At 37.8% G+C, this 57671-nt stretch carries 53 protein-coding genes (1 of these 53 running past the window's edge); 39 read left to right on the forward strand and 14 right to left on the reverse strand.

Going from position 1 to position 57671, the window contains the following annotated elements; translation table 11 throughout:
- The 9 genes from PQ459_02220 to PQ459_02260 form a co-directional block, all read left to right on the forward strand.
- Window positions 1-403: the 3' portion of an acyltransferase gene (locus PQ459_02220; protein WDF47310.1), read on the forward strand. 158 nt of this gene lie to the left of the window's left edge; 403 of the gene's 561 nt are visible here — the last part of the coding sequence; its start codon lies off the left edge, out of view; it ends in the stop codon at window positions 401-403.
- A 134-nt stretch (window positions 404-537) separates the two neighbouring features.
- Complete coding sequence (locus tag PQ459_02225; GenBank protein WDF47311.1) at window positions 538-1488, forward strand: ketoacyl-ACP synthase III; 951 nt, start codon at window positions 538-540, stop codon at window positions 1486-1488.
- Window positions 1489-2637 (forward strand): glycosyltransferase, encoded by a 1149-nt coding sequence (locus tag PQ459_02230; protein ID WDF48679.1) that lies wholly within the window; start codon window positions 1489-1491, stop codon window positions 2635-2637. It begins immediately after the preceding gene.
- A 9-nt stretch (window positions 2638-2646) separates the two neighbouring features.
- Window positions 2647-3198, forward strand: coding sequence for a serine acetyltransferase (locus PQ459_02235; GenBank protein ID WDF47312.1), 552 nt, complete (start codon window positions 2647-2649; stop codon window positions 3196-3198).
- Window positions 3199-3370: 172 nt separating this feature from the next.
- Window positions 3371-4048 carry a carbonic anhydrase gene (locus tag PQ459_02240; protein WDF47313.1) on the forward strand — a complete coding sequence of 226 codons (678 nt, stop codon included), beginning with the start codon at window positions 3371-3373 and terminating at the stop codon, window positions 4046-4048.
- A gap of 9 nt (window positions 4049-4057) precedes the next feature.
- The gene (locus PQ459_02245; GenBank protein ID WDF47314.1) at window positions 4058-4351 is read left to right on the forward strand and encodes a hypothetical protein; all 294 of its coding nucleotides are present in this window, start codon (window positions 4058-4060) and stop codon (window positions 4349-4351) included.
- A 134-nt stretch (window positions 4352-4485) separates the two neighbouring features.
- Entirely contained in the window at window positions 4486-6081 is a 1596-nt protein-coding gene (locus tag PQ459_02250) for a SulP family inorganic anion transporter (protein ID WDF47315.1), read from the forward strand.
- 45 nt (window positions 6082-6126) lie between these two features.
- A complete protein-coding gene (locus PQ459_02255; GenBank protein WDF47316.1) occupies window positions 6127-6762 on the forward strand; it encodes a carbonic anhydrase in 636 nt (211 codons plus the stop codon).
- Between the two features lie 185 nt (window positions 6763-6947).
- Window positions 6948-7283 carry a T9SS type A sorting domain-containing protein gene (locus tag PQ459_02260; protein ID WDF47317.1) on the forward strand — a complete coding sequence of 112 codons (336 nt, stop codon included), beginning with the start codon at window positions 6948-6950 and terminating at the stop codon, window positions 7281-7283.
- A 2-nt stretch (window positions 7284-7285) separates the two neighbouring features.
- Here the strand turns inward: PQ459_02260 and pth are convergent, their stop codons facing one another.
- From pth to mfd, 3 genes are read right to left on the reverse strand one after another with little or no spacing between them, the layout of a single operon-like run.
- A complete protein-coding gene (gene pth / locus PQ459_02265) occupies window positions 7286-7849 on the reverse strand; it encodes an aminoacyl-tRNA hydrolase (protein ID WDF47318.1) in 564 nt (187 codons plus the stop codon).
- Between the two features lie 9 nt (window positions 7850-7858).
- The gene (locus PQ459_02270; protein ID WDF47319.1) at window positions 7859-8731 is read right to left on the reverse strand and encodes a hypothetical protein; all 873 of its coding nucleotides are present in this window, start codon (window positions 8729-8731) and stop codon (window positions 7859-7861) included.
- Between the two features lie 45 nt (window positions 8732-8776).
- The gene (gene mfd, locus PQ459_02275; protein ID WDF47320.1) at window positions 8777-12124 is read right to left on the reverse strand and encodes a transcription-repair coupling factor; all 3348 of its coding nucleotides are present in this window, start codon (window positions 12122-12124) and stop codon (window positions 8777-8779) included.
- Window positions 12125-12273: 149 nt separating this feature from the next.
- Between mfd and PQ459_02280 the strand changes: the two genes are divergently transcribed.
- The 6 genes from PQ459_02280 to PQ459_02305 all read left to right on the forward strand — a co-directional run bounded on the left by PQ459_02280 (window position 12274) and on the right by PQ459_02305 (window position 15138).
- Entirely contained in the window at window positions 12274-12648 is a 375-nt protein-coding gene (locus PQ459_02280; GenBank protein WDF47321.1) for a hypothetical protein, read from the forward strand.
- Window positions 12648-13238 carry an outer membrane beta-barrel protein gene (locus PQ459_02285; protein WDF47322.1) on the forward strand — a complete coding sequence of 197 codons (591 nt, stop codon included), beginning with the start codon at window positions 12648-12650 and terminating at the stop codon, window positions 13236-13238. The genes PQ459_02280 and PQ459_02285 overlap by 1 nt, the downstream gene beginning before the upstream one ends.
- Before the next feature lie 104 nt (window positions 13239-13342).
- Window positions 13343-13681, forward strand: coding sequence for a hypothetical protein (locus PQ459_02290; protein ID WDF47323.1), 339 nt, complete (start codon window positions 13343-13345; stop codon window positions 13679-13681).
- Window positions 13678-14292 carry a hypothetical protein gene (locus PQ459_02295; protein ID WDF47324.1) on the forward strand — a complete coding sequence of 205 codons (615 nt, stop codon included), beginning with the start codon at window positions 13678-13680 and terminating at the stop codon, window positions 14290-14292. The genes PQ459_02290 and PQ459_02295 overlap by 4 nt, the downstream gene beginning before the upstream one ends.
- A gap of 104 nt (window positions 14293-14396) precedes the next feature.
- Window positions 14397-14657: a hypothetical protein gene (locus PQ459_02300; protein ID WDF47325.1), complete on the forward strand. Its 261-nt coding sequence runs from the start codon at window positions 14397-14399 to the stop codon at window positions 14655-14657.
- Window positions 14658-14793: 136 nt separating this feature from the next.
- Entirely contained in the window at window positions 14794-15138 is a 345-nt protein-coding gene (locus PQ459_02305) for a hypothetical protein (GenBank protein WDF47326.1), read from the forward strand.
- A 62-nt stretch (window positions 15139-15200) separates the two neighbouring features.
- On the opposite strand, the gene PQ459_02310 is transcribed toward PQ459_02305, so the two are convergent.
- Entirely contained in the window at window positions 15201-17210 is a 2010-nt protein-coding gene (locus tag PQ459_02310; protein WDF47327.1) for a hypothetical protein, read from the reverse strand.
- 205 nt (window positions 17211-17415) lie between these two features.
- Window positions 17416-18207 carry a DUF2797 domain-containing protein gene (locus PQ459_02315; GenBank protein WDF47328.1) on the reverse strand — a complete coding sequence of 264 codons (792 nt, stop codon included), beginning with the start codon at window positions 18205-18207 and terminating at the stop codon, window positions 17416-17418.
- Window positions 18208-18374: 167 nt separating this feature from the next.
- Between PQ459_02315 and PQ459_02320 the strand changes: the two genes are divergently transcribed.
- The 11 genes from PQ459_02320 (at window position 18375) to msrA (ending at window position 33228) form a co-directional block, all read left to right on the forward strand.
- Window positions 18375-19190, forward strand: coding sequence for a T9SS type A sorting domain-containing protein (locus PQ459_02320; GenBank protein WDF47329.1), 816 nt, complete (start codon window positions 18375-18377; stop codon window positions 19188-19190).
- Window positions 19191-19277: 87 nt separating this feature from the next.
- Window positions 19278-20306 carry a GDP-mannose 4,6-dehydratase gene (locus tag PQ459_02325; GenBank protein ID WDF47330.1) on the forward strand — a complete coding sequence of 343 codons (1029 nt, stop codon included), beginning with the start codon at window positions 19278-19280 and terminating at the stop codon, window positions 20304-20306.
- 121 nt (window positions 20307-20427) lie between these two features.
- The gene (locus tag PQ459_02330; GenBank protein ID WDF47331.1) at window positions 20428-20649 is read left to right on the forward strand and encodes a DUF2795 domain-containing protein; all 222 of its coding nucleotides are present in this window, start codon (window positions 20428-20430) and stop codon (window positions 20647-20649) included.
- Window positions 20650-20745: 96 nt separating this feature from the next.
- The gene (gene secA, locus PQ459_02335) at window positions 20746-23817 is read left to right on the forward strand and encodes a preprotein translocase subunit SecA (GenBank protein WDF47332.1); all 3072 of its coding nucleotides are present in this window, start codon (window positions 20746-20748) and stop codon (window positions 23815-23817) included.
- 145 nt (window positions 23818-23962) lie between these two features.
- The gene (locus PQ459_02340) at window positions 23963-25096 is read left to right on the forward strand and encodes a PepSY-associated TM helix domain-containing protein (protein ID WDF47333.1); all 1134 of its coding nucleotides are present in this window, start codon (window positions 23963-23965) and stop codon (window positions 25094-25096) included.
- 4 nt (window positions 25097-25100) lie between these two features.
- The gene (locus PQ459_02345) at window positions 25101-25262 is read left to right on the forward strand and encodes a hypothetical protein (GenBank protein ID WDF47334.1); all 162 of its coding nucleotides are present in this window, start codon (window positions 25101-25103) and stop codon (window positions 25260-25262) included.
- Between the two features lie 16 nt (window positions 25263-25278).
- Window positions 25279-27486, forward strand: a complete 2208-nt coding sequence (locus PQ459_02350) for a TonB-dependent receptor (GenBank protein WDF47335.1) — start codon at window positions 25279-25281, stop codon at window positions 27484-27486.
- A gap of 60 nt (window positions 27487-27546) precedes the next feature.
- The gene (locus PQ459_02355) at window positions 27547-28752 is read left to right on the forward strand and encodes a PepSY-associated TM helix domain-containing protein (protein WDF47336.1); all 1206 of its coding nucleotides are present in this window, start codon (window positions 27547-27549) and stop codon (window positions 28750-28752) included.
- Between the two features lie 110 nt (window positions 28753-28862).
- Window positions 28863-31433: a TonB-dependent receptor gene (locus PQ459_02360; GenBank protein ID WDF47337.1), complete on the forward strand. Its 2571-nt coding sequence runs from the start codon at window positions 28863-28865 to the stop codon at window positions 31431-31433.
- A 76-nt stretch (window positions 31434-31509) separates the two neighbouring features.
- Entirely contained in the window at window positions 31510-32481 is a 972-nt protein-coding gene (locus PQ459_02365; protein WDF47338.1) for an ROK family protein, read from the forward strand.
- 93 nt (window positions 32482-32574) lie between these two features.
- The gene (gene msrA, locus PQ459_02370; GenBank protein WDF47339.1) at window positions 32575-33228 is read left to right on the forward strand and encodes a peptide-methionine (S)-S-oxide reductase MsrA; all 654 of its coding nucleotides are present in this window, start codon (window positions 32575-32577) and stop codon (window positions 33226-33228) included.
- A 12-nt stretch (window positions 33229-33240) separates the two neighbouring features.
- Here the strand turns inward: msrA and PQ459_02375 are convergent, their stop codons facing one another.
- From PQ459_02375 to PQ459_02385, 3 genes are all read right to left on the reverse strand, one after another.
- Complete coding sequence (locus tag PQ459_02375; GenBank protein ID WDF47340.1) at window positions 33241-33918, reverse strand: hypothetical protein; 678 nt, start codon at window positions 33916-33918, stop codon at window positions 33241-33243.
- A 129-nt stretch (window positions 33919-34047) separates the two neighbouring features.
- On the reverse strand, window positions 34048-34959 hold the full coding sequence (locus PQ459_02380) for a DUF3078 domain-containing protein (protein WDF47341.1): 912 nt from the start codon (window positions 34957-34959) through the stop codon (window positions 34048-34050).
- Between the two features lie 29 nt (window positions 34960-34988).
- On the reverse strand, window positions 34989-36098 hold the full coding sequence (locus PQ459_02385) for a DUF3078 domain-containing protein (GenBank protein WDF47342.1): 1110 nt from the start codon (window positions 36096-36098) through the stop codon (window positions 34989-34991).
- Between the two features lie 142 nt (window positions 36099-36240).
- Here PQ459_02385 and PQ459_02390 point away from each other — a divergent pair, with 142 nt between their 5' ends.
- The 3 genes from PQ459_02390 to gdhA all read left to right on the forward strand — a co-directional run bounded on the left by PQ459_02390 (window position 36241) and on the right by gdhA (window position 39692).
- A complete protein-coding gene (locus tag PQ459_02390; GenBank protein ID WDF47343.1) occupies window positions 36241-37014 on the forward strand; it encodes a rhomboid family intramembrane serine protease in 774 nt (257 codons plus the stop codon).
- Between the two features lie 30 nt (window positions 37015-37044).
- On the forward strand, window positions 37045-38151 hold the full coding sequence (gene dprA / locus PQ459_02395; protein WDF47344.1) for a DNA-processing protein DprA: 1107 nt from the start codon (window positions 37045-37047) through the stop codon (window positions 38149-38151).
- Between the two features lie 182 nt (window positions 38152-38333).
- A complete protein-coding gene (gene gdhA / locus PQ459_02400) occupies window positions 38334-39692 on the forward strand; it encodes an NADP-specific glutamate dehydrogenase (GenBank protein WDF47345.1) in 1359 nt (452 codons plus the stop codon).
- A 130-nt stretch (window positions 39693-39822) separates the two neighbouring features.
- Here gdhA and PQ459_02405 read toward each other — a convergent pair whose 3' ends face one another.
- On the reverse strand, window positions 39823-40704 hold the full coding sequence (locus PQ459_02405) for a cupin-like domain-containing protein (GenBank protein WDF47346.1): 882 nt from the start codon (window positions 40702-40704) through the stop codon (window positions 39823-39825).
- A 245-nt stretch (window positions 40705-40949) separates the two neighbouring features.
- Here PQ459_02405 and PQ459_02410 point away from each other — a divergent pair, with 245 nt between their 5' ends.
- From PQ459_02410 to PQ459_02430, 5 genes are all read left to right on the forward strand, one after another.
- Complete coding sequence (locus tag PQ459_02410) at window positions 40950-43676, forward strand: hypothetical protein (GenBank protein ID WDF47347.1); 2727 nt, start codon at window positions 40950-40952, stop codon at window positions 43674-43676.
- 88 nt (window positions 43677-43764) lie between these two features.
- Window positions 43765-44670: a GLPGLI family protein gene (locus PQ459_02415; protein WDF47348.1), complete on the forward strand. Its 906-nt coding sequence runs from the start codon at window positions 43765-43767 to the stop codon at window positions 44668-44670.
- A 74-nt stretch (window positions 44671-44744) separates the two neighbouring features.
- Window positions 44745-45266 carry an HAD hydrolase family protein gene (locus PQ459_02420; GenBank protein ID WDF47349.1) on the forward strand — a complete coding sequence of 174 codons (522 nt, stop codon included), beginning with the start codon at window positions 44745-44747 and terminating at the stop codon, window positions 45264-45266.
- A gap of 63 nt (window positions 45267-45329) precedes the next feature.
- The gene (locus PQ459_02425; GenBank protein WDF47350.1) at window positions 45330-45902 is read left to right on the forward strand and encodes a Maf family nucleotide pyrophosphatase; all 573 of its coding nucleotides are present in this window, start codon (window positions 45330-45332) and stop codon (window positions 45900-45902) included.
- An 84-nt stretch (window positions 45903-45986) separates the two neighbouring features.
- A complete protein-coding gene (locus PQ459_02430) occupies window positions 45987-48575 on the forward strand; it encodes a tetratricopeptide repeat protein (protein ID WDF47351.1) in 2589 nt (862 codons plus the stop codon).
- Between the two features lie 31 nt (window positions 48576-48606).
- On the opposite strand, the gene PQ459_02435 is transcribed toward PQ459_02430, so the two are convergent.
- From PQ459_02435 to PQ459_02445, 3 genes are all read right to left on the reverse strand, one after another.
- Window positions 48607-49989, reverse strand: a complete 1383-nt coding sequence (locus PQ459_02435) for a tryptophanase (GenBank protein WDF47352.1) — start codon at window positions 49987-49989, stop codon at window positions 48607-48609.
- Window positions 49990-50153: 164 nt separating this feature from the next.
- Entirely contained in the window at window positions 50154-50768 is a 615-nt protein-coding gene (locus PQ459_02440; protein ID WDF47353.1) for a DUF502 domain-containing protein, read from the reverse strand.
- Between the two features lie 8 nt (window positions 50769-50776).
- Entirely contained in the window at window positions 50777-51358 is a 582-nt protein-coding gene (locus PQ459_02445) for a tRNA-(ms[2]io[6]A)-hydroxylase (GenBank protein ID WDF47354.1), read from the reverse strand.
- 162 nt (window positions 51359-51520) lie between these two features.
- Between PQ459_02445 and PQ459_02450 the strand changes: the two genes are divergently transcribed.
- Window positions 51521-51754, forward strand: a complete 234-nt coding sequence (locus tag PQ459_02450) for a hypothetical protein (protein ID WDF47355.1) — start codon at window positions 51521-51523, stop codon at window positions 51752-51754.
- A gap of 33 nt (window positions 51755-51787) precedes the next feature.
- On the opposite strand, the gene PQ459_02455 is transcribed toward PQ459_02450, so the two are convergent.
- Window positions 51788-52885 carry an acyltransferase family protein gene (locus tag PQ459_02455; GenBank protein ID WDF47356.1) on the reverse strand — a complete coding sequence of 366 codons (1098 nt, stop codon included), beginning with the start codon at window positions 52883-52885 and terminating at the stop codon, window positions 51788-51790.
- A 115-nt stretch (window positions 52886-53000) separates the two neighbouring features.
- Between PQ459_02455 and mutL the strand changes: the two genes are divergently transcribed.
- From mutL to PQ459_02475, 4 genes are read left to right on the forward strand one after another with little or no spacing between them, the layout of a single operon-like run.
- The gene (gene mutL, locus PQ459_02460) at window positions 53001-54761 is read left to right on the forward strand and encodes a DNA mismatch repair endonuclease MutL (protein ID WDF47357.1); all 1761 of its coding nucleotides are present in this window, start codon (window positions 53001-53003) and stop codon (window positions 54759-54761) included.
- Window positions 54762-54764: 3 nt separating this feature from the next.
- Window positions 54765-55514, forward strand: a complete 750-nt coding sequence (locus PQ459_02465) for a rhomboid family intramembrane serine protease (protein WDF47358.1) — start codon at window positions 54765-54767, stop codon at window positions 55512-55514.
- Window positions 55515-56495, forward strand: coding sequence for an endonuclease/exonuclease/phosphatase family protein (locus PQ459_02470; GenBank protein WDF47359.1), 981 nt, complete (start codon window positions 55515-55517; stop codon window positions 56493-56495).
- Window positions 56496-56510: 15 nt separating this feature from the next.
- A complete protein-coding gene (locus PQ459_02475) occupies window positions 56511-56831 on the forward strand; it encodes a hypothetical protein (GenBank protein WDF47360.1) in 321 nt (106 codons plus the stop codon).
- Between the two features lie 53 nt (window positions 56832-56884).
- Here PQ459_02475 and PQ459_02480 read toward each other — a convergent pair whose 3' ends face one another.
- Window positions 56885-57481, reverse strand: a complete 597-nt coding sequence (locus PQ459_02480) for a superoxide dismutase (GenBank protein WDF47361.1) — start codon at window positions 57479-57481, stop codon at window positions 56885-56887.
- Between the last annotated feature and the right edge of the window lie 190 nt (window positions 57482-57671).

The following is a 57671-nucleotide window of genomic DNA, read 5'->3' on the forward strand; positions in this document are numbered from 1 at the left end:
AGAAATTGGCGACAATGTAACGCTTGCTGAGAATGTTTCTTTTATCAATCACGGTGGAGATGCAAGGGTGACAAAAAATATTGAAAAATATAAAGACGGCAGATTTTTCGGAAGAATAAAGATTGGCAATAATACTTTCATCGGAAAAGGAACCATTATTCTACCGGGTGTCAAGATTGGAGACAACTGTATCATTGGTTCTTTAAGTATTGTAAGCTCATCTATACCAGACAACTACGTTTACGGTGGTATTCCGGCAAAAAAAATATGTAGTATTGATGAATATGGAGAGAGATTATTGGCTAACACTGTCGTTTATGACCTAGAGTTGGAGAAAGACAGAAAAAAGCTCGAACATTATTTGAAAAATAATTTACCACACCAATATAAGGCTGTTAAATAAATTCTATGTAACCAAGTAATAATATCCTAAAAACTAACTAATCTATTAATTTCATAAAAATCACTCAACCATTAATTCTTTGCAAAACATTATTTTAAGATGCTTATCTTTGCAAAAATTTACCCCACGCTAATATGATTAACATTGCAGCGATAGAATACTATCTGCCCAAAAATATACTGACCAACGAAGACATTGCCAATGAATTCCCAGAGTGGAATGCAGAAAAAATCAAAGCAAAAATCGGCGTAGAATCCAGACATTTTGCAGATGAATCTGAAACAGCTCTCGACCTTGCTTATGAAGCTTGTGAAAAGCTTTTTAAGAATTATGACAAAAATAAAATCGATTTTATTCTTTTCTGTACTCAAAGTCCAGACTACTTTCTTCCGACAACGGCTTGTATTTTACAGGACAAATTAGGACTTCAGAAAAACATTGGAGCTTTGGATTTTAATCTTGGCTGTTCAGGTTTTGTATATGGTTTAACACTAGCAAAAGGACTCATTTCCATTGGTTTAGCTAAAAATATTTTGTTGGTAACTTCTGATACTTACACCAAGTTTTTGGATAAGAATGACAAGTCCAACAGAAGCATCTTTGGTGATGGTGCCGCGGTTACCATTGTAGAAAAAGACGACTCCAAGGCAGATTTCCAATATGTTGTGGGAACAGATGGTGCTGGATACAACAATCTAATTGTAGAAAATGGCGCTTCCAGAAATACTTCGGAAAAGCCTGTTCTTTTTATGAAAGGTCCAAAGATTTTCACATTTGCTTTGGAAAACATTCCAACGTTAATTAGTGAAACGCTCGAAAAAAACAAACTCAGACTAGAGGATATCGATCTTTTCGTTTTCCACCAGGCCAGTTCTTATATGCTGAATTACCTGAAGAATCTGTGTAATATTCCAGACGAAAAATTCTTTTTGGATATGAAGGATATTGGCAATACGGTTTCTGCAAGTATTCCAATTGCTTTAAAATTAGCTTTGGACCAAGATAAAATCAAAGAAGGCTTCAAAGTAATGGTGGCAGGTTTTGGTGTAGGATATTCTTGGGGAGCTGGGATCTTAGAATTCTAAATTTTGAAGAAGAAAATACTTATCAGAATTGGTTCTCTGCGTCACGGCGGCGCAGAAAAAGTTTTGGTAACCTTTCTCAAAAACCTTCCAAGAGACAAATACGAAATTGATTTACTACTAAATCTTTATTCCGGGAAATATCTTACGGATGTTCCGGATTGGGTCAATGTGATGTACCTCAATCGTGGCGAAATGATCACTACCAATCGCCCGAAAGACATTCCAAGAAAAATATACAGAGTTGTTTATCAGCAACTTTTAAAAAAATATCCAAAAATTCTGTATAAGCGAAAACTCAAAAACAAAGTTTACGATGTTGAGTTTGCTGCTATCCACGGCTTCAAGGATGAAGTACTGAACAGTCCTTTGAAATCTTCCAAAAAACTGATGTGGATCCATAATGATCTTACACAGGTCAGTGGCTATACAGATGAAAAGATCAGGCACTTCTTCCATTATGACAAAGTAATGGTCATTTCTGACAAGATTCAGCAGACATTTTTAGATTTAGCAAAAACCGAAGCCGAAAAAAAGAAAATAGTAAGAATTTACAATCCACTTGACACTACCGAAATTCTTACAAAAGCTGAAAAACCAATTCTTAATTATACCTTCGACAAGGCAATTCCTACTTTTGTTTCTGTCGGAACTGTTTTCCCTCAGAAAGGTTTTGACCGATTGTTGAAAGTTCACAAAAGACTTCTGGATGAAGGTTTCCCACACAAAGTATTAATTGTTGGCGACGGTTATGATTTCGAAAATGTGAAAAAACTGAAATCAGAATTAAAAGTTGATGAAACCGCCACAATGTTTGGTTTTACAGACAATCCTTATCCCTACTTCAAAGCAGCTGATTTTTATATTTTAAGCTCTCGATATGAAGGCTATCCAACTGTTTTGTTTGAAGCTATTACATTAAAAAAGAATATTCTCGCGACCGATGTCTCTGGCGTTACAGAAATGCTGGAAAATGGAAAATTAGGCTTAATCACAGAAAATTCTGAAGAAGGAATCTATGAAGGAATGAAGCGAGCATTGAAAAATCCCGAGAAATTTCAATCGTTTCAGGAAAATCTTGAGCATTATGAGATGCCTTTTAACTTGAAAAATTCTGTCGATAAAATTATGGAAATCATTGATAATTTGTAATTTTAACCAATGAGTTATTCTATTCTTCAAAAAGATTTCTACCGAGAAAGTGGAAAATATCTGTCCCATTTTCAGATGCTGAAAAAATGTTTCAGTCCCAATCTTCATTACATCTATTGGTTCAGAAATGCTCAGAAACATTCTAAGTCATCATTAATAGGCAAATTCTACCGTCTGATTCTCCGACATTATCAGATCAAATACGGATTTCAGATCTATGCAGAAACCCAGATTGGAGAAGGTTTGTATTTAGGCCATTGGGGCGCACTCGTCATCAATCCGAAAGCCAAGATTGGGAAAAACTGCAATATCGCACAAGGCGTAACCATCGCCCAGGCCAACCGCGGAAAAAATGAAGGCGTTCCCGTCATCGGAAACGAAGTCTGGATTGGTCCCAACGCTGTGATAGTCGGCAATATAACAATTGGCAACAATGTTCTTATCGGTCCAAATGCTTACGTGAATATGGATATTCCAGATAATTCTATTGCTTTGGGAAATCCTGCAGTCGTCACTTCAAAACAGAATGCGACCGAGGGTTATATTAACAATAAAGTTTAATTAATTTTATTATTTCTCGCTTTGATATCATATTTTCCTATATTAAACTTTGTTAAATCTCATTGTTTTTAAATTTTAAATTATATTTTTGTGTAATTATTGATTTGGTCTATTAGTTTTTAGAAACAACTACGCCGAATCAAATAATCATAAATGAGCAAATTTTATTGTTATGACAAACTCTTATGAAGGTATTTTCGAAAACAATAAAAAATGGGTCGAAGGAAAGTTAGCGGACAATCCCAATTATTTCCACGATCTGGCTAAAACACAACACCCGGATTACCTCTACATCGGATGTTCAGACAGCCGCGCAACGGCAGAGGAACTGATGGGCGTAGGGCCAGGCGAAGTTTTTGTACACAGAAACATTGCTAATGTGGTCAACACTTTGGATATGAGTTCTACAGCAGTAATTCAATACGCAGTTGAACATCTGAAGGTAAAACACATTATCGTCTGTGGACATTACAATTGCGGAGGCGTGAAAGCAGCAATGACGTCTCAGGATCTTGGACTTTTGAATCCTTGGCTGAGAAATATCAGAGATGTTTACAGACTTCATCAGGAAGAGTTGGATTCTGTGGATGCCGATAAAAAATATGATCGCCTTGTGGAACTGAATGTTCAGGAGCAATGCATCAATGTGATAAAAATGGCCTGCGTTCAGGAACGTTATATCTTGGATGAATATCCTATTGTTCACGGTTGGGTTTTCGACCTTAGAACAGGAAAAATAATTGATCTGGAAATCGATTTTGAGAAAATCTTGAAAGATATCCAGAAAATCTATAACCTGACAGATTCTGATTGGGTAATGAGTAAAAAGAACAACAAAAATCTTATTTAAGATTTATATATGAAGTATTGGAGTATTATAATATTAACGGTTTTTCTAAACTTTACGGCGCTTCCTGGGATTGCCGCTATGTTTGGTTGGGAACTACCGAGAACCAATGTTATAGTCAACGAGGAAGAAACCCATGCCAACACTTTTGTACTTTACGAAAAAACTATTCCTAAAACTTTGGACATCCACGATTTCCTTAAGTTTTGTGAAGTTGTTCCTCAAAAAAAACTGACTCCAAATTGGGAAACAAATATTTACTTTTCCCCTTATCTGAGTATATTTTCTCCTCCACCGGAAGCTTAATTCGTTTGCGTTTTTCTATAAACGTTATTCTTGTTTGCTGTTTTTGATAACAGTAGGCTTTGTTCTGTATTAAGTCAATCAACACTTTTTTAGAATAATTGGTATTCATTATCAATGACTTCTGCCATATCATTATGCAAAAATCAAAATCTTTGATTGGAGGGATCAAAGAGAATTTTCCTTCCGGTCTTGTAGTTTTTCTTGTGGCACTGCCGCTTTGTCTTGGGATTGCTTTGGCATCAGGAGCGCCGCCATTATCTGGGATCATTGCTGGGATTGTTGGCGGGATTGTTGTCGGACTCATTAGTAATTCCAACATCTCCGTTTCTGGTCCGGCTGCTGGTTTGACGGCCATCGTTTTGGTTGCCATCACAGACCTGGGTGCATTTGAATTATTTCTTTGCGCAGGGATCATTGCGGGAATTCTACAGTTAATTTTAGGATTTGTCCGGGCAGGAAGTATCTCAAATTACTTTCCGAATAATGTGATTGAAGGAATGTTGGCTGGTATCGGAATCATCATTATTCTGAAACAAATTCCGCACGCCTTAGGATTTGACAGTGATTATGAAGGCCACGAATCTATTTTTGATAAAGGACTTAATTTCGGATATTTCTCAGAATTATTTGGAGCGATCCATCCGGGAGCAATCGTTGTAACCTTGGTTTCTGTAGCAATTTTGCTGGCTTGGGACCATATTACTTTTCTGAAAAGAATAAAACTTTTACCTGGCGCACTGGTTGCCGTCATTGCGGGAATTCTACTGAATGAATTTTTCAAAATGTCTGGAAGTTCTTTGGCAATTTCTGAAAAACATTTGGTGACTTTGCCAACGCCAAGTTCATTGGAAGACTTCAAAAACCTGATCACGTTTCCAGATTTCAATGGATTTACGAATCCTAAAGTTTGGATCGCAGGTGCCACCATCGCAATTGTAGCATCTATCGAAACCTTGCTTTGTATTGAAGCTTCAGACAGATTGGATGTAAGAAGAAGGATTACCGATACCAATTTGGAATTGAAAGCGCAAGGCATTGGAAACCTCATCAGCTCTTTCATTGGTGGATTGCCGATGACGTCTGTAGTGGTAAGAAGTTCCGCTAATGCTAATGCTGGAGCAACTACCAAAGCTTCAGCCATCATTCACGGTGTTTTGTTGCTGATCTGTGTTTTGTCGATCCCGGTGATATTAAATCTAATTCCATTGGCAACTTTGGCAGCGGTATTAATCTTGGTAGGATATAAATTGGCAAAACCAGCAACCTTCAAACATTTCTGGCACAATGGGAAATATCAGTTCATTCCGTTTGTAGCAACCGTTTTGGCCGTGGTCTTCACCGATCTTTTGAAAGGTGTGGGAATTGGATTATTGATATCAGTATTCTACATTCTTCAAGGAAATATGAAGCGCGCTTATTATCTGAACAAAGCCACTTTGGACGATGCAGATGAGATCACGATAAAATTGGCAGAGGAAGTTTCCTTCCTGAACAAAGCAGCCATCAAGAAAACTTTGAAGAACGTAAAATCTGGCTCCAAAGTCATCATTGATGCAAAAACAACCTCGTACATCACAACAGATGTTCTGGAGATGATCCAGGATTTTGCCAATGTGAGAGCGAAGGAAGAAGACATAGAAGTCGAATTGCTTGGCTTCAAAACATCTTACAGAGACTATGCGAGCGATCAAGATTCGCACGTCATCGTCAACCACAAAAGAGCAATGTAAAAATTGCACAATCATTAACATTAATACTTTTTAAACATTTAAAATATGAAAGCACATACATTCGAAACACAAACGACCATTACTCCTGACAAAGCGCTTGAAATCCTAAAAGAAGGAAACGAAAGATTCGTTAAAAATCTGAAAGCGAACAGAGATCTTTTGTCTCAGGTCAATGACACGCGTGCGGGACAATGGCCATTTGCTGTAGTTTTGAGCTGTATCGACAGCCGTACATCTGCCGAATTGATCTTTGATCAGGGACTGGGCGATATTTTCAGCGTGAGAATTGCTGGTAACTTTGTAAATCAGGACATTCTTGGTTCTATGGAATTTGGTTGCAACGTGGCCGGTTCCAAACTGGTTGTCGTTCTAGGTCACACCAAATGTGGCGCATTGAAGGGCGGATTGGACGCAGCAGCGATCCAAGGTCTTGGAATGGACAACCTGAACCATTTGATCGACCACTTTGATCACATCATCAAAGATATCATCACTGACGGTGAAGAGCGATCTTCTAAAAACGAAGACCTATTGGAAAGACTGAATCAAAGCAATGTAAAAAATGCTATTGAAGACATCCGTACCAAAAGTTCTACGCTTAAAAAGATGGAAGAAGACGGCAAGATCAAGATCGTAGGAGCCAACTACGATGTTGAGACCGGTGTGGTCACTTGGATCTAAAAAATATTTTTTCTTTATACAATTAATTAGGTTTGCAGGCCGGGTAATTTATTTTATCCGGCTTGCTTATTTCCCTGCCAGAAACGAAACACAGGATATTAAAGGATATAAAATTCTTATGTTTTCCACAATAATCTATTTTTGGAATCCATTTTGTTATGATACCTTTGCAAAAACATACATTGATGAAAAAATTATTCTTCCTGTTGGGCGCATCTTCCTTTGCGTTCGCTCAAACCGCTACCACAGAGCCGAAAGCATCATCCAAAGATCTTATAAACTCAAACAATGTAGTTTCACAGGATGTCAGTGGAACAGCCAAATCATCTGAAAATCAAGTGACAGCAACTTATGAAAGTAAGAAACTCAAGAAATCTCAGGTTTATACCTCAGAAGGGAAGCTGATCCAGACTTCGACTAAAGCAATTTTAGATGAAAAGAAATTGAAAGCTGGGGAATACGTTATCAAAGTTGATTTCCAGGATGGAACATCTACTTCTGCCAAATTTATAAAGGACTAATATTATTTTCCGTTGAAAGCGGTCATCGTATTTTGGATGCCTGCAAAGACAAAAGATAAACAGGCTTGGGAAAACTTTTCGATTCTTTCGGAAAGTTTTTCTTTTTCCTCATCGTTCCATTTTCCGAGAACGTAATCTGCTTGCTTTCCCTCAGAGAATTCTGCAGAAATTCCAAATCTCAATCTTGGGTAGTTTGGGGTATTGAGTTGTGACTGGATACTTTTCAATCCATTGTGACCAGCGTCAGAGCCTTTCATTTTCATCCTAAGAGAACCGAATGGCAGTGCGAGATCATCAGTAATAATTAAAATATTTTCTAAAGGAATATTCTCTTTTTGCATCCAGAATTTTACTGCATTACCCGAGAGATTCACGTAAGTGTCTGGTTTGAGGACAAAGACTTTCCTGCCTTTGTATTTGCCTTCTGCGAGTAGTCCAAAATTTGAAGATTTGAAAGGCGCTTCTATCTTCTCTGCAATTTTCTCTGCTACTTTGAAACCGATATTATGACGCGTTTCCGCATACTCTTCCCCTTTGTTGCCAATACCGACAATGAGATACTTCATCTTTAAAAATTATTTTACATATTCAAAAGCTACAGATCCCTGATCAGAAGTTCCAACAATCGGATATCCATCTGTATCGTAGGCAAATTTTAGATCAGCAGTAATGGACTCCGTGTTGGTTGTAGCCTTCATTGTTTTTGCATTGTTGATGGACAGCCCGCTTCCCACATTATTTTCCAGGTCAAAATGAGAACTTACCAATTTGAAAGCCATTGGCAAGCTATTCAGAGGATTTTTGTAAGTGTCATAATTACTGAATGCTGTTGTGATTACAATGGGATCAATTGTCACTGGTCCAGGCACCGTAGAAACTGTGTACTTCATCCCACTGACATTGCTGCCACTGAAGGTGTAATCTGTCTTTATTGTAAACAATTCGCTTGTATTGGTCTCGTCTTTTACCTTTGTAACGATGCTTTTGATCTTATCAGAAGAGTACTCGTAAGTTGTTGTCGAGTTATAAACTATTGTTCCATTTACCTTATTAATCCCTTTGGACGATGTAAGTTTACCCGAAGTATAGGTCAAATCTTGGCTGTTAACTGTTCTATCTCCGGAGAAATCATCTACAGACTCGTAATCTACTTTGCTGATCTGGTCTGCAGCATAAGTTAAAGTGTACTTAAAAGAATTGTCATCCGCCGTTACGCTTGTAAGTTTATTGCTTGTATAATTGTATGTTGCAACCACTTTATCGCCTCCACTATCGATGGATGTGACTTTCTTAATATTTTTAATCGTTGGATTTGTACTGCCATTATTGGGATTGAAGTCATACTCTACTCCATTCAGAAAATCGCCAGATTCATCTTGGCTGGGACTGCAAGATGCCAGTGTAAAAATTCCAAATATGATAGAGAGATAATATATAATATTTTTCATTGTTTGATTTTCTGTTTGCAAAGTTAACTTTTTAAAATAAATCCTTTAAGCCAAAATCCTATTCAAAACCAGATTCACCTCATCCACATTTTTCACGTTGTCTTTCCGCATCATCAGCTGGTTGTTCTTTTCTTTTAACGTCGCTTCCTTCGGATTTTGTGTGAGGTAGGCAATTATTTTTTTGAATTTGTCGCTTTGATAGAATTTGTCCTGAGGATTCGCAGGGAAATAACCGAGGAACACTTTGTTTTTCACCACCAATTTATCAAATCCAATTTCCGCGGCCAGCCATTTCAGCTCCACAGATTTTAGAAGATTGATGGCTTCATCTGGCAATTCTCCGAATCTATCTTTCAATTCATTTTCGAAGTTTGCAAGGTCGATCGCATTATTGATCTCAGCTAATTTTTGGTATAATGACAATCTTTCCTCGGTCGAACTCACATAATGATCCGGCAACATCAACTCCAGATCTGTATCGATATTCACTTCCTTCGTCGATTTGAATAATTTCTGACGATCTTCCTCATTCTCGAAAAGATTTTCAAAATCCTCATCATCTTTCAATTCCTCCAAAGCTTCCTGCATCATTTTCTGATACGTTTCAAATCCCATTTCGTTGATGAAACCACTTTGTTCCGCTCCCAACAAATCGCCCGCACCACGAATCTCCAGATCCTTCATCGCAATCTGAAATCCACTTCCAAGATCAGAAAATTGCTCAATTGCTTCCAATCTTTTTCTCGCATCGGAAGTCATCATATCAAACGGCGGCGTGATGAGATAGCAAAACGCTTTCCTGTTGCTTCGCCCAACTCGTCCACGCATTTGGTGAACATCCGCCATTCCAAAACGGTGAGCATCATTTATGAAAATTGTATTCGCATTCGGAACGTCAACTCCACTTTCGATGATGGTTGTAGCGACCAGAACGTCATATTTTCCATTCATAAAATCGAGGACGTTTTGCTCCAATTGTTTGCCTTCCATCTGCCCGTGGCCGATCACAACTTTTGCGTCTGGAACCAGTCTTTGGATCAATCCTGCAATATCTTTCAGATTTTCAATTCTATTATTGATGAAATAAACCTGTCCGTCACGCTGAAGTTCATACGAAACCGCATCACGGATGACTTCTTCGCTAAAACCAATAATACTCGTATCAACAGGCTGACGGTTTGGCGGTGGTGTTTTGATGACCGAAAGATCTCGTGCAGCCATCAATGAAAATTGCAAAGTCCTCGGAATCGGTGTTGCCGTCAATGTCAACGTATCAACATTGGTTTTCATCGTCTTCAGTTTATCTTTTACCGAAACGCCGAATTTATGCTCTTCATCAATGATCAACAAACCTAAATTCTTGAATTTAACTTTCTCTGAAGCCAATTGATGCGTTCCGATTACGATATCCACTTTTCCATCTTTCAATCCAGCCAAGGTTTCGGATTTCTGTTTTGCCGTTCTGAATCTATTCAAATAAGAAATATTGACCGGAAAATCTTTCAATCGTTCTTTGAAACTTCTGTAATGTTGGAATGCCAAAATCGTCGTTGGAACCAAAATCGCTACTTGCTTGCTGTCCGTCGCCGCTTTGAAGGCCGCACGGATCGCAATTTCCGTTTTCCCGAATCCTACGTCGCCACAGATCAAACGGTCCATTACGCCTTCATCCTCCATATCGCGTTTGACATCGAAGGTCGCTTTTTCCTGATCCGGCGTGTCTTCGTAAAGGAAACTCGCTTCCAACTCATTTTGAAGATAAGAATCCGGCGAATATTGGAAGCCTTTTGCGGTTTTTCGTTGCGCGTAAAGTTTTATTAAATCAAACGCGATCTGCTTGACCCTCGCTTTTGTTTTTTGTTTTAATGATTTCCACGCTGGCGAACCGAGTTTGCTGAGGACAATTTCCTTTCCGTCTGGTCCGTTATATTTTGAAATTTTATGAAGGGAATGGATACTTACATAAAGCAGGTCGCCATTTTTATAGGTCAGTTTGAAACATTCCTGGATCTTCCCATCGTTATTGACCTTCACCAAACCCATAAATTTCCCAATCCCGTGATCGATATGCGCAATGTAATCGCCCACTTTCAAAGACATTAGATCTTTTAAAGTCAGCTGTTCGGATTTGGCAAACGTGTCTTTGGATTTGTAACGTTGATAACGGTCGAAAATCTGATGATCTGTGTAAACCAGAAGTTTATGTTCCAGATCCACAAAACCCTGATGAAGTTCGGATCTGAAACTTTTAAATGGAATCTGATGTCCCAATTCTTCAAAGATAGACTGCAATCTTTCTCTTTGTTTTTCTGATGAGAAAGAGATCCACGTGTCAAAGCCGAGAATTTGTTTTTCCTGAAGGTCATCGATTAACAATTCGAAATTTTTGTGGAAACTTGGCTGTTGTGTTTGGTTAAGTTCCAGCGTTTTGATCTTCGGAAGTTCAAATGGGTGCGAACTGAAATCGATGGTTTTGAACTTGATTAGTTTATTCTTGAATTCATTTTCGGAAATAAACAATTCTTCCGGCTTTCTATGACTGATCTCTTTGCTTAATGTTTCAAATTTCTCAAACGATTTTTCATAAAAATCTTTGACTTTCTTAACGCCGAGAAATAGATTCTTCGATACGATCAAACTGTCATTAGAAAGCAATTCGAAGAACGAAACCTTGTTCCCGGAAACCGAAAAATTCATATTGGAGACCAACTGGAATTCCGTGATCTTGTCCAATGAAAGTTGAGATTCGATATCAAATGTTTTGATGCTTTCCACCTCATTACCAAAAAATGTGATCCGGAAAGGCTTTTCATTAGAGAAAGAAAAAACATCGACAATTCCACCACGAACAGAGAATTCTCCCGGCTCGGAAACAAAATCTGTTTGGTTGAATTGGTAATGATTCAGCAACTCATCCACAAAATCAAAATCCAACTGATCGCCGACTTTAATCTGGTGAGAAATCGCTTTGAAATCTTCCTTCTTCAACACTTTCTCCGACAATGCACCAACGTAGGCCACGATGACTTTCGGAGATTTTCCAGAATTTATTTTATTGATGACCTCAGTTCTCAAAACCAAATTGGCATTCTGCGTTTTCTCTACTTGGTAAGGTTCCAAATGCGTCGCCGGAAAATAAAGTATATTTTCTTTCCCAAGCAGATCTTCCATTTCTGAGTTCACATAAAGCGCATCTTCCTTGTCATCGACAATATAAAGAATATTCTTTTTGTGCGCCAGAAACAATTCTGCCGTGAAAATAGAAACCGCCGAACCTGCGCTTCCTTTCACAGAAATATGTTGATTGCTATCTAATTGTGAAAAAATCTCACTTCCAAACTCTTTCTTAAGCAAATCGGGAAGCAGATTTTCATTGATTTTTTTTAATTCCATTCTGAAATATGTGTAAACAGGAAAACGATTCCGAGCTTGTTCCCGGAATCGTAATTCTTTGCAAAAATACGAAATTTAAATATTCAACAATTAATCCATCTCCGTGATTTTGTGAATGAAAAAACGTTAAATTCGTAAAAAATTAACCTATGAAATCAAATTTCAATTTTGGTTCTATTGCGCTCATTACACTACTTTCGTTTGTGAGTTGCGGACAAGATTACGTAGATAATTCCAGAGTTTTTGCAGAGGGGAAAATCACGTCCCAAAGTCAATCTGTGAGTAATCTTCCGGTGAGTTTGGAAAATTCCTATTACATCCTTTCGAAAACCACGACGGGAAATGACGGCTCTTTCCGATTGGGCGGACCCGATGCGACGTCCGAAACAGAACTGGTCCTGAACAAAAAAATCCTCAGTTTCTCTGCAGACCGCGCAGGTTGCGTTTTGAGTTACGATTCACTTTCCATCGTCTTTCCAGAAGGTCGGAATTACGTTAAATTTACTAACATCACAATTGAATAATGAGAAAAATTCTATTATTATCCGCATTTCTATTCTGCCTTTTTTCATTTGCCCAAAAACCAAAATTCACTTTAGGCGTCAATGCTGTAGGCGTTTTTCCGATGGGTAACAATTATCTGAAAGATGGCGTGGAAAATTTTACAGGCGTTGGTCTGAACTTTCAAACCGTCTTCAAAAATAATATGGGATTTGGCATTGAACTCAGCCGAGCCTTTACCGAAGTAAAAGACAAAAGCGTCTTCGGAGAATTGGAAAGTCCGAAACTGACCAACTTCACAACCTATTTTCTTTACAAATATCCTTTTACAGAAGCCTTTAATATCGAAGGTCAAATTGGATACAGTTATATGGCATTGACGAGCCGATCTGATTATTTTTCAAATAATTATACAGAAAACGCAAGCGCATTTCTATTGGGAACTGAACTTTCCTACAACTTTCCAAAAGCAAAAATGGTGGAAATCTACGCGTCTCCAAAAATCTATTTCTTCGACTCCGAAGTCAAGTTCGAAGAAAGAGCAATTGACCGCTATTACTCCAGAGCGCCGTTGCTGAATCTCAATGTTGGCGTGAGGATCTATTTAAATTAAAAATATTTTTATCCGGTAATAAATATCATAATTCGTTAATTTTGCGTTTTATAATAAACTATACTTTGAAATTTACCTTTAAAATATTATCCGTTTTTTGCTTGATGTCGATTCTCTTGACCCAATGCAAAGACGACGATGCGAATATTTTCCGCGCCTATGTGGAAGGTAAGATCACGTATTCGGATGGAGAATTTCTTCAGAATCCGATTCATCTGGTCGTCGATAAAAAAATAATTGCAGAGAGCTACCCGAAAGAAAGTGGAAGTTTCGTTTTAGCTGGGCCATACAACAAAGGTGCATACAAACTGCAACTGAAAAATTTCAAAATCAAATCATTCTCCACAGAAACGGCAGGTTGCAAAATCTCCGCAGATTCCCTCAGTATCGAGATTCCGGATGGTGTGACTTATATTATTTTTAATGATATTACTTTGAAATGATAAAAAAATCTATTTTATTTTTCATCGTCGTTTTTTCGATTTCGGTTTCTGCACAACGGAGAAAGCAGGATTGGACAGAGCAAGTAAAGTTTTCTGTAGATCCACACGTGAAAATAATGACCTCGCTGGGCAACAATTTCCTGAGCGATGCCTTTGGATATTTTTATGGTTTCGGACTAGGTCTTAATACCAATCTTTATAAAAATTTTGGATTGGGCGTGGAATACACTTATTTTCTTGCAACCATCAAAGACCGCGACAAGTTTGGTTATCTAGGTGCACCATCGCTGAGTAATTTTGACTGGTACGTTTTCCATAAAGATAAAATCTCAGAAGAATTTTTTATTGAGGAAATCCTTGGCTATAGCACATACAGAATGAAAAGTCCTTATCTGGACAACTCTGGCGACTTCCGCGAAGGCAATGGCGGACTGAATCTTGGCGCAAAGGCCATTTACGTTTTGGATGCAGAAGGTTTCCAAGAAGTGGTTTTCGGTGCAAAGCTGAATTTCTATAATTCTAAAATCGGAAATCAAAATCCGGATGTTGCGAAGTACTATTCCAAAGCGACATTACTGAACATCAGTCTGGCCTATCGCTTTAATTTTTAAGGAGATTTTAAGCTTTTATAATTTCTGGTTAAAGTTTTATATTTCTCATTTTTAATCAATTATTACTATAAATTTGTCTCATCAAAAAACATAAACAACTCAAAATGAAAAATCTTTTAGCAACATTGCTGCTTACTTTCGGACTAGGAGTAGCATCAGCACAAACAACACCAGCAGCGAAAGCAACGAAGACAGAGGTCAAAGCGAAAACTTCTAAAACATCCGTAGAAGCAAAAGCTGCAAAAGTAGCAAACACGCCAGACGTCAAACTGAAAAAAGACGGAACACCGGACAAACGATACAAAGCCGCCAAAACCCTGAAAAAGGACGGAACGCCAGACAAGCGTTACAAGGCTAAAAAGTAATTTATCTCGATCTTTTGAAGAGAAGGATAATTTAATTTTTCATAACTTTTATTTTTTTAAGGCTTTACAAATTTTGTAAGGTCTTTTTTTTGGTTCGTGATTTGATTAAAGTTTATCATCAATAAAAAATATCATTATGAATAATCCGAAACCAATGCTTACACTTTCCGAAGTGATGGAAAAACTAAGACAAAAAGGCATCACCAAAGAAATTCTAATGAATGAGGATAAAAAATTTGTGTTGCGCGACGAGGGAATTGTATACAAACCTGAAGACCTGAAGATCATCCGAACGTACAGATTCGAAGGTGCAAGTGATCCAGGCGATAACGTGGCTCTGTACCTTTTGCAGGACGTGTACGGCAACCAAGCGATGATCATCGATTCATATGGCGCCAACAGCAACTACAGCGGTCCGGAATTCGATGACTTTTTGAAGAAAATAGAAGAAGACGAACAAAAAGAAGAATTTGATTTCTAAATAATTCCTTTTTTAGTTTTTTTATAGAAGCCTCGTCTCTCAAAAGACGAGGCTTTGTTTTTTTAGATCTTGATGATTAGCAAAGTTTTCTTGAGTCCATCCTCAATGCCTTTCCAGTAGAAGTTGAAGAACGATCGTTCCTTGTTCCGTTCAACATAGATGTCGACAGATTCCGGGAATTTCTGAGAATCCTTCTTCACAAACAGATTGGCAACGCCAGAGAGGAATTTCTTTTTCTCCTTGGTCTCTTTATCGATTAGCGCCACTTTCAAATCTTTATGTGTGATCTTGAATTTCCCATTCATAATATCATTGTTCCCTTTGAAATTATAATTGAGACTCGTAATCGTTCCAGTTGCGGTGATATTCATATAAGGTTTGATGAATGGATTGATGTCATTGGCCGGCAAATCATTGATGTAGCCACCGATTGTAAAATTGTCTCGCAAATCTGATGTATCAAAGTTCCAATTCACCTTCATTGGAGAAACGCCCATAAAATTACAATTGATGACAATCGGAACTTTCGAATTGGCGCCTTTCTTTTTATTAGAATTAAGATTTTTGACATTCAAATTGAAATTCGTAAAAAATACTTTTCCAGGGCCGTTGTTGTCTGGCTTGTCTTCTTCATAAACCAATTGTGAGTTTATAAGATTCAGATTGTCAACAACTAAAGGAAATTTTATATTTCTAAGAACTTTGGAATAGAGCAACTTTTCTTTCGGATTGTCTTTCGGGATTTTGCTTCGGAAAATATTGGCGTCCACGTTGTGAAGTTTTGCGGATTTCAAATGAAGGTCGAGTTCTTTTTCAAAAGTCCAATCTACGCCGGAAAGTTGAATCCTGTTCGCTGAGATATTGAATTGGTCATCTTCCATCGGAATTGTTCTCACAAACTCAGCGCGCGACATTTTGGGAATCATTTTAAAATTCATCAAATCAATCGATTGCGAAGATATATTGAAGCTTGACAAACTGAGATTGTAATATTTCCCAGAATCGTAGAAAAATGTGTTTCCAACAATTTTATAATCTTTGAATTTGAAAGGCAATTTATTTTTCGAAGTTTCATCGTCCATCAAAAATTCTTTCACATTCGCATCAAATTTTGCTAATGAAAGTGATTTTTCGCCGTTGGATTTCAACATTGATAAGGTTCCATTTTTAATATCAATATTGGCAAAATTCAAATCGATGCTATTTTTCTTTGTATTTTTTGGCTTAATGATTTTCGCATCACGATTTTGAATCACAAATTCCGGATTGATGAACTGCGCATTTTTCAAATTCAGTTTCGTCTTATCAAAAACCAAATCATTGAAGGAAATTTTCTTGCTTTTGATGCTGAAAAGACTTTTTTGTTTCGTAAAACTTTTCTCCCAATCTTTAAAGTCCAAAATCGATTTCAACTCAAAATCATTAATTTCCAATTGGCCATTATTGGTTTTAACATCGCTAGAATTAATTGTATAAACATCACTTATTTTGGCGAAGAAATCTCTCGCGGTAATCTTGTAACTATCCAGTGCAAAAGGCAGTTCGTTCGGATTATCATTCAAGCTAAGATTCTTGATTTCGAGATTGAGGTTTTTAGCTGAAAAAGCCCTTGAGTCATCCGAATTTATAACATCGATGTTTCCTTTGGTGATGTCAATATTTCGGATGAGAAACGGCATTGGTTCTTTTGCGGAATCTTTGGTTTTCTTTTGCGCCAATCTGATTTTGAGACGTGGATTCGTCAATCTAATGGAATTGGTATTGATTTTTTTATTTTTGATTAAATCAATAATACCTAATCTACTGACATTCAAACCATCAACAAAGCCATCAATCGCCAGGACTTTTTTGTCATTCGGATTTTTGGATTTAATTAAAATATCGTCTGCCGAAATACTTCCGCTGAGAATCTCGACATTCAAAGTTTTGTAGGTAATGGCGTAAGGTGTTTTGTTCTTGATGTAATCCGGAAGCTGATACTTGAGCCAAAGCGTGAATCCAACGTTCACTATCAGGATGAGAAGCAAAATACTTCCCAGAACGATTCCGGTAACTTTTAAAGTTTTTTTCATCTAATTTTTTCTAACTAATTGATTACTAAAAACCGTTCCAACTTTAAATGCCTTTTTTCTTTTAAAGTCGTTGAACCACAAAAGTCACAAAAGAAAATGAAAAATTAAAACATTCATAAGAGCAACAAGACAACTTTTAAAACAATTTCTTTATTTGAGCTTTTAATAAAATTAAGACTTTTCTACCTTTTATGGTTTAAATTTTTTAAACCGTCAGTTCCACCACATAACCTTCGTGTCCACGAACATTGATGAAATCATCGCCTTCAAAAGCCAGATACTGCCCTTTGATACCCTTCAAAACACCATTGAATTCTGGTTTTTTGTCCAATGTGAAAACATTGATCTTCTCAGGCTTTTCATAAGGAAAATCGAGTTTGATGATATTTTCCTCGCTCACCGCAAATTTTTTGAAATCGTTGGGGAAATAGTCTGCAATTTTGTTTCGGAAATCGATGAGATCTAAAGTGTCCTCGTAATCATCCAAAAGCATCTTCTTCGGATTGGTCTTGTCGGCCACGTGTTTTTTCAGTTCCACCTCGATCATCCCAGCTTCGTAACGGTTTTCCGTGATGGCGATCGGCAAAGCGAACGTCGCACCTTGGTCAATCCATCTTGTCGGGATTTGCGCTTCTCTAGTCACGCCAACTTTCACATCGCCCGTATAAGCCAAATAAACGATGTGCGGAACCAGCTGGATCTGTTTTTCAACTTCCAGATCTCTTTCTCCAACGCCAAGATGCGCGGTTGACAATTCCGGTCGGATGATCGTGTCGCTTGCGTATGGACTTTCGAAGAAGCATTTTTTGCAGAATCCCATTCGGTAGATCTTCTCGTCGCTCCCACAATTCACACATTCGTAGCCAACGTGTTTGATGTGAAGTTCTTTCCCAAAAAGTTGATTCATATTGATGAGATCGCCATTCAGGTTGAGGTAATATTGGATTGGTTTGCCGTTTTGAGAGATCATTTTCAGGATTTGTCCGGAGAATTGCATTTTGTCGTGGATTTGAAATTGGGACTAAAAGTAAACATTATAAATCAATTTCTAAAAATTTATCGAAGACTTTGAACGAGCACTTTGGCGGATGATTCGAAATAAACTTAAGATAATTCTCAATTTGATTTTAAATAATAAATTTGTCGCAATTAAAAACACTTTTTATGAAAAATATCTATGGATTGCTATTATTAGCACTGACCAACTTCGCAATTGCTCAAACAACTATTTTCACAGAAAATTTTGGTGCTGGAACAGGCTCTACAAATACCAGCGTGGGAGTTTACACTGGATATCAAAATGCTTCTCCGATTGTTTACAGTGGAAATTCTGATATAAGAACCACACTCTCTTCCACCGGTTATACTGGTGCTAGCGGAGCTGGCTGTCTGTTTTTAGGAGCTACCACAGCTGCAACTGCACCAGAGAAATTTTTGACAATCTCAGGAATCAAGACATCAGAATACAAGGATATAAGTTTATCTTTTGGGCATTACAATGGCATTGCAAACACAAGCTTTGTCCCAAAAGTTGAAGTGAGCACAGATGGATCTAACTGGACCGCTCTTAGTTATGCAAGAGTTAGTACCAATGCTTCTGTTTGGGAATATGTGACGGCTACAGGAACAATTCCGAAGACAGAAAATCTAAGAATCCGTTTTACTAATACTATGGATTCAGCGGTTGGATACAGAATTGATGATATCAAATTAGTGGGAACCGTAGATGCTCTAGCGGTCAACAACACCAAAAAAGAAAGTTTTAATATCTATCCTACTGCGGTCAGCAATGGAATTGTCTATGTTACATCTCCAAGTAATGGACTGAAAAATATCAAGATCTACGACGCTTCTGCAAAATTGGTCATCAGCACAGCAACTCCAAAAGAAGTGAATGTATCCAAACTTGCAAAAGGAACGTATATTATGAATGTTGAAGAAAATGGTGTTTCACAAACGAAAAAGTTTATTGTCAAATAAAAATAATCATCTGAATATTAAAAGAATCTCCCAATTAAGAGATTCTTTTTTTTGTTTAATTCTTATCTTCGCAAAACATTTGATCTTATGAATTATCTAGTTACTGGCGGCAGTGGATTTATCGGTTCTCATCTGGTAGAACAACTTTTGAAAAATGGACATTCTGTCATTAATATTGACAACTTCGACGGTTTTTATGATTATAAGATCAAAGTTCAAAATACACTTGAATCTTTGGCTTTAAAATCTAATTTTAATTTTAAGGACAAAGAAACCGATATTCAAAAATTATCAACTGAAGCAAAGTCAGACAATTATCAACTTTACTATCAAGATATTAGGGATAAAAAAGGATTGGAAGCGATTTTCCAAAATCATAAAATCGATGTCGTGATCCATTTAGCGGCTTTGGCAGGCGTTCGTCCGTCTATTGAAAGACCTTTGGAATACGAGGAAGTGAATATCCGTGGCACTCAGCATCTTTGGGAACTGTGTAAAGATTTTGAAATCAAAAAGTTCGTTTGTGCTTCATCATCAAGTGTTTATGGGAATAATGAGAAAATCCCGTTTGCTGAGACCGACAATGTGGACAATCCTATTTCGCCTTACGCAGCGACAAAGAAATGTGGCGAAATTATCGGCCACGTCTACCACAGTCTTTATCACATCGATATGATCCAACTGCGGTTTTTCACGGTTTATGGACCGAGACAAAGACCAGATCTGGCGATTCACAAATTCACAAAACTGATTTCCGAAAATCAAGAAATCCCTTTCTATGGCGATGGTTCCACAGCTAGAGATTACACTTTCATCGATGATATTATTGATGGTATCTTGAAATCTATCCAATATCTGGAAGCCAATGACAACGTTTACGAAATCATCAATCTTGGTGAAAGTGAAGTGGTGACACTCAACGAAATGCTGTCTGTCCTAGAAACTACAATTGGCAAAAAGGCAAACAAAAAAATGCTGCCAATGCAACCAGGCGACGTCCAAAAAACCAATGCTGACATCACCAAAGCAAGGACAATAATTGGATATGCGCCAAGCACAAACTTCCAAAATGGCATAAAAAAATTTGTGGAATGGTTTTTGGGAAATCCGCAGTAATACGCCACGATGACAATCGAATTTAAATATTAAATAAAATAATTTTTAAATATTGTTGAAAATCAGTAGAAAAGTGTATAAAGTATCACCTAATTTTTTACTTTTGCAAAAATTATAAATTATGTATTGGACATTAGAATTAGCATCTTACCTTAGTGATGCACCTTGGCCGATGACCAAGGCAGAATTGATCGACTACGCTATCAGAACCGGAGCGCCTATGGAAGTTGTAGAAAACCTACAAGCCATCGAGGACGAAGGAGAGATCTATGACGCAATCGATGAGATCTGGAGCGACTATCCTACAGATGAGGATTACCTCTGGAACGAGGACGAATATTAATTCGTTTTTTTGGCTCTTGGTTTTACCTTTTGCCAATTCTTTTAAATAAATAACGCAGTTGGTCACAAGCCAGGTGCAAACCGCAAATAGCAAATTATGAGTTTTTTAAATACAGTTCTTAAAAGTTTTTTGGGAGACAAAAATGCAAAAGATCTTAAAGAAGTAAAAAAAGTTGTCGCAAAAATCAAAACAGTAGAATCTGGCATCCAAGCATTATCCGATGATGGATTGAGAGATAAAACAGCAGAGTTCAAAGAGAAATTGAAAACTGCCACTGCAAAATTTACAACCCAAATTGAAGAAACTAAAGAGCAGATAAAAAACTCAACCAACGTTGACGAGAAAGAAGCACTTTTCACCAAGATTGAAACTCTGAAAAAAGAGTCTTATGAAGTGGAAGAAAAAGTATTAGCTGAAGTTCTTCCAGAAGCATTTGCTTTGGTAAAGGAAACTTCCAGACGTTTGGCGCAAAACGGAGAGATTCGTGTAACAGCGACTGACAGAGACCGCGAATTGGCAGCCACAAAGGATTTTGTGGTGCTGGAAGGAGACATCGCTGTTTGGAGAAATAAATGGGATGCTGCTGGCACACCTGTCGTTTGGGATATGGTTCATTATGACACGCAGTTTATCGGTGGTGTTGTCCTTCACCAAGGGAAAATTGCAGAGATGGCAACCGGAGAAGGAAAAACGCTTGTTGGAACTTTACCAATCTACCTTAATGCACTTCCTGGCCGTGGTGTTCACGTGGTAACTGTGAATGACTATTTGGCAAAACGTGACTCCGCTTGGATGGGTCCATTGTACGAATTCCACGGCATGAACATCGATTGTATCGACCTTCACCAGCCAAACTCAGACGCTAGAAGAAAAGCTTATCAGGCAAGCATCACTTACGGAACCAACAACGAGTTTGGTTTCGATTATTTGAGAGACAATATGGTGACTTCTCCTACAGAATTAGTTCAGGGAGAATTGAACTTTGCAATTGTGGATGAGGTGGATTCTGTTTTGGTAGATGATGCCAGAACGCCATTGATTATTTCTGGTCCGGTTCCGCAAGGCGACAGACAGGAATATGATGTCTTGAAGCCTTCTATCGATAGAATCGTTGAAGTTCAGAAGAAAACCGTTTCAGTCCTTTTCAACGAAGCAAAAAAATTAATTGCTGCCGGAAAAACCAAAGAAGGCGGATTCAAATTACTACAAGCTTACAGAGGTCTTCCTAAGAACAGACAATTGATCAAGTTCTTGTCAGAAAGTGGAAACCGTGCATTGCTACAAAAAGTTGAAGGCCAATATATGGCGGACAACAACCGTGATATGCCAATCGTAGATAAAGATCTTTATTTCGTGATCGATGAGAAAAACAATCAAATCGATCTGACTGATAAAGGTGTAGAATATATGTCAGCTGGTAACGAAGACCAACAATTCTTCGTTTTAACAGACATCGGAACAGAAATCGCTGATATCGAAAAACAAAATCTTTCCAAAGAAGATGAATTCGCTGCGAAAGAAGAATTGTACAGAGATTTCTCTATCAAATCTGAGCGTATTCACACTTTAAATCAATTATTGAAAGCTTATACATTATTTGAAAAAGATGATGAATACGTGGTAATTGATGGCGAAGTGAAAATCGTTGATGAGCAAACTGGTCGTATTATGGAAGGAAGACGTTATTCCGACGGACTTCACCAAGCGATTGAAGCTAAGGAAAATGTAAAGATCGAAGCAGCGACTCAAACTTTTGCGACGGTTACTTTGCAGAATTACTTCCGTATGTACAACAAACTGGCTGGAATGACCGGAACGGCGGAAACAGAAGCCGGAGAATTCTGGCAGATTTACAAACTGGATGTGGTGGTAATTCCTACCAACAGACCAATCCAGAGAGATGACAGACAAGATTTGGTTTTCAAGACCAATCGCGAAAAATACAATGCAGTAATCGAGGAGATCGAAAAATTGGTAGAAGCAGGAAGACCTATTTTGGTTGGTACCACTTCTGTTGAGATCTCTCAATTGTTGTCAAAAGCATTAAGCTTAAGAAAAATCCCTCACAACGTTTTGAATGCGAAACTTCACAAGAAGGAAGCAGAAATCGTAGCTGAAGCTGGTGGCGCTGGTGTTGTAACCATAGCAACCAATATGGCAGGTAGAGGAACGGATATCAAACTGAAAGGCGAAGTGAAAGCCAATGGTGGTCTTGCGATCATCGGAACTGAAAGACACGATTCGCGTCGTGTTGACAGACAGTTGAGAGGTAGAGCTGGACGTCAAGGAGATCCAGGAAGTTCTCAGTTCTATGTTTCTTTGGAGGATAACTTGATGCGTCTTTTCGGATCAGAAAGAATTGCGAAAATGATGGACAGAATGGGACATAAAGATGGCGAAGTGATTCAGCACTCTATGATCTCCAAGTCTATCGAAAGAGCTCAGAAAAAAGTGGAGGAAAATAACTTCGGTGTCAGAAAGAGATTGTTGGAATATGATGATGTGATGAACAAACAGCGTGACGTGATCTACAAACGTAGAAAGAACGCCTTGTTCGGAGATCACTTGAAGTACGACATCGTGAATATGATCTATGATACAGCAGCTGCAATTGTTTCTCAATCCAAAGCTACTGGAAACTTCAAAGATTTCGAATTCGATATCATCAAGTATTTCACAATGGAATCGCCAGTCACTGAATCTCAATTTTCAAGCACTCAGATTCCTGCGTTGACAGACATCGTTTTCAAAGCGGCAAAAGAGGATTATGATCTTAGATTAAACCTTCTTAAAGAAAAAGCTTATCCAATTATCGAGAATGTGTTCCTAAATCAAGGTTCGATGTTTAAAATGATCCAGGTTCCGTTCACAGACGGCATTAAAACAATGACCATTGTAACTGACCTCCAACAAGCTTATGAAACCAAATGTGAATCTTTGATCACTGATTTTGAAAAGAATATCTCTTTATCTATCATTGATGAAAACTGGAAAACACACTTGAGAGAAATGGATGACCTACGTCGTTCTTCCCAAGGTGCGGTTTATGAGCAAAAAGATCCGTTGGTCATCTACAAGCAAGAATCTTTCTACTTGTTTAGCGAAATGGTAGAGAAAGTGAACAAAGAAATTGTTTCATTCTTATACAAAGGCGAAATTCCTGCATAAACAAAGGACTATACGATATAACCAAAAAGCTGTTGATAATTTCAACAGCTTTTTTTTGTTTTAACATTTATTAACAAAATGACAAATATCATATTTAATTCTAATTTAGAATTAATAAAAATAATACATTTGCAAAAATTATTCTTTGAAAATCAAAACAGCAAAACGGTGGTTTAATTGGCATAAATGGACAAGTCTTATTTGTACTCTGTTTATGTTCCATCTGTGCATCACTGGACTGCCACTGATTTTCCACGAGGAATTGGAAGATATCTTGACACCTCACAAAGAGGCAAAAGTTACTGAAGGAACACCAAAAAAGAGCATTGACGTTTTAATTAAAAATGCAGAATCAGCAAATCCTGGCAAAATAGTACGTTATGCATTTTGGGATCAGGAAGCACATCCTAATCAAGTTTTGTTAGATGTTGTAGAAAAACCAGACGACGCTTACGAAAAAAGCAAATACATTTTGCTTAACGAATACACTGGCGAAGTTCTGGGAGAACCTAAATTAGAAGGCTTCATTTACATCGTTTCCCGACTTCATATTGATCTTTTTGCAGGCATTCCGGGAAAATTATTTCTAGGACTGATGGGGATTTTATTCATTATATCAATCGTTTCCGGAATTGTTCTTTACGGACCGATTATGAAGAATTTTGATTTTGGAATGGTAAGAAAGTCCAGAACCAGCAGAATCAAATGGCTGGATACACATAATTTATTAGGTATTGCAGTAATGGCCTGGATGACAGTTGTAGGTTTTACAGGCGTCATCAATGCCTTTTCGGACGTCATATTGGGACTTTGGCAGCAAGGACAACTGGCAGAAATGACAGCACCTTACAAAAACAAAAAACCAATCGAAGGAGAATTGAGTTCCCTGAGTTCTGCTTTGAAATTGGCGAAAGATAAAACACCAGGAATGGATGTGTCAATTGTTGCATTTCCCGGAACTGCTTTTACCAGCAAACACCATTATGCTATTTTCTTAAAAGGAAATACAGAAGTTACATCAAAACTTTTGAAGCCTGTTTTGATAGATGCAGAAAATGGAAGTTTCACAGACTCCAGAACATTGCCTTGGTATGCAAGTGCACTTTTCCTTTCGCAGCCATTGCATTTTGGAGATTATGGCGGGATGCCGATGAAAATTGTCTGGGCAGTTTTTGATGTCTTTACGATTCTTGTTCTTATCACGGGAATTTACTTATGGATTTCCAGAAGAAAAGGCGAAAAGAAAGCCTGGAAAAAACTGGAATCTCAAATAGCTTAATGAAATGAAGCGAACTTTAAAACTTTGGGGAATGCCAATCTTGTTGTCAATCATCTCACTATTTGGATTGGTGATTGCGCTGGTTGGAGATGGTATTTGGGATTATCTTGGCTGGATCTCACTAGCAATTCCTTTGATTTTGATTATTAAACATTATTACAAATAAAATTTATATAGATACTATGAAGAAACTAATTTTAAGTGCAGCCCTTTTATCAGGAGTTTTCGCTTTAGCGCAGGAGAAAGACAGTACCAATACAAAAGGTATTGAAGAAGTTATCATCAATTCAATTCTAAAAAAAGATTCTGAATACACCAATAAAATGCCGTTGAGAGCAATTGAAAATCCACAATCATTCTCTACGGTTGACAAATTATTTTTTGAAAATCAAATGATCTACACGGTAGATGATGCATACAGAAATGTTGCAGGGATTCAAAAAATGTGGAGTGCTACAAATAGAGCTGGTGATGGAGGCGCATACATTGCATTAAGAGGTTTTGTATCTAATAATTCTTTAAGAGACGGTCTTGTTGCACCAGTCACCACATCAATCGATGCTGTGAATGTAGAAAGACTTGAAGTTCTAAAAGGTCCTTCTGCAACTTTGTACGGAAGTAATGCAACTTCATATGGTGGTGCAGTAAACAGAATTACTAAAAAACCATACAACGAATTGGGAGGTAGCGTTTCTTTGATTGGAGGAAGCTACAATTATTACAGAGCTCAGGCAGATGTGAATGCACCTCTTACCAATGATAAAAAATTAATGTTCCGTGTCAATACGGCTTATACAAATTCTGGAACTTTCCAAAAGACAGATGCGAAAAATACATATACTGCTTTTACGCCATCATTACTTTACAGAATAAATGACGATCTAGACGTTAGCTTGGAATTCGAAATGTTTGATACGAAAGCGACGCCTGAGCAATCATTTTTCTATTTATCAAAAGCAACAACAGGTGTTGACAACGCTAAGGATTTAGAAAAATTGGGTCTGGATTACAAACAGTCTTACTATGGAGATGGGATGTACACAACTGCAAAGGTTAGAAATATCTTCGGACAAGTAAATTATAAGATTAATAAAAACATTAGATCTTCTACGAATGTAAGTAGTGCGTATACTTTTTCTAACGGATACAATCCTTATTTCACAGCATCTTTAAATCCATTGGATAATCAAATCTACGTAAGCAGAGCAGATCAATCAACAGATCGTAGTAAGAAGACTTATTTCCAGGTTCAGCAGAATTTCAATTTTGATTACAAATTTGGAAACGATATGAGAAACAGAACTGTAGTTGGTTTTGATTATCAGAATATCAAAAGTGATTTGAAGTATAAATATCTTACACAAGGATTTTTAGATTCAGTTCCGGCAAATGGTTACGACTATGCAGGTACTTTCAATGCAGACACTTTGGGTGCAGCTTATCAAAATCTACCTGTCAGTACTTATGATCAATTAGACGAACAGGATACTTACAGTGCATATATTTCCAACGTTTTTACTCCTCTTGAAGGCTTAAACATTATGGCAGCTGTACGTTATGAAAACAATGATTTCAAAGGTGGAAAACTTTGGATCAACGATGTGAAGGCTTATAACCAAACTGCGTTCTCTCCTAAATTTGGTGTCGTTTACGAAATTATAAAAGATCAATTCTCTGTTTTCGGAAATTATCAAAACAGTTTCAAAAGCAATGGTTACTATTTTACTGATGAATTTGCCAATACTGCATTGTCAGATCCAGAAAGAGCTAATCAGTTTGAAGGAGGTTTCAAAGGAAGTTTATTCAACAGAAAGGTTAATGCAACTTTGAGTTACTACAATATTAAAGTGAAAAACACATTGTACACTTTAGGATATATCCCGGGCACTTTCAATGCATTCCAAAATCAAGCTGGAAAAGTTGAAAGTAAAGGAGTTGAGCTAGAAGTAAATGCATATTTAGTAAAAGGACTTTCTCTTGTTGGAGGTGTAAGCTACAATGATTCAAAATATCTTTTCTCTGACCCAACTACTCAAGGAAGAAGACCTGGAACTGCAGGATCACCTTGGTTAGCAAGTCTATATGCAAGTTATCAGATTATTGATGGAAACTTAAAAGGTTTAGGATTTGGTATCGGCGGAAACTATGCAAACGATCACAGAGAAATCAATAACAATACTTTGGATGCCAATGGAAATGTGAACGGTGAAAGTATCTTCATTCTGCCAAAATATTTGGTTCTAAATGCAAGTGCTTTCTACGATACGAAGAAATTCAGAATCGGAGTTAAAGTGGACAACTTTACCAACCAGCATTACTGGGTAGGTTTCACAACTGCAAATCCACAGACTCTTATCAATGCTCTAGGAAGCGTGACTTACAAATTCTAAAATTTAAAATCATAAATTTGCTATTCCTGAATTTTTCGGGAATAGTTTTTATTTTGAAAAATGAGGAAAAAACATCATCATAAGAAGAAACCTGGTTTCTTTAAAAAATGGACAGCCAAACTACATTTGTGGTTTGGCTTGTCCATTGGTACACTCATTTTCATTATCGCGATCACAGGCGCCTTGTATGTTTTCAAAGATGAGGTGGAAAATGTAACCAGAAAAGAATACATCTACCACAACGAGCAGAACATCGACCAAAAACAAATCCTGCCGATCCGCGTGATGGAAAAACTGGTCAACCAGCAGACCAAAGAAAAATATCCGATCCACTGGATCAACGTTCCGATCGACAAGAAAATGTCCTATCAATTCTACTGGTACGAGCATCAACCTGATCAATGGAATTACTTTGACGAATTTCCGATTTACAAATTAGCTTACGTCAATCCCTACACAGGAAAAGTACTGCAAACGTACGATGAGAAAAACGGTTTTTTTGCGATTGTAAAATCCATCCACTGGAGTTTTCTTTTGAAACAGGATTGGGGAAGTTATGTTGTCGGGATTCCGGTCATTATTTTCTTAATAATGCTGATCACAGGAATCGTCCTTTGGTGGCCTAAAAATAAAGCAGCCCGTAAACAACGCTTCAAATTCCAATGGAAAGACACCACACAATGGAAACGAAAGAATTATGACCTTCATAACATCCTCGGATTCTACTCTTCTATTTTTGCTTTGATCCTCACCATTACAGGTTTGTTCTACGCATTCTTTGTCGTTCAGGCGATGATCTACGTCGTATTTTCTGGCGGCGAAACAGCTTATCCTGATTTCTCAAAGATCACGACCAAAGCGCCAATCGAGATGAAAAACGACAGAACCTTGGACAAGATCTCTGACAAAGTGAAGGAACTCTATCCAACAGCTTATGCATTCAGTTTGGATCTTGGTCATCCGCATATCGACGATCACGAACATCCGAATTTCGAGGTTTATGTGAGACATCTCTCCTATTCTTATCACAAAAGCAGCAGCTTGATCTTTGATGAGAACTCTGGAGAATTACTGCACACACACGACCCGAAAGACAAGAACTTTGGAGAGAAAACCGTGGCTGCCAATTATGATATTCACGTTGGTGCGATCTTAGGCTTGCCGACAAAGATCATTGCATTCATTGTAAGTTTGATCATTGCCTCAATGCCGATCACTGGATTTATGATCTGGTGGGGACGAAGAAAGAAAACACAGATTAAATAATTGATCTTAAAACCTGAATTTAATCATTCAGGTTTTATATTAATTTTAATTCATACTATTTTAGTATGATAATAAAATGATTTACTTTTGCTCTCTATTTTTAATAAACTATGAGCAGCAATCCTATTATCTTGAAAAAGTGGTCCATCCTTTTTTTCACTTTTACAATCATCCATTCATTCGCACAGAATTCGATCAACGGAAAAGTTCTGGATAGCATCAACAACAAACCGATCACATCGGTCAAGATCACTTTGAAGGCCGATAAAAACGTATCCGTCCAAACCGATCAAGATGGTAATTTTACTTTAACAAACATCAATCTATTTCCTTCCGAATTCAAAATTCAGAAAAACGGATTCGAGTCGAAGTCTTATTATATTAATGAAAATCCGACCGACACTTTGATCATCAAACTTCTCCCCAATGATTTCGTGATCACGGAAGTCATCGTTACCGCCAGACGACGAGAAGAAACGGCGCAACAAGTTCCGATTCCCATCAATGTGATCTCGGGAAAAAAAGCGGAGGAAACGGGCGCTTTCAATGTCAACCGCTTGAAGGAACTGGTTCCATCAGTTCAGTTTTACAGTTCCACACCCAGGAATACGAGTCTCAGCATTCGAGGATTGGGTTCTACCTTTGGATTGACGAATGATGGTTTGGATCCAGGTGTTGGTTTCTACGTGGATGGCGTTTATTATGCAAGACCAGCAGCCACAACTCTAGATTTTGTTGACATCGAGAGAATCGAGGTTTTGCGCGGTCCGCAGGGAACTTTATTTGGTAAGAATACCACGGCCGGAACTTTCAATGTCACTACAAAGCAGCCAAGTTTCACAACCGGAGGAACAGCAGAGATCAGTTTTGGAAATTATGGATTCATTCAGGCAAAAACGTCTGTAACAGGCGCTATTTCGGATAAATTCGCTAATAGATTTTCTGCTTCCGGAACACATAGAGATGGGACAATTTATAATTCCAGAACCAGCCAAGACCTGAATGATATTAATTCTATTGCGATACGAGATCAGCTTTTATACAAACCCAATGAAAATTTAAAATTCATCTTGACCGGAGATTACAATCGACTTCGAGCAAATGGCTACGCACAAGTGATCGCCGGCGTTGTGACCACAAAAAGAGCGGCCTACAGACAATTTGGAAATATTATCTCTGACCTTGGATACACACTTCCAACAATCGACCCTTTCAACAGAACTGTCGACACAGACACGCCGTGGAAAGCGGAACAAGATATGGGTGGACTTTCCCTGAATGCTGAATACACCTTGGGAAAAGGAAAGATCGTTTCGACTTCAGCGTGGCGATTCTGGAACTGGAATCCATCCAATGACAGAGATTTTACAGGACTTGCAGCGTTGGCAAAATCCCAGGCGCCGAGCAAACATCAGCAATGGAGCCAGGAGATCCGCTGGTCTGGTGATTTCAATGAAAAACTGAGCGGCGTGTTCGGTGTTTTTGGAATCTGGCAAAGATTACGGGCAGACAAAAATGGACAGATCGAAGAAGCTGGAAAAGACCAATGGCGATTTTCCCAAAGTTCTACAAGCGCTTTGTGGCAAACGCCAGGATTGCTAGATGGCTATGGAATCAAATCTTATCCAAGTCTCAACTCTTTTAGTGGTGCGGTTTTCGGACAGTTGGATTGGAGCTTCTCCGAAAAATTTAGTTTACTGCCGGGAATTCGCGTCAATTATGATAAAAAGGAAATTGATTTTAAAAGATATGTTTATGGTGGCCTGGAAACCAGTGACCCAGCTTTGATCGCGCTCAAAAATTCCGTTTACAGCAATCAGGAATTCAATGCGTCGATAGATGACACCAACTTTTCCGGACAATTGACTTTAGCCTTCAAACCAACCAAAAACTACAACCTTTTCGGAACATTTTCAACGGGATTCAAACCAGTTGGACTGAATCTTGGCGGACTTCCAACAGATTCTAATGGCAATGCATTGACGGAATTGGCGGTCGTGAAACCAGAAAGGATCCTTCATTACGAATTAGGTTTGAAGTCTCAACCTTTCAAAAATTTCATTTTCAATCTAACCCTATACAATTCATCTATTAAGGATTATCAGGTTCAAGTTCAGGCAGCTGATCTTTCCATCAACAGAGGTTATCTAGCCAACGCCGAAAAAGTTAGAGTTCGCGGCATCGAAACAGACCTTTCTTACAGCTTTAGCAATTTCTATTTCTATTCCAATCTGGCTTACACAGAGGCAATCTATAAAAAATTCAACAATGCGCCGCCAGCTTTGGAGAATACAGGCGGACCTACTTTCGTTGATATTTCGGGAGGTGTTTTGCCAGGCGTTTCCAAATGGGCTGGTTCTACTGGTGGAGAAATTAATTTTGCAGGAAAATTCCTCAATTATAATGGCGATTATTTCTTCGCTTTGGATAGCTACTACCGTTCAACTTTCTCATCAAGCCCTACACCATCACAGTTTTTGAATGTTCCCGGCTATGCCCTTTTCAATTCGAGATTTGGGTTCCGTGTGCGACAAGGTGTCACGACCTATCTTTGGGTAAGGAATATTTTCAACCGCGATTATTTTGAGCAATTGCTTCCCGGTGCTGGAAATGCGGGACATTACGCCGCGGTTTTGGGCGACCCAAGAACTTATGGTGTTACGATAAAATATAACTTCTAATTTTTAAAATTAACCAAATATTTAATTCATATTAAATTCCTTTTCTCTAAATTTAGGGTCTTAAAAATTTTGATCGATGTCATTAATTGATTTATCACGACAAATCGCCATAGGTATAGATATTGGCGGAACCAATACCAAATTCGGTTTGGTGAACCACCGCGGAGAGATTCTCGCAAAAGGACAAATTAAAACTGAGGAGTACAAGCAGGTAGAAGATTTTATCGAGGCCTTGTATGTCAACATCAAACCACTTATCGACAAAGTTTCCACCAACACGACTTTGGACGGGATCGGCGTTGGCGCACCCAATGCCAACTATTACACAGGAACCATAGAGTTGGCACCAAATCTTCCGTGGAAAGGTGTCGTTCCGTTTGCTGAATTGATGACAAAGAAATTCGGGGTGCCTTGCAAAATGACGAATGATGCCAATGCCGCTGCACTTGGAGAAATGATGTTCGGTGCTGCACGAGGAATGAAAGATTTCATCATGATCACATTAGGAACAGGCGTTGGCAGCGGAATCGTAGCCAGCGGAAGTCTGATCTACGGTCACGATGGATTTGCGGGAGAACTAGGTCACACTGTGGTGAAGCCTGGTGGACGAAAGCATTGGAGCACAGGTTCCGAAGGTAGTCTTGAGGCTTACGCTTCTGCAACCGGAATCGCGATCACTGCAAAAAAATTCAGAGCTGAGTTTCCGGATTCTATGTTGAATCAATATCCGGAAGAAAATATCAATTCTAAAACTGTACACGAATGTGCACTGGCAGGCGATCCAACAGCGATAGAAGTTTTCAGATATACAGGACAAAAGTTGGGTGAAGCATTAGCAAACTTCGTCATGTTCTCTTCTCCTGAAGCAATCTTGTTATTCGGAGGGGTAATCAAAGCGGGAGATTTCTTGTTGAAACCTACTAAACTACATATGGAGAGAAACCTGTTACCAATTTTCAGATCAAAAGTAAAATTGGTTTTCAGTGAACTGGACGAAGCGGATGCTGCTATTCTTGGCGCAAGTGCTCTCGTTTGGGAAAATAAATAATTGAGATAGAGAAATCCTTTGATGTTGGTTTTTAATGGGAATAATATTTGCTATTAAGAACAAGGAAAATCAAAGGATTTTTCTTGCTCAAAAATGAAACGTTATTTATTAATATTCTTAAGCTTTTTCCTCGTCAACTGTAATGGACAGGAGAAAAAATCAAAACCTTTAACAAATCAAAAAATGGATAAAAACAATTTGGAATATGCCACTTTGGCAGGCGGATGTTTTTGGTGTGTGGAAAGTTGTTTCCATATGCTGAAGGGTGTAGAATCTGTAACCTCAGGATATTCTGGCGGACAGAAAGATAATCCTACTTATGAGGAAGTATCAACTGGAACGACTGGACATGCAGAAGTGGTACAAATCGCTTATGACCCAAAGATCATTTCCTTCAAACAATTATTGGAAGTATTCTGGTTCCTTCACAACCCGACAACGTTGAACAGACAAGGCAATGATATTGGAACGCAGTACAGATCCGCCATCTTCTATCATTCTGATAAGCAAAAACAAGAATCTGAGGAATCTTTGAAAGCATCTGAAGCTAAGGGAGAATGGAATGGAAAATACGTTACAGAAATAGTTCCTTTTGAAAAATTCTGGTCGGCGGAAGCTTACCACCAAGGTTATTATAACGCCAATCCAAACCAGCCTTATTGTAGTGCTGTCGTTGGACCAAAGATCCAAAAATTCAAAAAGCATTTTGGAGAATTGGGTTGGTTACAAGAAAAAGTGGAGCAATAAGCTCCACTTTTTTTATTTAATAGCAGCAAGTTCCTCGTAAGTGTATTCTTTATATTCAATACCAAACCGCCTTGCATTTTCTTCGACCGTTGTTTCGAAACCAGCTTCTCTTCTTTTTTGATTTACGTTTTTAGAATCTTCAATTGGTAAAACATAAGTGAAATTCTCCTGTTTACCAGTTTCTTGATTTGTAATCATCCGAAAGGCCAGCTGAGTTCCATAGACTTGCGGTTTTTGTTCGCCTGTCAATTTTCTATCTAGCATCATTGCGACATATTTAAAAGGTAATTCCCCTTTTTTACCTGCCTCTTCAATCAGTGGATAATACTTTTGAATTTTATCTGAGTGCTGTACAACATAGAAAACTGCAGTATTTGCCGGTTCGCCAACCAAAGATTTACCAGGATAGCCAAATTCAGAAATAATCTTTTCTATTTTAATTATATTTTCTGCATCGATTTTATTGATTAAAGTCCAAGCACTTTGTTGCAGGTTTTCCCGAGATAAATTTGTGATTTTAGCAATTTCATTTTTTCTTTCTTCCGACGTTTCGCTATCAATGAATTCTCTGTAGATCTGATCCTTAAAAAGAATATCTTCTAATTCTTTCTTCAAATCGATATTTAATGATGTTTGCGCTTGGCAATTCATTAATGAAAAACAACTAATTATTAAAACTAAATATTTCATAATATAACATTGAATTGCAAAATTGAATGATTTATTTGATTCATAATTGTAAAATTGTAAACTAAATTATCAACCAGGGATTTTTGGTCTTGAATTGAATCGTTTTAAAGATGAAATGCCACTAAACTATTATTTAGTTTTCCAATCTTGATTTCGCTTGTCATCGGATTTTTTCTTGCCGTTGTCGACATTGTAGGCAAAGCCAATTCCCAAAGTTTGTTTCAATTGCGTTTTCTTGATCTGATTGTGGTCGTACAACAAATCTAAAGTAACGTTGGTCGAGATGTACTTATTGACTTTCAAATTAAGAATTCCGCCGTACGAAAGCACCAATCGTTCAGGGTGATCTAAGTAGTTGGAGAAAACGGAAGCATTGTTCTGCAACGTAATGTTTTCCATCAATTTCACCTTGTATTGCGCCGTTGCCAGGAATCCAAATTGGAACAACATAGCATCGCCATCATTCTTCAAACCGTAATTACCCGCGTATTGCAGATCTTTATCCGTTACGAATGTGAATCTTGCGTTGGCAGGCCTCAATGTCATTGTGAAATTATCATTGGGTTTATAAGTAAAACCAGCACCAACGTTCACATAACCAGGTGACATAAAGTTTGAGATTTTCTCAGCTTCAGGATTGTTTCCGTCCTTGTAGCCTGGTGCAAATTGAGAGATCAAACCAGCGCCAACCGATGCGTACCAATTGCCCGAGATCTTGCGTCCATAATTGGTAGAAAGATTGATGACATCCTGCGTTTTTCTATTCCCAACACCTTGTGTATTATTCATTCCATAACCCAGAATGATGATGTTTTCCCAAAGATCTTTGTCCTTCTCGTAGGTCAGATTATAATTGACTCCTGCTTGCCAGCCCAGATTGTTGGCGCCACCTGCCACCCAATTAGAAAAGGCAGATTGATTGAGCATCAATGTATTTTGTCCCAAGACAGACCAGGCTTTTACTGTATCTTGAACAGGCGATTCTTGAGCATAGGAATTGAGAGCAAGCAGAATGCCTGCTGCAAAAAATAGTTTTTTCATCAGTGTGTATTTAATTATTATTAATGTTCTTAATTCACAAAAGGTTTGATTACACCAGTTGTTGTGTCACGGTCTACTTTATAACCAAGATTATAAGTGATCCCAAATCCTAAAGTTTGTTTTCTCTGAAGTCTTTTGATTTGATCGTGGTCATAAATCATATCAATCGTCACGACACCAGAAATATATTTATTAAATTTAAGATTCAAAGCACCAGTGTAGTTGATATCAACTCTTTCTGTATGTTCCAGGTAATTGCTAAAGAAATTGACCTGATTCACGTAAGTGATATCTTTATAAATTTTGATTTTGTAAAGAATATTCAGCATCGCACCAAGCTCTGCACGCATCGATTGCCCGTCACGTTCCAAACCATACAGACCTTTCATCTGAAGCTTTTCGTCTAGCACAAAAGTGAATTTACCATTCAGTGGTCGCAAAATCACCTGGAAATTATCATTCGGATTGTAAGAGAAACCGAGACCAACATTCAGATATCCTGGCGCCATAAATTTGGAAATCCTATCATCAAAAACAGGATCTGGCGTATTAGCATAATTGAAACCCGGCGTAAACTGTGACAAAAACTGGAAACCCGTGGACAAGTAATAGTGCTGCGCCAACTCATAACCGTAATTGGTCATTATATTAATATAATCATCTGTCTTTCTGGTAGATTGCCCGGTGGATGAAACAAATCCGTACCCTAACTGAATATTATTATCCAGATAATGCCTGTCCTTTTTATAGACAATATTGTAATTTACTTTTCCGATAACGCCAATATTGTTATTCCCACCGGCGTACCAGTTTGCAAAGGAAGATTGATTAAAAACCAAACTGTTCTGACCAAAGAAAAACCAGCGTTTCAGCGTTGGTAAGGTAAGAATCGAAGATGGCGTCAGCGGACTGCTGTCTTCTGTATTGGAGACGATGATGGTATTATTGGACAACTGGACAGAATCTCTCTTTAAGGATCTAATGTCAACAATCTTTGGATTTGCCAAACTATCAATGTCGAGAGACGTAGAATCCCATCTTTTCTGAGCAATTGAATCTATTAATTTTTGATAATCAGTAATTTGAGCTTTAGAAAAAAAGACCATTACAACCGCAAAAACAACCAATACCTTTTTCATTAATAAAAATTTTTGACAAAAATAATAAAACTAAATTTTTAAAAATCTGACTTTATAACCAAATTCTCAATTTAACCTTCTTTTTTTACGGACAAAATTACCTTTTCTATAAAATGGCTGTATAATTGTGATTCTCAAATCCATGTTTTTGAAAACTTTTCATTTAAAATCCTTTTTGGTTCCCATTGCAATGCTGGCATTGATGTGGATTTTTTTTCTTCTTCAGAATCTCGGATTTTTTGGAGGCTGCAATGGTGCAATCATTCCATTGGTGCCGGAAGGTTTGAGCGGAGTCATCTTTGCACCACTACTACACGGCAGTTTGGATCATATCATTGGCAACTCTATGCCGATTGCTATTCTCCTTTTCTTACTATTTGAATTTTATCCCAAGATTGCTTTCAAAATATTTTTGATTGGCTGGATTGCTTCCGGATTACTAGTCTGGATGTTGCCGCCCATAGACATCACAACAGGAGAATGGAATTACAATTGCATCATCGGCGCAAGCGGATTGGTCTATATGCTGGCATTTTTTATATTTTTCAGTGGGGTTTTCCGTTGGAATATGAAATTGCTGACTGTTTCCCTGGTTGTTGCATTATATTACGGGAGTTTGATTTGGGGAATTTTTCCTGAAGAATTCTTTTCCCAGTTGCAGGAACCAAGCAAGATCAGTTGGCAGTCCCACTTAGCAGGAAGTATTACCGGAATTATTTTAGCATTGATATTCAGAAAAATTGGTGAAAAAAAAATAAAATATATTTGGGAATATCCAGAGTATTACAGCGAAAGAGATGACAAAATGTGGCAGGAATACATACAAAATCACCCAGAAGATTTCGAAGAACTGCCTCAGCTGAAACAACACAATATTTGGAAATATCTGGATGAAATACGGGAGAATGAAAAATAATTTCTAAATTGGTCATACACAAATGACCTTATGAATCCCGAAGAATATCTCTACATTCTTGCCCTGAAACAGTGCAAAAACATTGGCAACATCAATCTCAAAAAGCTGATAAACCATACAGGATCAGCAAAAAAAATTTGGGAATCGCCGCAAAAATCTCTTTTATCAATTTCTGGAATTGGGAAAAGCAGCATTCAAAATATCGGGAATAAGGACTTTTTATTATTGGCTGAAAGAGAAATCAAATTTTGCGAAAAGCACGAAATCAATATCATTTCACAACAACATAACCTCTACCCAAAACATCTTCTCAACTGTGATGATTCGCCAGTAATTTTATTTTGTAAAGGAAATTTGGATAATGATCTCAATCCGGTAAGCATTGTTGGAACGAGAAAAATGACCGCTTATGGCAAACATTTTATTCAGGATTTGCTTTCTGAATTATCTTCTTCAAAAGTTTGTACCGTGAGTGGATTAGCTTTAGGCGCAGATTCTTGCGTACACGAAGAATCCATAAAACATAATATTCCCACAATTGCAGTTTTAGCCCAAAGCCTGGACAAAATTTACCCTGCTTCCAACAAAAATCTGTCTAAAAGAATTCTTGAAAACAATGGTGCACTGATCACAGAATATGCATCTTTTGAAGGAATGTCAAAAGAAAACTTCTTGCAAAGGAACAAGATCATCGCAGGGTTTTCGCCACACCTGATTGTCGTTGAAACTGCTTACGGCGGCGGATCTGTGACAACGGTAACAGCAGCAAATCAATACAACAGAGATGTTTTTGCATTACCCGGGAAAATCACTGATGTTTACAGCCAGGGCTGCAATCATTTGATAGCGAGCAACAAAGCTGAAACAATCGTTGATGTGAAAACGCTGGTTAAGAATCTGAATTTCATTCCGCAGCCAGAATTATTCCCGATGGAAGAAACAAGAGTCAAAATTGATGCTGACAAAAAGGAACATCATAAGATTTTGGAAATTATTACAGAAAATAAAAACATTTCTCTGGATGAACTGGCGGATAAATCTGACATCCTCCACCACAAGATTTTACCAATTCTTCTTGATCTTGAGATATATGGCTACATCAAATGTCTTTCCGGTCGTCAATATCAATTAAATTGAGAAAATCTTCGTTTCGGAAACTTGAAGTAATTTAATATTAACTTCAAAAATTGTTAACACAAAAGACAGAATTATACATTATGCAAAAAACTTAACCAATATCATTAAATTTTCAATAAAAATCAAAATATTACTTGCGAAATTCGAAAAAGAATTTAAATTTGTTGTCATAATTGTACACAATGGAATTATTTAACGTTGAAGAAAAGATTCAGGAATTTATGGCGAAAATCGAAGCCAAAAATCCTAACGAACCCGAATTTATCCAAGCTGTAAAAGAAGTTGCGGTGACCGTAATTCCTTTCATTGCGACGAGAAAAGAATATACCGGAATGAAACTTCTGGAAAGAATGGCTGAGCCGGAAAGAGTAATCATTTTCCGCGTTCCATGGATCGACGACAAAGGCGAAATCCAGGTGAACAGAGGATTCAGAATCCAGATGAACTCTGCAATCGGACCTTACAAAGGCGGAATCAGATTCCATCCAACTGTTAATCTAAGTGTTTTGAAATTCTTAGCTTTTGAGCAGACGTTCAAAAACTCCCTTACAACTTTGCCAATGGGCGGTGGAAAAGGAGGCTCCGACTTTGATCCACAAGGAAAATCTGATATGGAAGTGATGCGTTTCTGTCAAGCCTTTATGATGGAGCTTTGCAAACACATCGGTCCTGAAACAGACGTTCCTGCTGGAGATATTGGTGTTGGTGCAAGAGAAATCGGATACCTTTTCGGAATGTATAAAAAGATCAGAAACGAATTTACTGGTGTATTGACTGGTAAAGGTTTGGCTTATGGTGGGTCTTTGATCCGTCCGGAAGCAACTGGTTATGGTGTGGTTTATTTCGCTGAGCAAATGCTTAAAACGATTAATGAATCCATCGCTGGTAAAACTGTAGCCGTTTCTGGATTTGGAAACGTGGCTTGGGGTGTTATCAAAAAAGTCAACGATCTAGGAGGAAAAGTTGTGACGATGTCTGGACCGGATGGTTACATCTACGACAAAGACGGGATCTCTGGAGAGAAGATCGAATATCTTTTGGAATTGAGAGCCAGCGGAAATAACAGAGCAGAAGATTACATTACGAAATATCCTGAAGCGCAGTTCTTTGCAGGAAAAAGACCTTGGGAAGTGAAATGTGACATTGCTTTCCCATCTGCAACGCAAAATGAGTTGGATCTGGAAGATGCAAAAGTATTGGTTGCAAACGGATGTCTCTGTGTGACTGAAGCTGCAAATATGCCTTCTACTTTAGATGCAATCAACTATTTCCTTGATAATAAAGTACTCTTCTCCCCAGGAAAAGCGTCCAACGCTGGTGGTGTTGCCACTTCAGGATTGGAAATGACGCAAAACTCAATCAGACTTAACTGGACTTCTGAGGAAGTAGATGCAAGACTGAAAGAAATTATGATCGGAATTCATAAGGCTTGTAGAGATTATGGTAAAGAGGAAGATGGTTACGTAAACTATGTAAAAGGTGCAAACATCGCAGGCTTCGTAAAAGTTGCTGAAGCAATGTTGGCTCAAGGTGTAGTTTAATTTAAAATATCAGAAGTTAGAAATTAGAATCTACTTCAAAAATAGAAAAGCAGCTAAAATTATTTAGCTGCTTTTTTTTATTTAATAATAAGAAACCACTTAGTACTTTCTACATTTTACTTTTTTACAATTATTTCGGCAAACCTCTTTTCAATGCGTAATTTCCTCTTTCAATGGCCTTCTTCTCTTTCCAGTTCATGTAATTAGCTTTGAAGTTTTTCTTCATGAAGTTATCAAAACCTCTTTGAACCGTAAGATTCCAGAGAGAATTAGCTTTTACACCCCAGCTTTTGTCCCAAGCTCTAAGCGACAAAGAAAAGCTGCCATCCAGATACTTCATCCAGTGCCACCAGCCTGTCGGCATAAACAATGTATCACCATGTTCAAGAAAACATTCGATGCCTTCTACCCCATTCAAGGCTGGGAATTTATCAAAATCAGGATTCTCAATATCATAATCTTCCAAAGCATAAGTTGCGTAAGGCAAGCAGTACAATCTATCTTTCCATTTTTGTTCGAAAAGCAAAACGTGCTTTCTTCCATTGAAATGGGTATGAAAAATATGTGCTAAATCAATATCATAATGAAGGAATGTCACAGAGCTTTTACCTCCGAAAAACATACTTGGATATTTGTCCAGGAAGCCGCCCATCAATTCTTTTGGAGAGATATAATCTTTCAGAATATCCGGTGCATGTTTTATAGGATCGAAAAAGAAAATTCGCAAATCCGTAGGTTCCCTTTGTATCAGATCGATGTAATCCGCAAACTTCATCTCCGTAGTTGGCGTATTAATAGGAGCAGCAGGATCGGCTTTGGCGCTGTCATACAGAGGAACTGTCACATCACCCACCACTTCTTTGATGTAATCCATTGTCCACTTTTGATAAGCCGGCCAATTTTTCGCCATATTTTTGATGACAACTGGTTTGCGCGGTTTCAGATATTTTTCAAAAAAATCTTCTTTGCTAATATCATCTACAATATCAATCGGTTTTAAAATAACTCCCATGTTAATCTAATATTAAGGAACAAATTTATTAAATTTTACTTTTGTGATAGGAAAAAACAAGGTCTTATCTATAATTATTTTAAATTATCAGATTCGATACTATTTATCAGCTATAAACAATTTTTGAATTACTCAATTATTAAACCAAATCCTGTTTAACTTTCATCTTTTACAAGACTCAAATAAAAACTTTGTAACATTTTGCAACTTTCTTTTACTAATACTTTAGTGATACAATAATTACCATGAAAAAAATTCTATCTATCCTTTTTGCGTTGGCTTTTTCAATGATTGTTTTTGCGCAGAAAACCGTAACGGGAATAATAACTGATGCAGACGGAAAAGCCCTTGCAAGCGCAAGTGTAACCATCGAAGAACCGGGAAAAAATGCCATTTTAGCTTATGGAATTTCAAATGCGAAAGGCGAATACAAAGTAACTTTTAACTCATCTGAAAGCAACCTGGATCTGAAAATCAAAGCCTTCAATCAAAAATCGATTACACAATCCATCAAAAATGATGATCAGAAACTGAATTTCTCTTTAGATTCTCAAGCCACAGAAATCCAGGAAGTCAGACTTAAAACAAAATTAATTACCAAAAAAGGAGATACAATTGCGTACGACCTTAAGTCCTTTGAAAATAAAAACGACAGAACGCTTGCCGATGTTTTGAAAAAAATACCAGGCATTGAAGTTAACAAAGACGGAACAGTTCTTTATCAAGGTGAAGCGATCAATAAATTCTATGTCAACGGAAAAGACCTAATGGAAGGCGGCTACGGAACCATCAACAACTCACTCCCAAAAGATGCGGTTTCCAAAGTTGAAGTTATGGAAAACCACCAGCCGGTGAGTATTCTACGTGATAAAGTGCCATCCGAACAGGCGGCGCTTAATATTAAATTAAAAAAATCGGTAACGATGACTGGTCGTGGCGAGGTTGGTGCAGGTTTCAGTCCATTGCTTTGGAATGTGAAACTGACGCCAATGTTCTTCGGACAGAAAAACCAATGGGTTGTTAACTACAAAGCCAATAACAATGGTGAAAGCGTTGAGAAAGAAGGCAACTTGCTAAGTTTCGGAAGCCGCTGGGAAGGCAGAAGATCGCAAACCGCACAAAAATCCTGGACAAATGTAGAAACTGCAGGATTACCGGATGTTCCGGAGAAAAGATATTTGCTGAACAATGTCCATTTCTTCTCTGCAAACCTTCTCACAAGTCCTTTTAAAAATAAAGAATGGGAACTGAAAGCCAATGTGACTTACACGAATAACGATGTTGAGAGAGAATCAAACACAAAAACAGCTTACGATAATATTGAAGCCAACGGAGCGCTTGCAGGAAGAACATTGGAACAGTCCAGAAATAATGATTTCTATACCAATGCCGCAAAAGCTGAATTGATCTTTACTAAAAATGCTAAAAAGGGTTTCTTCAAAAATACAACTACCTGGAATGGTTTCTGGAATGCCGATCGTGGATTTTCTGGATTGGATACAAATGTTGATGCTCAGCCATATATCTTTGGAAACCAATCTTTGGAGTCGCCTTCAGGAAGTTTTCAAAACTCATTGAGTACAATTATTCCTTGGAAAGATAAGCTGGTGAATGTGATGAGTTACTTCAAATATCAAAGGGACAAACAGAATATGGAAGTTAGCCCCGGAAGTTACACGGATTATTTTACAGGTCTAAGTACACGTGGTCTTTATGACACATACAGACAGTCTGCCCTTTCGGAGACTTTGGAAATTAATCATTCGGCTTCGGTTGGATTCAGTTTCAAAAAATTGACCATCATCCCGGAAATTGGTCTTAATATGAATTTTAATAATTTAAAATCTATATTAAGCGGTTCTTCCAATGGCACTTATTACACTTTGGCAGGAAGCTATCAGAACAATGTGGATTGGAATGAATTGACACCTTACACCCAAGTTTCATTGAATTACAAATCCGACAGATTGAATATGAACTTGACTCTACCAGCCAATTTCTACAGCATCAGATATCAGGACAATCTTTACAACCAACTGGCCAATAAGACCAAAACGGCATTGGAGCCCACATTCTTTGCGAGTTATGACTTTGCATCATTCTTCAAATATTGGGTGTTTGCAAATCAAGGTTACGAATTTGGAAACTTTGGATTCTTGTATGGCGGTAATATCCTGACTTCGGCGGGTAACATCTCTCAAAGATATGTGAGCGATCTTAACGATTCTCAAATGCCAGAATACCTCAGCAGAAATGTAGGAACCAGGTTGGAATATAGAAATCCACTTAATAATCTCTTCTTCAACGTCCGCTACAACTACGGAACAGTCAAAAGAAATATCGCAGAAACCTTTGATACAGAAGGCGGAATTGGCGGAACAATTGGAATTGAGGCCTTAGAAAATTCTACAAAAGCTCAAAGTGAAAGTGCTGAGATCGGAAAATATTTTCCAAAATTCAAAAGTAATATTTCAACCAGTTTTACGAACTCAGATTCTAACTCTTTTAGTTTCTTCAACGGGAATTTCATAGAAAGTAAAAATAATATCCAGACTTGGGCAGCGAAGTTCAACAACGCTTATTTCAGTTGGCTGAGTGTAGACTACAACATCAGTATGAACTGGAGAAACAGTAGAAATGCAACCCAATCTACTTCTCAAAAAAGTTCTGGCTGGAACCATAATCTTGCGGCGTACATCTATCCATCAGAGAACCACACTTTCGGATTCAATTGGGACAACAGCGTCACTTCTACACAGGGAAACACGTATAAAAATCCATTCTACGATATTTCTTACCAATACACTTGGGTGAAGAGAAAAATCGATTTCGAATTCAAATGGCTGAATATTACAAATAAGAAAGTTTATGAAACCGTAGCGGTGAATATTGACAGAGGAAACACCGTAACACAGAGTTACAAAATCCGCCCAAGCCAGTTTATGTTTACTGTAAAATTCAATTTCAAGTAACACACTATTTTAATTATACCAAAAAGGTAGCGCAAATTTTTGTCTGCCTTTTTATTTTTCTTAATTTTAAATCACTAAAAACTTAGTTATGAAGAAAACACTTTTATTAATGATAACCTTCCTGAGTTTAGTATCATTTGCTCAGGGAACAAGAATTATGTACGAATACAGATTTATTTCAGATCTCGCGAAAAAAGATTCTGCCAATACAGAATTGATGTATCTAGATATTAAAAAAGACGGAAGCAAGTTCTACAGCCGTCAAAAATTCTACAGCGACTCCATCCGCGATGCTTACATCCAGAAACAATTGGCTTCTGGTGCAACCAATTTTAATTATAATGATAATAATGCCGGGAAAGTAGAATTTTCGGTCATCAAGTCTTATCCTGATTTTAAAATAAACTTACACACTCCTATTGGTCAAAATCGTTTTGATGTTACAGATTCCAAACCAATGAATTGGAAAATTGAGCCAGAGAAAAAAAAGATTGATCAATTCGAAGTTCAGAAAGCCACTTTGGAATTTGGCGGAAGAATTTGGACAGCCTGGTTTTCTCAGGATTTTCCATTTCAAGACGGTCCTTACAAATTTCATGGTTTGCCAGGATTGATACTGGAAATGGAAGATTCTACCGGAACTCACATTTTCAAATTCGCTGGAAGTAAAAAATTTGATGAGGTCGAAAAAATCGAGAAAAAAGATATTGAATCAACGGCTCCAGGCGGAAGAGTTGTAAGATTTGGAAATATGGCCGGCGGAAAAGAACTGGAAGTTACCGAAGAACAATTCATCAAACAATGGAAAGATTATAAAAATGATCCGGTAAAAGATATGAGACAAAACCTGTCCAGACCAGGCGTGAAAATGAGAGTCAACATCAACGGTAAAGAAATGACAGATCCTGCAGAAATGCTGAGAAATATGGAAAAATTCCAAAGAGAGCTAATCAATAAGGATAATAACAAAATAGAACCTTCGCTTTATCCTTAATATCCACATAAAACACTATTTTTATAGTCCTCTATTTCGAGGACTTTTTTATGCTGAATTTTTAAAAGATTACAATGAGTTATTTACCCAAATTAAAAAATATAAAAGCCTTCGTATTCGATGTTGACGGTGTTTTCACAGATGGCAGCGTTTATCTTTTGCCAGACAAAAATATGAGCCGTGTGATGAGCGTCCTTGATGGTTATGCAGTGGTACAATCCATCAAACAAGGTTACAAAATCGGAATCATCACCGGCGGCAACGATCCGATGGTGCAAAACAGAATGGAATATTTGGGCATTAAGGATTATTACGCTAAGTCATCGCATAAAATTTCGGATTATGAGGACTTTAAATCAAAGTATAATCTCAAAGATTCTGAGATTTTAATGATGGGCGACGATATTCCGGATATTGGCATTATGAAACTGGCAGAAATTTCCGCTTGTCCAGCCAATGCCGTTCCGGAGGTGAAGGCGATTTCAGATTACATTTCTCCCGTTTATGGTGGAAAAGGCGCCGTCCGTGATGTTATTGAACAAGTGATGAAAGTCCAGGGAAAATGGAATCTGGACGAAGAAACAAAATCAGCTTAGTTAATTGATAATGAAATGCTTCATCGCTCCATTTGACCACAGGAAAAAATAGAAATTAAGCAAATGAAATTATTATTAGCCTCCCAATCACCCAGACGAAAAGAATTATTATCGCAACTTGGCTATCAATTCGAAACCGTTAGTATTGATGTTGATGAGTCTTATCCTTCGGACTTAGCACCAGAAAAAATTGCCGAATTTGTTTCAAATAAAAAAGCAAAAGCGTTCAACGTTAATACTGATGAAATTCTTCTGACATCTGACACGATTGTGGCATTAGACCAGAAAATTCTCCTCAAACCAAAAGATGAAAAAGAAGCTTTTGAAATGCTGAAAAATCTTTCCGATAAAAAGCATCAGGTCTATACTGCTTTCACTATCAAAACAAAAGATTCTGAAATAAGTAAAACCAGCAAAACGGATGTGGAATTTTCTGAAATCAGTGAGGACGAAATCAGATTTTACATCAATCATTATAAACCTTTTGATAAAGCAGGATCGTACGGAATCCAGGAATGGTTGGGAATGGCCAAAATTAAAAATATCACTGGATCATTCTATGCTGTAATGGGTTTTCCGGTAGATTTGGTTTATGAAGAACTCAAAAAACTGAACTGCTTTCCTGAGAATTTGTAAAACTAAATTCTTTAGATAATTTTCCTTGCAAAATTTCGTTATTTTTACAGATTGAATACTCAATTTCAAATTGAAATTAATTAGATGAGAAAATATTTACTAATCATACTTGCTGTCGTAAGCATATTGGCTTGTAATCCGCGTAAAAAGAAAAAGAAAACCAGCAGCGGACCAGTGAATAGGTTTATGACATATCATAATACTCTATTCAACAGCAGCGAGGCTATGGCTGCAGAAATGGAAAGCCGTGACAAGGCGCATGTGGACAATTTCTATGATCCTTACATTTCCGTTTACACAACGGAAGATGTTGCTGCTGACCCAAGTTTTTCTCCTGCTGGCGCTACGGGTGCCAACGATTCTGTCGCTCCTGTGGGTATGAGAGGAAACGCGAGAAATGCGAACCTAAGTACTGACAATGAAAGATTTGCATCAGGAAACGGAGGCTCTTCAAACGGCAATAGAAAAGGCGCATCTATTCTTCAGATTACGGAAGCAAAAGCAATAAAGGCGATTACAAAATATTCGGTTTTGGTAAATGGCGTCGAAAAAAACAAGAAAATTTTTGATGCTTACATCCTTTTAGCAAAAGCGAGAATGTATCAGGGCAAGTATTTGGAATCTCTGGACGCTCTTAGTTATCTGTTCAATACAATGGATAAGGATAAGAGAATCCCGTTAGCTCACATTTACAAAGCTGCCAATTATACTAAGCTTAAAGAGTATTACCGTGCTGATGAGGTTTTCAAAAACCTTGAAGAAGATCCTAAAATCAAGCTTAAAAAGGAGCATCTGAAAATTCTGAAAGTTTACCAGGCAGACAACTTCCTGAAATGGGGCAAAAAAGAACTGGCTGCTGAAGTTTTGGAAGAAGCTTTCACCTACAACAAAGAAAGAAAAACAAAAAGCAGAATTGCATTTTTACGCGGACAGATCCTTTCTGGCCTCAATAGAAAAGAGGATGCTAGAGAATCTTTTGCAGCGGCCTACAAATATGCCAACAGCTACGAGTTTGAAGTAAAATCCCAAATCGAGATTGCCAAAACATTTGACGGTAAGACTGATAGCTACGAAAAGGCAATCGCCTACATTTCGAATATCGCTAAAAAAGGAACCTACGCTTCCCGTAAAAACGAATTGTATTATGCGAGCGGTTTGATAGCCACCTCTGCAACCAAGGACTCTTTAGCTGATTCCTACTTCAGAAAAGCATTAAAGGAAAAGCAGTCCGATCCACAAATCCGTGGACTTACTTATTCCGAAATTGCTAAGAAATATTTTTCGAAAGACGATTACCTTACGGCTGGTGTCTATTACGACAGTGCTTTGGCTGTGATGAGTTACCAACCAGAAAAAGAGCGATTGACAGATCTAACAGCCAACATCAAAAAGTTATCAAAGAACTATTATGTCATCAAGAAAAATGACAGCATTCTGAATCTGGCAAAAATGTCTCCTGACCAGCAAAGAGAGTATTTCACAAAACATATTGAGAAAATAATCGCGAAAGAGCAAGCTGCCGAAATCGAAAAAAGAAAAGCGGACCGCAGCAAAGGTTTTGATAATGAAGATTACAACGCCAATTCGATTTTTGCAAACAATTCTTCAGATGCCAACAGTTTTCAGAATTTTGGGATAACAGGCGGATCTACGTTCTACTTTGCTAATTCTAATAATATTCCGAGAGGAGAAAGTTCTTTTAAACAGACTTGGGGAAACAGAACGTTATCTGATAACTGGCGTTATTCTGCAAAGACGACCACGATTGAGGAAATGAAAAATGAAGCTTTAGGATTGGCTAATGCTCCAGACCCAAGGCGATTGGAACCAGAATTTTACATTGAAAAAATTCCAACTTCTTCTGAGGAATTGGGAAGACTGAAAAAAGACAGAGATACTGCAAGCCTCGGAATGGGAAGAATGTATGAATCCTTTTTTGGCAATACAAAATTGGCTACCAAAACGCTTTTTGATTTGGTAGAGGCAAAACCTGATGAGGAAACAGATCTGCAGGCTTTATACAATATTTTTGTATTCAATTACGAAAAGAATCCGGCAGAAGCAGAAAAGGCGAAACAACAGATCCTGGAAAAATATCCTTACACTTCCTACGCTGAGTTTGTGAAAAATCCGAAAAGCAAAGATTTCAACAAGTCAACAGAAGATGTCGAAAAAATCTATGCAGAGTCCTATAAACTCTATCAGACTGAAAAGTTTAAAGAATCTTCTGAAATGATTGATAAGGCACTTGCAGATCATCCAAAAGATGCATTGGTTCCGAAGTTCTATCTGTTAAATGCTTACAATGCTGGAAAGAATGCAGGCAAAGAAATTATGATTTTGCAATTGGAGCAGATTGTTCTTAATTACGCAAAAACGCCGGAAGGTATAAAAGCAAAAGAACTTCTGAAATATCTGAAAAGTGATGCTAAATTAGAATTGACAGACGAATCAGGAAACACTATTTCTAATAAACCCCAGCAACAGGCACAAACTGTTAATGAAGACCTTAATGAAGAAAAAATAAAACAGCTGAAAAGCGAGCTGGATGCAAATGAAGGTGGAAATGTTGCACCAAGCGGACCTGGAAGTCCTGGAAGAATCGAGAGCGCTGAAAAAATAGCTCCACTACAATCCGAACCACAGATAACACCAGAGAAAAAAAGACAATAAAAAAAGAGAGCTAATTGCTCTCTTTTTTTATTTATAATGATACTTTATCTAATTGAACCGTAAAGTGTCTCAAAATCGAAGGTTCCTTTGTGATTTTGTAGCCTTTTGTAATTTCATTCCTTCTTTCAAAAACATTGATCACTGCTGCTGCCACATAATCCATATGATTGTTTGTGTAAGTTCGCCTTGGGATTGCCAACCTCAGCAATTCCAATTTTGGATAACGGTTTTCTCTCGTTTCAGGATCACGATCAGCCAACAAAGTTCCGATTTCCACACCTCGGATTCCGGCTTCTTTGTAAAGCTCGATGGCTAAAGTTTGTGCGGGAAATTCTTCTCTTTTGATATTCGGCAAAAAGTTGAGCGCATCTATGAAAACAGCGTGTCCACCAATTGGTTTTTGAACCGGGATTCCTGCTTCCATTAATTTGTTTCCAAGATATTCCACTTGCGAAATTCTGCTTTCCAGATAAGGAAATTCTGTCGCTTCGTCTAATCCTGTTGCCAACGCCGACATATCTCTTCCAGCCATTCCACCGTAAGTGATAAAACCTTCGTAAATAATGGTGAAGTTAGATGCTTGTTCAAAGATCTCTCTATTTTTCAAAGCGATAAAGCCGCCGATGTTGACCAGACCATCTTTCTTGGAGCTCATCGTCATTCCATTGCCATAGGAGAAAATCTCTTTACAGATTTCTTTGATGGTTCTGTCTTCCTGTCCTTTTTCTCTTTTCTTGATGAAATAAGCATTCTCTGCAAACCTCGCCGAATCAAATAAAACCGGAATTCCGTATTGGTCTGACAATGCTTTCACAGCTTTGATGTTTTCAAGAGAAACCGGCTGTCCACCAGAAGAGTTGCAAGTAATTGTAATTAAACAAAATGGAATCTGCTCTTTCGGATGTGATTTGTAAACCGCTTCCAATTTCTCAAGATCGATATTCCCTTTGAAAGGGTGAAGGTCATTAATATCAAAAGCTTCATCAATTGTACAATCGATGGCGTGCGCTTTTCGGAATTCGATGTGTCCTTTTGTGGTGTCGAAGTGTGAATTTCCGGGACAAATGTCGCCTTCTTTCACCATTACCGAAAACAGCACATTTTCCGCTGCTCGTCCTTGGTGTGTTGGTAATAAGTATGGAAAACCAGTAATTCTTTCAACAGTACTTTGCAACGCTTCGAATGAACGTGAGCCAGCATAACTTTCGTCGCCGATCATCAGTGCGCCCCATTGTTTGTCGCTCATCGCGCCAGTTCCACTGTCTGTCAACAGATCGATGAAAACGTGGGAACTTCTAAGATTGAACAAATTGTAATCGGCTTTTTTCAGCCATTCTTCGCGTTGTTCTTGTGTGGATTGGTATATTTCTTCGACCATTTTGATTCTAAATGGCTCTGCGTAAGGTAATTTCATGATAAATATAAATGATGATTGATAATTGATAAATGATCTTTTATATTGATAATTGATAAAAAATAATTCGCATTGTAAGACCAATGGAATAGACCGTTATTTAGAATGAAAAATAATGACTCGCAAGAAATCATTTATCATCTATCAATTATCATTTATGAAAACTACTCCGGTGCTTTGAAAACGTTGTCGTCTGAGTGAAATCCGGCGACGCCTCCACTCACAGCAAATTTCATTGCTTCGGCGGCGCTCATTCCCGTCACTTCCTTTACATTATTGAATTTGGTGATGATCACCCAGCCAGAAACGGCGTAGGAATGTGGCAAATACACGGCGATCATATGCTCGAGATCTACAACAGACATATCAGTCTGTGTCAAAAATCCGATTCGCCAGATTTCCGGCGTTTCATTGGTCTTGACCCAAACCGGGACGTTGAATTTTTTCTTGTCTCCAACAAAAGATCCTAGAACGTCTTTCAGCGAAGTATAAATAAATTTGATCCCTGGAATATGTTCCAAAACATAATCTACACCGTCGACGATCAATCTTCCTATGATGAATTTATTGCCAAAAAAACCAATGAATGCAGTTCCGAAAATGACAATGAAGAACATCAATCCTGGAAATCTTTGCGAAACAGAAGGTATCAAATTATCAATACTAAAAACCACGCTCCAAATGACCCAAACCGTGATGGCTAAAGGTCCAATGATAATCAATCCCTGAATGAAGGATCGTATAAATAAGCGTAGATAATCGTTGAGATTTCTGTCCATTTTAGATTTTAGCCGTGGATGTTTTCTTTGTTTCCGTAGGATTTCATAATGTTGGCCTCATATTCCAGCCATTCTTCCCAACGTTTGTTCACTTTTTCCGGATTGCCTAATTGTCTTGCGAAACCGATGAAAGTTGTATAATGATTGGCTTCGGAAACCATCAGGTCGTGGTAGAATTGCTTCAGTTCCTCGTCCTTGATATTTTCTGTCAATACTTTGAAACGTTCACAGCTTCTGGCTTCGATCATTGCTGCGAAAAGCATTTTGTCGATAATCTGCTCGTCGCGATGTCCACCTTTTACTAGGAATTTAATTAGGTCATTCACATAATCGTCTTTGCGTGTTCTTCCCAAAACACCACCTCTTTTTTTGATGATCTCGTGAACTTGGTTGAAGTGGTCCAACTCTTCCTGCGCAATGGCCAAAAGTTCGGTCACCATTTCTGTGTGCTCTGGAACCATTGTGATCAGGCCAATGGCATTGGTTGCTGCTTTTTGCTCACACCAAGCGTGATCGGTTAGGATTTCTTCCAAGTTATCTTCGGCAATGTTTGCCCAACGTGGGTCTGTAAGAAGTTTTAGACGGAACATTTTATATTTTTTGTAAAAATAAGGATTTGATTGCTTTTTATTAAATATTTTATCGACTAATATTAATTTCTGAAATCAATCAAAGAGAAACACTCCTATAATGAATCATATTAATATTTGGCACAGATATTGAAAATCCTTCAACAATTAAATAATAAAATTATGAAAAATTCAACTATTACCAATCGTGCTAGATTATTTCTTTTTAGCTTTTTGGCGGTATTTTCTTCTGCATTATCTTTTGCACAAGATTCAGCAGTCGTTAAGACAACTAATGTCACCACAACTTCCACAGAAGAATGGCAAACCAATCCAACATACTGGATCATTGGTGGCGTCGTTCTTATCGTGATCGTCGCAATTGTGGCGATGAGCGGAAGGAAAAGAAATGATTAAAAATATTACAAAGCGCTTTTAGGAGCGCTTTTTTTATGGATTCTTTGAAGCTGTTTTAGCTCTTAAAAATTCTAGAACTTTCCAACCGAAATCATCCACTTTTTTCAAACCAATCGAAATCAGGAATGCCAATAAAATATTGAGCGGATAAATGATCAAAACCAACAGCCACCAACTCATCGAATCTTTCATAGGAACGACAAGAAAATAAATCAACGAGGAACTCATCCCTTGGGCGAAATAGAAAAAGATCGCATTTTGTCCGACATTGGTTACGAAATTTGGTTTCGTGATCTTCAATCGGTTGTAGAATACGAAAAGTGTTACCAATGAGAATAAGGTCCAAATGATGTAAGGAATTTTCGGCGGGAACTTTTGTTTATTGATCTTATAGAAAATATCGCTTCCATAATTCCAGAACATCCAAGCCAAAGCAATTGCGACCAATCCGTACAAAACGGGAATAATTTTGGTTGAGATCTTCTTGCCTTTCATTCTATTTCCAATCAGAAAAACCGCCATATAAAAAGCCACATAACCGCCTTGTCCATTAGGGTAATAATGTGGAAAAATATTGAATATCAATGTTAAAACGACGCAAAGTCCAATAAACCAATTGATGTGTTTCGGGAAGAATTTTAAAATCAATACGCCCAAAACCGTCAGAATATAATAGACTTTCAAATACCAAAAACTTCCCATCACCACAGGAAAAGTATCACAATTGGAATACTCGTGCAAATACCAATTTCCCAAAACCTGCCATTGCGGTTCTGATGAAATACTGCTTGGAACATACTTAGTTCCGAATGTTGAGTAGAAATCCTTCAACCACTCAAACGAGAAAAAATTCAATCCAAAAACCTTGAAAAAGTAGTCGAGGAAAAAGAGAAATGTCACGAAGATCATATACGTGATCTGCAACTTCAATAATCTGTACAATGTTTTCTCAATATTATTCCCGGAAGTGATTCCACTCAGCGCATAAAACAAGGCAACATCAAAAACCAAAGAAAAAACCCGGACCTCGGTCGGAATGTAAAACTGCCCGCTCCAGAAAGCCGTGTGAATAAAAATAATGGAAATGGTCGCCAGTCCTTTGGCAAAATCAATATAGAGATCTCTTTGCATCGATGTGATTAATTATCTGAAAGTCAAAATTATCATTATTTTCCCAAGTTCTTTATAAATATTTAACTTTTACCACTCGATTGTTATCCTTATTTTTACAAGTTCAATCGTAGAAATGTCAGATATCATTCAGCTTTTACCGGATCACGTTGCCAATCAGATTGCTGCTGGGGAAGTGGTACAGAGGCCAGCCTCCATTGTGAAGGAACTTTTGGAGAATTCTGTGGATGCAGGTTCGAATAAAATCCAACTTATCATTCGTGACGCTGGGAAAAATCTGCTTCAGGTGGTGGACAACGGTATTGGAATGTCTGAGACTGATGCGCGATTAGCTTTTGAGCGCCACGCCACTTCAAAAATCCGCTCAACTGAAGATATTTTCAAGATCGCGACCAAGGGTTTTCGTGGAGAGGCTTTGGCATCCATCGCCGCTGTTGCGCAAGTGGAGCTTAAAACGAAACAAAAAGATTCACCTGTTGGGACGAATATCTATATCGAAGGTGGACTTTTCCAATTTCAAGATCCGATTCAAACCGTTGAAGGTTCTAACTTTTCGGTGAAAAATTTATTTTACAATGTTCCTGCAAGAAGGAAATTCCTTAAGAATGACAATGTAGAATTTCGTCACATCATTGATGAATTTCAGCGGGTTGCTTTGGCTCACGAAAGTATCGAGTTTGAAATGTTTCATAATGACGAGCCGGTTTTCAAACTGAGAAAAGGCGGTCAAATGCAAAGGATCGTGGATGTTTTCGGGCGAAAGTTGCAACCACTTTTGATTCCGATCAAGGAAGATCTTGGCTGGGTTCATTTGCACGGCTATGTGGCGAAACCGGAAGGCGCTAAAAAAACACGAGGCGAACAATTCTTCTTTGTGAATGGCAGATTTTTCCGAAGCGCTTATCTCAGCAAAGCCGTTCAGGAAGCATTTGAAGGACTTTTGCAGCCTGGTTACATTCCGTCATTTTTTCTTTATCTGGAAATGGATCCGGAGAAAATCGATGTTAATATTCATCCTCAAAAAACAGAAGTCAAGTTTGAAGACGAAGCGTTGATCTTCGCTTTGGTAAGATCCACCATCAAACGTTCTTTGGGAATTTACAATGTTGCGCCAAGTTTGGACTTTGAAAGAGACCCGAAAATGGAAGCTTTTTTCGCACCAAGCAAAAGTACTTACAGCGCACCATCGCCATCTGCGATTAATGTTGACCGAGATTTCAATCCATTTTCTGTGGAAAAAACAACGGATGAAGAGCGGATCAATCTGGCCGAACTTTACCAAGCTACAGAAGCTGCACCATCAAAAATCAATCTTTTCGAAGATGACGATCTGGACGAAGACCTTTTCCGATTGCCAAACGGTTATTGGCTTCTTAATAAAGATGGATTGACGTATATGTTGGATCTTGGGAGAATGCACCGCGTGATTATGTCTTCGCATCAGGAAAATCTGCCAACGAAAAAAGCAGGTCAAAGTCTGTTGTTTTCTTTAGAATATCATTTGAATGAGATCGAGAAAAATAAATACAAATCCATCAAAAAATATCTGCCGGATTTTGGTTTCGAAATGACCTTGGCTCAAGAAAATGTCCTAAGAATTGAAACAGTTCCGGAAGCTTTGAAGGAATCTCAGGTCATCAAATTCCTGGAAAAGATTTTCGAAGTTTTGGAATACCGAACCGAAGATGAGTTCTCCAAATATTTTGAATATCAATGGATTAAGCTTAAAACAAAATCCAAATTTGATTTTATTTATAAGACTGAGGTCGAGCAATTGGTAAAAGATTTCATCGATCTTGGTTTCCCACAATATACCGTGAATGGTAAAAAATGTTGGATGGAAGTTCCATTTGACGATTTTAAAAACAAATTTTAAATTATGTTTCCTCAAATAACACCAGTGACGCGAAATATCATCATTCTGAATGTGATTTTTTTCGTGGCAACTTTTCTACTTCGATACGCTAATATTGATTTAAGTCCTTTGCTGGCAGGATATTTCCCCCTGTCTCCGAATTTCAATTCTTGGCAAATCATCACGCATATGTTTATGCACGGTGGCATTATGCATATTGTTTTCAATATGTTTACGCTTTATAGTTTTGGGCCAGTTTTGGAACAGGTTTTAGGACAGAAGAAATTCATTATTTTATACTTCGCTGCAGGTTTAGGCGGTTTCCTTCTATTCAATTTATGGAATTATTATGAGGTAAGTCAACTTACAAATTATCTTACATCTCAAGGATTTGATATTCACGAAATCTATAAGACCGTGGACACTACTCAAATACAATATTACCCACAGTTTTCTGATAAAGAAGGTATTGACAGTTCTGCTAGAGAACTTTTTGCTATTTTAAAAACCCCAATGGTCGGCGCATCGGGTGCAATTTTCGGAATCATTGCTGCATTTTCCACATTGTTTCCGGATGCAAAACTGATGTTTATGTTCATCCCATTTCCTATCAAGGCAAAATATCTGACACCAATCATCATAGCTGTTTCGATATTTTTGGGATTAAGACAATTCAGTGGTGATAATATTGCACATTTTGCACATCTTGGAGGCGCATTGATTGGTTATCTATTTGTAGCTAACTGGAAGAAAAATCGAGACAGAATACAATAGATGGGAATCATTAGACTTCTTTTGACGATTTTTCACCTCCTTGTTATTGTTCTTTTATTTGGAACGATAATGAACGCTTACATTCCGCCAAGTGTTTTCGGGATGCTGAATCTCTTGTCGTTGGGATTTCCAATCTTGATCATCATTAATATTTTATTGTTGATATTCTGGATTGCAAGCTGGAAAAAACGAGCGGCCGTTTTTCTTATTTTGTCTTTATTTTTCATCATCCCGACAAGAAGATGGATCAATTATACGCCTACGAAAAAAGAAACGCCCAATCTGAAAATCATTTCTCTCAATGGAAAATCCGGGAAATTTGGCGACGAAAATATTTACAGTTTTCTTAATGCCCAAAAGGCCGATGTTGTTCTGACGCAGGAATATAAAAGCGCTGAAAATCTCAAAGGTTTTGAATATTTCGAACGAAATTTTCCGGTGGTGAAAATCCAATCCAGATTCCCAATTGTAGAAAGTGGAATCGTGGAAACCGATGCGAAAAACGGGCGTTGTATTTATGCAGACATCAAGGTTAATGGAAAAACCATCCGTTTTGTCAATGTTTATATGGAACCTTTCTATCTTGACAAAAGTATGGTGAAACCTACGAAGGATATGAATGTGAACGAGGAAAAAGCTAAGAACATCATCCATAAACTCGTTCCCACTTTCCGAAAACACCAAAGTCAAATTGCGCCTATCAAAGGATTTTTGGACAGTTCGCCTTATCCGATTATTTTGGCAGGCGATTTCAACTCGGTTCCAAATTCTTATGAGCATTACACCTTATCCGAAAATCTGGAAGACACTTTTCTGAAAGTCGGCAAAGGAAGCGGGACCAGTTTCCACGATTTCAAATTTCCAATCAAAATCGATCATATTTTTGCTTCAAAGTCAATAATGCCAATCAGTTACAAAGTTGACAGAAGCGTGAAAATATCAGATCATTTTCCTGTGATTGCAGAGTTTTTAGTAGAATAAAACCAAATGAACATTATGAAAAGAATATTACTTCCAACAGCAATTTTGCTTGTAAGCTGTTCCAAAGAAACACCCGTTCTGAACAATTCCGACAATCTGGATGCCTCACCAAAAATCACCTATGATACAATAGCGATAGATTCCTTCGGTCCCGGCGCAACTTCCGAAGCTGTGATGGCAAAAATAAATGCTGTCGCCATCAAAAAAAAACAAGACAGTTTAGCCAAAATCGCAAAAGCCGAGCAGGAAAAATTGGACAAGGAAAAAGCCAAATTAGAAGCTGAAAAAGCGAAAGAGCCCAAAACAGAACAACCGACACCAACCACAAATCCATAAAAAAACCCATCAGATAATTTCTGATGGGTTTCTCAATATAATTCTATGAAAAATTATTTATTGTAAAGTTCCTCTACTTTATCCCAATTGATCACATCAAAAAACGCAGTCACATAGTCTGGTCTTCTGTTTTGATAATTAAGGTAATAAGCGTGCTCCCAAACATCCAATCCAAGAATTGGCGTTCCTTGTTTGTCAGCAACCGGCATTAGTGGATTGTCCTGATTTGGCGTAGAAGTTACCGCTACAGAACCATCAGAATTTTTCACCAACCAAGCCCAACCAGAACCGAATCTAGTTTTCGCCGCATTAGAAAAATCTTCTTTGAATTTATCAAAACCACCGATTTTCTCGATTTCAGCTTTCACATTTCCAACTGGCCCTTTGCTACCGCCTGGCGTCAAAAGTTCCCAGAAAAGTGAGTGGTTGTAGTGTCCACCGCCGTTATTTCTTACTGCAGGTTTGTCAGTTCCTGTTTTTTGGATTTCTTCAAGAGATTTCCCTTCAAGTTCTGTCCCCGCGATTGCGTTATTAAGATTGTCCACATACGCCTGGTGGTGTTTTGAGTGGTGGATTTCCATTGTTTTTGCATCGATGGTTGGCTCCAACGCATCGTACGCATAACTAAGTTTTGGTAATTCGAATGACATAGTTTGGTATTTATTTGTTAATAAATGAATTGTTCAAAAATAGTCAATTATTATTCCAAGAAGCAAGAATTAGACTTATTTTATAAATATTTAACATCGAAAAATATAATAAAATTTGCCGTAACTTTGACGCATTCTAAATAATTAATTATTATTTGGGCAGCTTTATCCGTCCTCCGTTCCCAATCTT

Source organism: Chryseobacterium sp. KACC 21268 (assembly GCA_028736075.1).
In the GTDB taxonomy this organism is placed as follows: domain Bacteria; phylum Bacteroidota; class Bacteroidia; order Flavobacteriales; family Weeksellaceae; genus Epilithonimonas.

What these genes read in the sequence shown, in the direction of transcription:
- PQ459_02225 (WDF47311.1), top strand. Translation starts at nt 538, where the DNA reads ATGATTAACATTGCAGCGATAGAATACTATCTGCCCAAAAATATACTG.
- PQ459_02235 (WDF47312.1), top strand. Translation starts at nt 2,647, where the DNA reads ATGAGTTATTCTATTCTTCAAAAAGATTTCTACCGAGAAAGTGGAAAA.
- PQ459_02240 (WDF47313.1), top strand. Translation starts at nt 3,371, where the DNA reads ATGACAAACTCTTATGAAGGTATTTTCGAAAACAATAAAAAATGGGTC.
- PQ459_02245 (WDF47314.1), top strand. Translation starts at nt 4,058, where the DNA reads ATGAAGTATTGGAGTATTATAATATTAACGGTTTTTCTAAACTTTACG.
- PQ459_02250 (WDF47315.1), top strand. Translation starts at nt 4,486, where the DNA reads ATGCAAAAATCAAAATCTTTGATTGGAGGGATCAAAGAGAATTTTCCT.
- PQ459_02255 (WDF47316.1), top strand. Translation starts at nt 6,127, where the DNA reads ATGAAAGCACATACATTCGAAACACAAACGACCATTACTCCTGACAAA.
- PQ459_02260 (WDF47317.1), top strand. Translation starts at nt 6,948, where the DNA reads ATGAAAAAATTATTCTTCCTGTTGGGCGCATCTTCCTTTGCGTTCGCT.
- pth (WDF47318.1), bottom strand. Translation starts at nt 7,849, where the DNA reads ATGAAGTATCTCATTGTCGGTATTGGCAACAAAGGGGAAGAGTATGCG.
- PQ459_02270 (WDF47319.1), bottom strand. Translation starts at nt 8,731, where the DNA reads ATGAAAAATATTATATATTATCTCTCTATCATATTTGGAATTTTTACA.
- mfd (WDF47320.1), bottom strand. Translation starts at nt 12,124, where the DNA reads ATGGAATTAAAAAAAATCAATGAAAATCTGCTTCCCGATTTGCTTAAG.
- PQ459_02280 (WDF47321.1), top strand. Translation starts at nt 12,274, where the DNA reads ATGAAATCAAATTTCAATTTTGGTTCTATTGCGCTCATTACACTACTT.
- PQ459_02285 (WDF47322.1), top strand. Translation starts at nt 12,648, where the DNA reads ATGAGAAAAATTCTATTATTATCCGCATTTCTATTCTGCCTTTTTTCA.
- PQ459_02290 (WDF47323.1), top strand. Translation starts at nt 13,343, where the DNA reads ATGTCGATTCTCTTGACCCAATGCAAAGACGACGATGCGAATATTTTC.
- PQ459_02295 (WDF47324.1), top strand. Translation starts at nt 13,678, where the DNA reads ATGATAAAAAAATCTATTTTATTTTTCATCGTCGTTTTTTCGATTTCG.
- PQ459_02300 (WDF47325.1), top strand. Translation starts at nt 14,397, where the DNA reads ATGAAAAATCTTTTAGCAACATTGCTGCTTACTTTCGGACTAGGAGTA.
- PQ459_02305 (WDF47326.1), top strand. Translation starts at nt 14,794, where the DNA reads ATGAATAATCCGAAACCAATGCTTACACTTTCCGAAGTGATGGAAAAA.
- PQ459_02310 (WDF47327.1), bottom strand. Translation starts at nt 17,210, where the DNA reads ATGAAAAAAACTTTAAAAGTTACCGGAATCGTTCTGGGAAGTATTTTG.
- PQ459_02315 (WDF47328.1), bottom strand. Translation starts at nt 18,207, where the DNA reads ATGCAATTCTCCGGACAAATCCTGAAAATGATCTCTCAAAACGGCAAA.
- PQ459_02320 (WDF47329.1), top strand. Translation starts at nt 18,375, where the DNA reads ATGAAAAATATCTATGGATTGCTATTATTAGCACTGACCAACTTCGCA.
- PQ459_02325 (WDF47330.1), top strand. Translation starts at nt 19,278, where the DNA reads ATGAATTATCTAGTTACTGGCGGCAGTGGATTTATCGGTTCTCATCTG.
- PQ459_02330 (WDF47331.1), top strand. Translation starts at nt 20,428, where the DNA reads ATGTATTGGACATTAGAATTAGCATCTTACCTTAGTGATGCACCTTGG.
- secA (WDF47332.1), top strand. Translation starts at nt 20,746, where the DNA reads ATGAGTTTTTTAAATACAGTTCTTAAAAGTTTTTTGGGAGACAAAAAT.
- PQ459_02345 (WDF47334.1), top strand. Translation starts at nt 25,101, where the DNA reads ATGAAGCGAACTTTAAAACTTTGGGGAATGCCAATCTTGTTGTCAATC.
- PQ459_02350 (WDF47335.1), top strand. Translation starts at nt 25,279, where the DNA reads ATGAAGAAACTAATTTTAAGTGCAGCCCTTTTATCAGGAGTTTTCGCT.
- PQ459_02355 (WDF47336.1), top strand. Translation starts at nt 27,547, where the DNA reads ATGAGGAAAAAACATCATCATAAGAAGAAACCTGGTTTCTTTAAAAAA.
- PQ459_02360 (WDF47337.1), top strand. Translation starts at nt 28,863, where the DNA reads ATGAGCAGCAATCCTATTATCTTGAAAAAGTGGTCCATCCTTTTTTTC.
- PQ459_02365 (WDF47338.1), top strand. Translation starts at nt 31,510, where the DNA reads ATGTCATTAATTGATTTATCACGACAAATCGCCATAGGTATAGATATT.
- msrA (WDF47339.1), top strand. Translation starts at nt 32,575, where the DNA reads ATGAAACGTTATTTATTAATATTCTTAAGCTTTTTCCTCGTCAACTGT.
- PQ459_02375 (WDF47340.1), bottom strand. Translation starts at nt 33,918, where the DNA reads ATGAAATATTTAGTTTTAATAATTAGTTGTTTTTCATTAATGAATTGC.
- PQ459_02380 (WDF47341.1), bottom strand. Translation starts at nt 34,959, where the DNA reads ATGAAAAAACTATTTTTTGCAGCAGGCATTCTGCTTGCTCTCAATTCC.
- PQ459_02385 (WDF47342.1), bottom strand. Translation starts at nt 36,098, where the DNA reads ATGAAAAAGGTATTGGTTGTTTTTGCGGTTGTAATGGTCTTTTTTTCT.
- PQ459_02390 (WDF47343.1), top strand. Translation starts at nt 36,241, where the DNA reads ATGTTTTTGAAAACTTTTCATTTAAAATCCTTTTTGGTTCCCATTGCA.
- dprA (WDF47344.1), top strand. Translation starts at nt 37,045, where the DNA reads ATGAATCCCGAAGAATATCTCTACATTCTTGCCCTGAAACAGTGCAAA.
- gdhA (WDF47345.1), top strand. Translation starts at nt 38,334, where the DNA reads ATGGAATTATTTAACGTTGAAGAAAAGATTCAGGAATTTATGGCGAAA.
- PQ459_02405 (WDF47346.1), bottom strand. Translation starts at nt 40,704, where the DNA reads ATGGGAGTTATTTTAAAACCGATTGATATTGTAGATGATATTAGCAAA.
- PQ459_02410 (WDF47347.1), top strand. Translation starts at nt 40,950, where the DNA reads ATGAAAAAAATTCTATCTATCCTTTTTGCGTTGGCTTTTTCAATGATT.
- PQ459_02415 (WDF47348.1), top strand. Translation starts at nt 43,765, where the DNA reads ATGAAGAAAACACTTTTATTAATGATAACCTTCCTGAGTTTAGTATCA.
- PQ459_02420 (WDF47349.1), top strand. Translation starts at nt 44,745, where the DNA reads ATGAGTTATTTACCCAAATTAAAAAATATAAAAGCCTTCGTATTCGAT.
- PQ459_02425 (WDF47350.1), top strand. Translation starts at nt 45,330, where the DNA reads ATGAAATTATTATTAGCCTCCCAATCACCCAGACGAAAAGAATTATTA.
- PQ459_02430 (WDF47351.1), top strand. Translation starts at nt 45,987, where the DNA reads ATGAGAAAATATTTACTAATCATACTTGCTGTCGTAAGCATATTGGCT.
- PQ459_02435 (WDF47352.1), bottom strand. Translation starts at nt 49,989, where the DNA reads ATGAAATTACCTTACGCAGAGCCATTTAGAATCAAAATGGTCGAAGAA.
- PQ459_02440 (WDF47353.1), bottom strand. Translation starts at nt 50,768, where the DNA reads ATGGACAGAAATCTCAACGATTATCTACGCTTATTTATACGATCCTTC.
- PQ459_02445 (WDF47354.1), bottom strand. Translation starts at nt 51,358, where the DNA reads ATGTTCCGTCTAAAACTTCTTACAGACCCACGTTGGGCAAACATTGCC.
- PQ459_02450 (WDF47355.1), top strand. Translation starts at nt 51,521, where the DNA reads ATGAAAAATTCAACTATTACCAATCGTGCTAGATTATTTCTTTTTAGC.
- PQ459_02455 (WDF47356.1), bottom strand. Translation starts at nt 52,885, where the DNA reads ATGCAAAGAGATCTCTATATTGATTTTGCCAAAGGACTGGCGACCATT.
- mutL (WDF47357.1), top strand. Translation starts at nt 53,001, where the DNA reads ATGTCAGATATCATTCAGCTTTTACCGGATCACGTTGCCAATCAGATT.
- PQ459_02465 (WDF47358.1), top strand. Translation starts at nt 54,765, where the DNA reads ATGTTTCCTCAAATAACACCAGTGACGCGAAATATCATCATTCTGAAT.
- PQ459_02470 (WDF47359.1), top strand. Translation starts at nt 55,515, where the DNA reads ATGGGAATCATTAGACTTCTTTTGACGATTTTTCACCTCCTTGTTATT.
- PQ459_02475 (WDF47360.1), top strand. Translation starts at nt 56,511, where the DNA reads ATGAAAAGAATATTACTTCCAACAGCAATTTTGCTTGTAAGCTGTTCC.
- PQ459_02480 (WDF47361.1), bottom strand. Translation starts at nt 57,481, where the DNA reads ATGTCATTCGAATTACCAAAACTTAGTTATGCGTACGATGCGTTGGAG.